This window comes from Pirellulales bacterium (genome assembly GCA_035656635.1).
In the GTDB taxonomy this organism is placed as follows: Bacteria; Planctomycetota; Planctomycetia; order Pirellulales; family JADZDJ01; genus DATJYL01.
Map to the genome: position 1 here is coordinate 1 of DASRSD010000137.1, position 57,671 is coordinate 57,671.

49 protein-coding genes and 1 tRNA gene (1 of these 50 running past the window's edge) are annotated in these 57,671 nt (G+C 55.3%); 20 read left to right on the top strand and 30 right to left on the bottom strand.

The window, feature by feature from the left end; genetic code table 11:
- The 4 genes from VFE46_12855 to VFE46_12870 form a co-directional block, all read left to right on the top strand.
- Nucleotides 1-116 (top strand): IS5/IS1182 family transposase (locus tag VFE46_12855; protein HZZ28884.1); only part of this gene is annotated, 116 nt, incomplete at its 5' end.
- A gap of 102 nt (nt 117-218) precedes the next feature.
- Entirely contained in the window at nt 219-788 is a 570-nt protein-coding gene (locus VFE46_12860) for a tetratricopeptide repeat protein (protein HZZ28885.1), read from the top strand.
- A 146-nt stretch (nt 789-934) separates the two neighbouring features.
- Nucleotides 935-1,120, top strand: a complete 186-nt coding sequence (locus VFE46_12865) for a hypothetical protein (GenBank protein ID HZZ28886.1) — start codon at nt 935-937, stop codon at nt 1,118-1,120.
- Nucleotides 1,101-1,430 (top strand): type II toxin-antitoxin system PemK/MazF family toxin, encoded by a 330-nt coding sequence (locus VFE46_12870; protein HZZ28887.1) that lies wholly within the window; start codon nt 1,101-1,103, stop codon nt 1,428-1,430. Before VFE46_12865 ends, VFE46_12870 begins: the two co-directional genes overlap by 20 nt.
- Before the next feature lie 230 nt (nt 1,431-1,660).
- Here VFE46_12870 and VFE46_12875 read toward each other — a convergent pair whose 3' ends face one another.
- From VFE46_12875 to glgP, 6 genes are all read right to left on the bottom strand, one after another.
- Complete coding sequence (locus VFE46_12875; protein HZZ28888.1) at nt 1,661-2,107, bottom strand: cupin domain-containing protein; 447 nt, start codon at nt 2,105-2,107, stop codon at nt 1,661-1,663.
- Nucleotides 2,108-2,160: 53 nt separating this feature from the next.
- Complete coding sequence (locus tag VFE46_12880) at nt 2,161-3,216, bottom strand: deoxyhypusine synthase (protein HZZ28889.1); 1,056 nt, start codon at nt 3,214-3,216, stop codon at nt 2,161-2,163.
- Between the two features lie 122 nt (nt 3,217-3,338).
- On the bottom strand, nt 3,339-3,932 hold the full coding sequence (locus tag VFE46_12885) for a Uma2 family endonuclease (protein ID HZZ28890.1): 594 nt from the start codon (nt 3,930-3,932) through the stop codon (nt 3,339-3,341).
- 112 nt (nt 3,933-4,044) lie between these two features.
- A complete protein-coding gene (locus tag VFE46_12890; GenBank protein ID HZZ28891.1) occupies nt 4,045-4,638 on the bottom strand; it encodes a nucleotidyl transferase AbiEii/AbiGii toxin family protein in 594 nt (197 codons plus the stop codon).
- Nucleotides 4,628-4,894 carry a hypothetical protein gene (locus tag VFE46_12895; GenBank protein HZZ28892.1) on the bottom strand — a complete coding sequence of 89 codons (267 nt, stop codon included), beginning with the start codon at nt 4,892-4,894 and terminating at the stop codon, nt 4,628-4,630. The genes VFE46_12890 and VFE46_12895 overlap by 11 nt, the downstream gene beginning before the upstream one ends.
- A 114-nt stretch (nt 4,895-5,008) precedes the next feature.
- Complete coding sequence (glgP, locus tag VFE46_12900; GenBank protein HZZ28893.1) at nt 5,009-7,210, bottom strand: alpha-glucan family phosphorylase; 2,202 nt, start codon at nt 7,208-7,210, stop codon at nt 5,009-5,011.
- Nucleotides 7,211-7,474: 264 nt separating this feature from the next.
- Between glgP and VFE46_12905 the strand changes: the two genes are divergently transcribed.
- Both VFE46_12905 and VFE46_12910 read left to right on the top strand, forming a co-directional pair.
- A complete protein-coding gene (locus tag VFE46_12905) occupies nt 7,475-8,557 on the top strand; it encodes an acyl-CoA dehydrogenase family protein (protein HZZ28894.1) in 1,083 nt (360 codons plus the stop codon).
- A 260-nt stretch (nt 8,558-8,817) separates the two neighbouring features.
- A complete protein-coding gene (locus tag VFE46_12910) occupies nt 8,818-10,944 on the top strand; it encodes a prolyl oligopeptidase family serine peptidase (GenBank protein ID HZZ28895.1) in 2,127 nt (708 codons plus the stop codon).
- A 34-nt stretch (nt 10,945-10,978) separates the two neighbouring features.
- On the opposite strand, the gene VFE46_12915 is transcribed toward VFE46_12910, so the two are convergent.
- Nucleotides 10,979-11,320, bottom strand: coding sequence for a type II toxin-antitoxin system PemK/MazF family toxin (locus VFE46_12915; protein HZZ28896.1), 342 nt, complete (start codon nt 11,318-11,320; stop codon nt 10,979-10,981).
- Nucleotides 11,310-11,543, bottom strand: a complete 234-nt coding sequence (locus VFE46_12920; GenBank protein ID HZZ28897.1) for a hypothetical protein — start codon at nt 11,541-11,543, stop codon at nt 11,310-11,312. The genes VFE46_12915 and VFE46_12920 overlap by 11 nt, the downstream gene beginning before the upstream one ends.
- On the opposite strand from VFE46_12920, the gene VFE46_12925 reads away from it, so the two are divergent.
- Entirely contained in the window at nt 11,533-11,904 is a 372-nt protein-coding gene (locus VFE46_12925) for a prolyl oligopeptidase family serine peptidase (protein HZZ28898.1), read from the top strand. The two genes, VFE46_12920 and VFE46_12925, sit on opposite strands and share 11 nt — an antisense overlap.
- A 168-nt stretch (nt 11,905-12,072) precedes the next feature.
- Nucleotides 12,073-12,273: a hypothetical protein gene (locus VFE46_12930; protein HZZ28899.1), complete on the top strand. Its 201-nt coding sequence runs from the start codon at nt 12,073-12,075 to the stop codon at nt 12,271-12,273.
- Here the strand turns inward: VFE46_12930 and VFE46_12935 are convergent.
- Entirely contained in the window at nt 12,248-12,868 is a 621-nt protein-coding gene (locus VFE46_12935; GenBank protein HZZ28900.1) for an HNH endonuclease, read from the bottom strand. The two genes, VFE46_12930 and VFE46_12935, sit on opposite strands and share 26 nt — an antisense overlap.
- Before the next feature lie 348 nt (nt 12,869-13,216).
- Here VFE46_12935 and VFE46_12940 point away from each other — a divergent pair, with 348 nt between their 5' ends.
- Both VFE46_12940 and VFE46_12945 read left to right on the top strand, forming a co-directional pair.
- Nucleotides 13,217-13,771 (top strand): hypothetical protein, encoded by a 555-nt coding sequence (locus VFE46_12940; protein ID HZZ28901.1) that lies wholly within the window; start codon nt 13,217-13,219, stop codon nt 13,769-13,771.
- A gap of 12 nt (nt 13,772-13,783) precedes the next feature.
- Nucleotides 13,784-14,158, top strand: a complete 375-nt coding sequence (locus VFE46_12945) for a very short patch repair endonuclease (GenBank protein ID HZZ28902.1) — start codon at nt 13,784-13,786, stop codon at nt 14,156-14,158.
- Nucleotides 14,159-15,228: 1,070 nt separating this feature from the next.
- Here VFE46_12945 and VFE46_12950 read toward each other — a convergent pair.
- The 4 genes from VFE46_12950 to uvrA all read right to left on the bottom strand — a co-directional run bounded on the left by VFE46_12950 (nt 15,229) and on the right by uvrA (nt 20,317).
- A tRNA-His gene (locus VFE46_12950) sits at nt 15,229-15,302 on the bottom strand.
- 130 nt (nt 15,303-15,432) lie between these two features.
- Nucleotides 15,433-16,512 carry a ThiF family adenylyltransferase gene (locus VFE46_12955; GenBank protein ID HZZ28903.1) on the bottom strand — a complete coding sequence of 360 codons (1,080 nt, stop codon included), beginning with the start codon at nt 16,510-16,512 and terminating at the stop codon, nt 15,433-15,435.
- An 18-nt stretch (nt 16,513-16,530) separates the two neighbouring features.
- Nucleotides 16,531-17,463 carry a hypothetical protein gene (locus VFE46_12960; GenBank protein HZZ28904.1) on the bottom strand — a complete coding sequence of 311 codons (933 nt, stop codon included), beginning with the start codon at nt 17,461-17,463 and terminating at the stop codon, nt 16,531-16,533.
- 28 nt (nt 17,464-17,491) lie between these two features.
- Nucleotides 17,492-20,317, bottom strand: a complete 2,826-nt coding sequence (gene uvrA, locus VFE46_12965; protein HZZ28905.1) for an excinuclease ABC subunit UvrA — start codon at nt 20,315-20,317, stop codon at nt 17,492-17,494.
- A 107-nt stretch (nt 20,318-20,424) separates the two neighbouring features.
- Between uvrA and murD the strand changes: the two genes are divergently transcribed.
- Nucleotides 20,425-21,702, top strand: coding sequence for a UDP-N-acetylmuramoyl-L-alanine--D-glutamate ligase (gene murD / locus VFE46_12970; GenBank protein ID HZZ28906.1), 1,278 nt, complete (start codon nt 20,425-20,427; stop codon nt 21,700-21,702).
- 34 nt (nt 21,703-21,736) lie between these two features.
- Here murD and VFE46_12975 read toward each other — a convergent pair whose 3' ends face one another.
- From VFE46_12975 to gyrA, 3 genes are all read right to left on the bottom strand, one after another.
- Nucleotides 21,737-23,077 carry a beta-ketoacyl-[acyl-carrier-protein] synthase family protein gene (locus tag VFE46_12975; protein ID HZZ28907.1) on the bottom strand — a complete coding sequence of 447 codons (1,341 nt, stop codon included), beginning with the start codon at nt 23,075-23,077 and terminating at the stop codon, nt 21,737-21,739.
- Nucleotides 23,078-23,308: 231 nt separating this feature from the next.
- The gene (locus VFE46_12980) at nt 23,309-24,625 is read right to left on the bottom strand and encodes a UDP-glucose/GDP-mannose dehydrogenase family protein (protein ID HZZ28908.1); all 1,317 of its coding nucleotides are present in this window, start codon (nt 24,623-24,625) and stop codon (nt 23,309-23,311) included.
- 110 nt (nt 24,626-24,735) lie between these two features.
- Nucleotides 24,736-27,510 carry a DNA gyrase subunit A gene (gene gyrA, locus VFE46_12985; GenBank protein ID HZZ28909.1) on the bottom strand — a complete coding sequence of 925 codons (2,775 nt, stop codon included), beginning with the start codon at nt 27,508-27,510 and terminating at the stop codon, nt 24,736-24,738.
- A gap of 640 nt (nt 27,511-28,150) precedes the next feature.
- Between gyrA and VFE46_12990 the strand changes: the two genes are divergently transcribed.
- Complete coding sequence (locus VFE46_12990) at nt 28,151-28,465, top strand: DUF2089 family protein (protein ID HZZ28910.1); 315 nt, start codon at nt 28,151-28,153, stop codon at nt 28,463-28,465.
- Between the two features lies 1 nt (nt 28,466).
- Nucleotides 28,467-28,826 carry a hypothetical protein gene (locus tag VFE46_12995; protein ID HZZ28911.1) on the top strand — a complete coding sequence of 120 codons (360 nt, stop codon included), beginning with the start codon at nt 28,467-28,469 and terminating at the stop codon, nt 28,824-28,826.
- A gap of 42 nt (nt 28,827-28,868) precedes the next feature.
- Here the strand turns inward: VFE46_12995 and VFE46_13000 are convergent, their stop codons facing one another.
- Both VFE46_13000 and VFE46_13005 read right to left on the bottom strand, forming a co-directional pair.
- A complete protein-coding gene (locus tag VFE46_13000; protein HZZ28912.1) occupies nt 28,869-29,765 on the bottom strand; it encodes a hypothetical protein in 897 nt (298 codons plus the stop codon).
- Nucleotides 29,743-30,135, bottom strand: a complete 393-nt coding sequence (locus VFE46_13005; protein HZZ28913.1) for a helix-turn-helix transcriptional regulator — start codon at nt 30,133-30,135, stop codon at nt 29,743-29,745. The genes VFE46_13000 and VFE46_13005 overlap by 23 nt, the downstream gene beginning before the upstream one ends.
- 193 nt (nt 30,136-30,328) lie before the next feature.
- Between VFE46_13005 and VFE46_13010 the strand changes: the two genes are divergently transcribed.
- A complete protein-coding gene (locus VFE46_13010; protein HZZ28914.1) occupies nt 30,329-31,309 on the top strand; it encodes an NAD-dependent epimerase/dehydratase family protein in 981 nt (326 codons plus the stop codon).
- Nucleotides 31,310-31,495: 186 nt separating this feature from the next.
- On the opposite strand, the gene VFE46_13015 is transcribed toward VFE46_13010, so the two are convergent.
- Both VFE46_13015 and VFE46_13020 read right to left on the bottom strand, forming a co-directional pair.
- Complete coding sequence (locus VFE46_13015; GenBank protein ID HZZ28915.1) at nt 31,496-32,839, bottom strand: beta-ketoacyl-[acyl-carrier-protein] synthase family protein; 1,344 nt, start codon at nt 32,837-32,839, stop codon at nt 31,496-31,498.
- 136 nt (nt 32,840-32,975) lie between these two features.
- On the bottom strand, nt 32,976-34,136 hold the full coding sequence (locus VFE46_13020; protein ID HZZ28916.1) for an N-acetyltransferase: 1,161 nt from the start codon (nt 34,134-34,136) through the stop codon (nt 32,976-32,978).
- 206 nt (nt 34,137-34,342) lie between these two features.
- Between VFE46_13020 and VFE46_13025 the strand changes: the two genes are divergently transcribed.
- The 3 genes from VFE46_13025 to VFE46_13035 all read left to right on the top strand — a co-directional run bounded on the left by VFE46_13025 (nt 34,343) and on the right by VFE46_13035 (nt 38,920).
- Nucleotides 34,343-35,113: an FkbM family methyltransferase gene (locus VFE46_13025; protein ID HZZ28917.1), complete on the top strand. Its 771-nt coding sequence runs from the start codon at nt 34,343-34,345 to the stop codon at nt 35,111-35,113.
- Between the two features lie 84 nt (nt 35,114-35,197).
- Complete coding sequence (ligA, locus tag VFE46_13030) at nt 35,198-37,195, top strand: NAD-dependent DNA ligase LigA (GenBank protein ID HZZ28918.1); 1,998 nt, start codon at nt 35,198-35,200, stop codon at nt 37,193-37,195.
- Between the two features lie 465 nt (nt 37,196-37,660).
- Nucleotides 37,661-38,920, top strand: coding sequence for a cytochrome P450 (locus VFE46_13035; GenBank protein ID HZZ28919.1), 1,260 nt, complete (start codon nt 37,661-37,663; stop codon nt 38,918-38,920).
- Nucleotides 38,921-38,937: 17 nt separating this feature from the next.
- Here the strand turns inward: VFE46_13035 and VFE46_13040 are convergent, their stop codons facing one another.
- From VFE46_13040 to VFE46_13055, 4 genes are all read right to left on the bottom strand, one after another.
- Nucleotides 38,938-39,681, bottom strand: coding sequence for an amino acid ABC transporter ATP-binding protein (locus VFE46_13040; protein ID HZZ28920.1), 744 nt, complete (start codon nt 39,679-39,681; stop codon nt 38,938-38,940).
- Between the two features lie 61 nt (nt 39,682-39,742).
- On the bottom strand, nt 39,743-40,114 hold the full coding sequence (locus tag VFE46_13045; protein ID HZZ28921.1) for a GxxExxY protein: 372 nt from the start codon (nt 40,112-40,114) through the stop codon (nt 39,743-39,745).
- A gap of 49 nt (nt 40,115-40,163) precedes the next feature.
- The gene (locus tag VFE46_13050) at nt 40,164-41,711 is read right to left on the bottom strand and encodes an ABC transporter permease subunit (GenBank protein HZZ28922.1); all 1,548 of its coding nucleotides are present in this window, start codon (nt 41,709-41,711) and stop codon (nt 40,164-40,166) included.
- A gap of 95 nt (nt 41,712-41,806) precedes the next feature.
- A complete protein-coding gene (locus VFE46_13055; GenBank protein HZZ28923.1) occupies nt 41,807-42,397 on the bottom strand; it encodes a hypothetical protein in 591 nt (196 codons plus the stop codon).
- Between the two features lie 1,948 nt (nt 42,398-44,345).
- Here VFE46_13055 and VFE46_13060 point away from each other — a divergent pair.
- On the top strand, nt 44,346-45,890 hold the full coding sequence (locus VFE46_13060; GenBank protein ID HZZ28924.1) for a sigma-70 family RNA polymerase sigma factor: 1,545 nt from the start codon (nt 44,346-44,348) through the stop codon (nt 45,888-45,890).
- Between the two features lie 14 nt (nt 45,891-45,904).
- On the opposite strand, the gene VFE46_13065 is transcribed toward VFE46_13060, so the two are convergent.
- The 5 genes from VFE46_13065 to VFE46_13085 all read right to left on the bottom strand — a co-directional run bounded on the left by VFE46_13065 (nt 45,905) and on the right by VFE46_13085 (nt 52,380).
- The gene (locus VFE46_13065) at nt 45,905-46,924 is read right to left on the bottom strand and encodes an NAD-dependent epimerase/dehydratase family protein (GenBank protein HZZ28925.1); all 1,020 of its coding nucleotides are present in this window, start codon (nt 46,922-46,924) and stop codon (nt 45,905-45,907) included.
- Nucleotides 46,925-46,987: 63 nt separating this feature from the next.
- Entirely contained in the window at nt 46,988-47,356 is a 369-nt protein-coding gene (locus VFE46_13070; GenBank protein HZZ28926.1) for a 4a-hydroxytetrahydrobiopterin dehydratase, read from the bottom strand.
- Between the two features lie 171 nt (nt 47,357-47,527).
- On the bottom strand, nt 47,528-50,395 hold the full coding sequence (locus VFE46_13075) for a hypothetical protein (protein HZZ28927.1): 2,868 nt from the start codon (nt 50,393-50,395) through the stop codon (nt 47,528-47,530).
- A gap of 155 nt (nt 50,396-50,550) precedes the next feature.
- A complete protein-coding gene (locus VFE46_13080) occupies nt 50,551-51,105 on the bottom strand; it encodes an HAD hydrolase family protein (GenBank protein ID HZZ28928.1) in 555 nt (184 codons plus the stop codon).
- A 69-nt stretch (nt 51,106-51,174) separates the two neighbouring features.
- Entirely contained in the window at nt 51,175-52,380 is a 1,206-nt protein-coding gene (locus VFE46_13085; protein ID HZZ28929.1) for a KpsF/GutQ family sugar-phosphate isomerase, read from the bottom strand.
- Nucleotides 52,381-52,702: 322 nt separating this feature from the next.
- Here VFE46_13085 and VFE46_13090 point away from each other — a divergent pair, with 322 nt between their 5' ends.
- Nucleotides 52,703-53,095 (top strand): BlaI/MecI/CopY family transcriptional regulator, encoded by a 393-nt coding sequence (locus VFE46_13090; protein ID HZZ28930.1) that lies wholly within the window; start codon nt 52,703-52,705, stop codon nt 53,093-53,095.
- A gap of 3 nt (nt 53,096-53,098) precedes the next feature.
- Nucleotides 53,099-57,268: a carboxypeptidase regulatory-like domain-containing protein gene (locus VFE46_13095; GenBank protein HZZ28931.1), complete on the top strand. Its 4,170-nt coding sequence runs from the start codon at nt 53,099-53,101 to the stop codon at nt 57,266-57,268.
- On the opposite strand, the gene VFE46_13100 is transcribed toward VFE46_13095, so the two are convergent.
- Nucleotides 57,255-57,671, bottom strand: partial view of a hypothetical protein gene (locus tag VFE46_13100; GenBank protein ID HZZ28932.1) — the 3' end only. 492 nt of this gene lie beyond the right edge of the window; only the last 417 of its 909 coding nucleotides appear in the window; its start codon lies off the right edge, out of view — the gene reads right to left on this strand; its stop codon occupies nt 57,255-57,257. The genes VFE46_13095 and VFE46_13100 overlap by 14 nt on opposite strands.

Genomic DNA, 57,671 nt, shown 5'->3' on the forward strand with positions numbered 1-57,671 from the left:
CGATCTCCTGGTTGCATCAATTCCGTCGCCTGCGCGTCCGTTACGAACGTGACGATTCCATTCACAAAGCTCTGCTCACGCTCGGTTGCATCGTGACCTGTAGTTACTTCCTGTAAAGATTCATTTTGTTAGACGCTCTAATGCGAATCTGTGTCCGTTGTGCGGGTCTGCGCCCATTGCCGTGTCGCTGCAAAGAACTTCTATATAACGAGTCGAAAATGAATTACAAATGGTTGAGAATGCTCTGCGGCTGCGTTTTTCTGGGCGGCCTTTTGCTGTCGGCGGTAGCGGCATTTGCGACCGACGATCCGCTGGTGACCATCGACCCCAAGTACAATCAGGCGGTTTTGGACCATCCCAACGATCCGCGCAGCTTTTTCAATCGGGCCAACGCCTGGCTGGAGCAGCAGCAATTCCAGCATGCCTTGGCCGATTACAATTCGGCCTTGGTGATCAATCCGGAATTCGCCAACGCCCTATTCAACCGCGGGTTTACCCGCCGCATGCTCAAACAATATGATTTGGCGATGCTCGATTACAATGCCGTGCTGCTGTTGCATCCCGAAGATGTCGATGCGCTCAACAACCGCGCCATTCTGCAGTGCCTGATGCAAAATTACTTTGCCGCCCAGCTCGATTTTGACCGGGCGCTGCAAATCGACCCTAAAAACGCCCACGTTCTGCTCAATCGCAAATTACTCGGCGAGGCAATCCAGCAGCGCCAAACGGTGATTCAGCGCACCGATCAACTGGACCTGGAAGATTCCTACATCCGCTTCGGCGAATGATTTACCGCTTCGCGAGAGACACCGTTATCTTGCGCTCCTCAAATCCACGGGGAACAACGAGGTCACCGTGGAAATATCTATTGGCATTGGCGATGTGCATTGTTTTCGTCCATGATATAATTATTTTGGAGTCGGAGTAAAACACTATGGACGTAATCGCTGCAAAACTCGACGAAAAGTTGCGCCAGTGGCGTCCCGATACTGCGGAACAAGTGCGGCAGCAGGTTGCCGAAATCATGCAATGGGCAGATTCTAATGCCGTCGATGTTGCTCGCTCTCGTCGGGTCGAACAAGAAGTTCTGGATTTAATCGATGCTCCCCAAGCCCAGTGAAGTGTGGTTGGCGGATTTGGGCTTGGCGGCGAAAACGCGGCCTGTAGTAATTGTTTCCCGCGCCGATGATAATCCGCCACGGGCACTAGTTTTATATGTGCCGCTGACTACACAAAATCGCGGCAGCACTTATGAAGTTGCGCTTCCAAAGCTGAAATTTCTGGATCGTGATTCGGTCGCGAATGTGCAAGGACTTGGATCGCTGCCAACCGTCCGACTTGAACGCAAGTTAGGCGCACTTCCGAACGACGTAATGAATGAAATTCGTCGGGCCATTAAGCTAGCAATGGACCTCAACGAAAACAGCTAAGCGTTAGCAAGGATGGCTCGCATTCGTTGTAACCGAATCCGAACACTGGTCAAATCGAGGCGATGCCGCGCCATACGGAAATCTCAAATCTGCTAATCCACAAGATTTGCTGATGCCTTTCAATTCCAGAAATTGGCGTTGAGGTTCTCACGCGACGATCGGTTCAACCTGGAAGATTCCTACATCCGCTTTGGCAACGATGAGTAATTCTTGGCCAACGGCGAGGGAGCTTATGGACTCTTCGTCCCGGCGGCCACGCACTTGATGACATAATAAGTGGCCGGGGTATCGCCCACATTTTGCACTCCGTGCAAATCGTTGGCTGCGGTAAACAGCACCGAGCCCGGTCCAACCCGTTGCGGTTGTCCATCAATTTGGGCCTCGAGCGTTCCTTCTTTGACGATAATTAATTCGTCGGCTGGCTGCGGAACCGGGGCGTGCGTGGCCTGCCCAGGATTGACCGTGGTCGCATGGCATTCCAATTGTTCAAGCGTGGCCGTAGGTCCGTCAAAAAACTGCCGCTTAAAACCGGTCTTGTTCGCTTGGGCCTGTGTTTTGCTCCAATCGTACGCGGCCGATTTCAGCAAAGGCTTTGCGGGCGATTGGGCCCAAGTTACTGCTGCAAAAGTTACCAGTGCGACAGCGACGATAAAAACAAATTCTCTTTTGGTGAGCATGGCTGGATTTCCTCGAGAGAATATTCTTGTACGCCGGTTGATTTCCTATCGCCTCAACTCGCTGAAACACCTGCCGGTTCGAGCATTCGGGCGAAGTGTTTGGCTTCGCGGTTTTTCCAGCCGCCTTTGTGCCAGGCGTAGCCGGCGATGAGCGGCAGGGCTAGCGTGGCTTCGCTGAACACCATTTGCTCGTAGGCGGTGTCGACTTTGCCCCAACTGCTGGCTTCCTTCAGCGTGCTGCTGGAAAGAGCGCCGTCGCGGACGTCGGCCACGGTAATTTGCACCGCATATTTGTGCATCGGCGGCTCTTCGCCCAAAATGTCGGCCGCCACCACAATATCTTGCGTGAAGTTCTTGGGCACGCCGCCGCCGAGCATGAAAATGCCGGTCGTCGGATTTTTGATTTTGAGCTGCGTCAGCTCGTAAAAATCTTTCACGCTGTCGATGGATACTTTCGGCTGATCGGCCCGGGCGTGCTGATGCGCCACCAATCCGAAGCCCGCCGAGCAATCGGAAAAGGCCGGACAGAAAATCGGCAGGTCGTTTTCGTAGGCCGTGCGAACAATCGAACCCTCTCCCTGCCCTTCCTCCACCAACCAGGCGCCCATGGCTTGGATGAATTCGCGCGAACTGTGCGGCCGCGGCGGCAACTGATCGGCAATAATGCGCGTGGTATCGTCGCACACCCGCAGTTCGTCTTCGTCGATGAGCGTATCATAAATGCGGTCGATGTGGGCGTCGCGGAGCTTGTCGTCATCGAGGCCGGCCTTGAGCCGATCTTCGGCCAGGTAGTGGCGATAGCCCAGGGCTTCGAAAAAATCTTGATCGACAATGTTGGCGCCGGTGCTGACAATGCAATCGATCATTCGGCTGCGAATCATCTCCACAAACACGCCCTTCAAGCCTGCACTAATCAGCGAGCCGGCCAGACACAAAATAATGCCGCATTCTTTGTCGCGCAGCATGCGGTCGTAAATGTCCGCCGCCCGAGCTAAATCGCGGGCGGTAAACGCCATGTGCTGCATGGCCTCGACCAGTCCAACGACGTTGTGCTGGGTGATATCGACGTGCTCGATGGTGCGGGAAAGCAACTCTTTCTTGCTGGGCATGGTTCAAAAACCTCGACGGAAAAAATGCAGGGGGGACTGCGTGGCTGAAAAACGACGCAATTGACAATTTTAACACGCTCGACCGGCGGAGAAAGGGCCGAAAGAGTTAGAAGCGGATGAAATTAGAACCGAAAGAAATCACGCAGGATAAGCGAAAAGTTTGGAATGATATCGCCCAAGTGCAGCGTGTTTTCTTCCGCGATAATTTCGACCGGTTTGCCAACCGTATGCCGGGCGACGGTTTTGGCCTCGCCGTCAACCACAAACACTTGCTTCACGCCGGCAGCCAAATAATCGGCCACCTTATGTTGCATGTCGGCTGCGCTGTCGTTTTTACTGCGAACCTCGAACACCAGGTCAGGCATGGTTTCCAAGTAGCCTTCGGCAGATTCGCGCAGCGGAAAGGAACCTTTCGAGAAAAATGCCACATCCGGGCCAACCAAGCGATCCGGATTGCGCCACAGGATGACGCCGACTTCGACCATGGTTTGTCCAAGACCCTGCTGATCTGCCAGTGAGATCAGTGCGGCAGTAATTCGCCCTTGCAATATCCCGTGAATCCTGCCCGTCGGGGACATTGTGATGATCCTTCCATTGTCGAGTTCATAATCTACCGGTCCCGACGGCAGTTCGCGCGGCATCGCCGAAACATCGGCAATCGTGAAGAGCCGATTGCTCGGAATCACACTATTCGAAGTGGTAGTGAATAACGCCATGCTGAATCAATTTAGGCAAAGGAAGCGCTCCCCCCGTTATTTTAACCTTTAAAGCCAACGCGGAGCAATTCTAGCGATATGATCCCAGCTTACCGCGCGGTCATGTCGGAGCTTAGGCCGCCGGCGGGGCTTCGCTGGGAAAGGCTTCCCGCCAAATCTCTGCAAATTCGCTGTGCAGCGCCAAGCGGCGAATCCAATCGGTCAAGTAGTCCATGTCAATTTCGTCGCGGTTTTCGCGCAGCAACATGGCAGCATCGGCCCGATCGATGACGCGCCCCGCGATCAGCTTGTGAAGGATCAGGTCTTCGCAGCTCAGAACGGCAATTGGAATATCTAAACCGGACAATTGCGTCGTGACACGACGGTTGAGGGCAGTTTTTTGATAGTTGGTGCTTACCAACAGCAAATCGACTTGGATGTCCCACTGAATGTCTGGAGGAGTATAAAGCAATTGTGCGATGTTCTGTTGCTCGATCCGGAATAACACCGGCCGACTTTTCGGGCGGAAACCGGCTGGTCGCACAGCTTGCAGGACGGAGTCGAATCGAGCTCGTTCAACGCCCACTAAAACGTCCACATCTTGAGTATTTCGCAAGTGCCCCCAAGCTGACACGGCGAGGCCCCCCATAACCGCAATGGGAATATCGAGCGGCTCCAAGGCTGTCCACACTTGGCGCAGCGCGGCCAACACCATTTCACCGGGCACAATTTTCCTCCCGCCGATGTAACTCGCTGAGAAAATGCTCCATCGTGCGGTCGTGTTCTTCCATTCGGCGCGAATACCATTGGCGATAAGCTTGATTCAAATCGCCGTTTGGTCCAATGCGCCGTCGCAGCCCACTAAGTAATAATTGCTCGCTTTCATCCGCCAATAGCGCCCAACATTCGATGCGCTTTTCCATCGGCAAGTGCCGAATGCTGGGCGGGGCAAGTTCCGGCGGTGGGATGAGCTGGTTTTTCATACTGAAATTCTACCATGCCGGCGGCGAAAGTCGCCAACGACAATTAAATCCGTAGATGGTAACAGTCGTACCGAATAAAACCGCGTAAGCCAATTGCTGCACTAAGTGCGGCACTTACCGCACGGTCATGTCGGAGCTTAAGCCACCGGCGGCGGGCAAGTAGCAGTGGGTGACGTAATCGGCCACCATGCGGTGCGAGCTGAATCGCCACGCCAGCGAGCTAATGCTGTTCATCATCCGCTGAATCCAATGGTGCGGCAAACCGTCGGCATCTCGGTCGTAAAACAGCGGAATGACTTCTTGCTCCAGCACGCGCATTAAATCGAGTGCATCGCGCTGGTCGCCAATTTCATCGGAAACGTGCGTGGTGCCGTGGCCAATGGCAAAGCCGTTTTTGCCGTCGTACGCTTCCGCCCACCAACCGTCCAGAATCGACAGGTTTAGGGCTCCATTCAAAACCGCCTTTTGACCGCTGGTGCCAGAAGCTTCCAAGGGCCGCCGCGGATTGTTCAGCCATACATCGACCCCCTGCACCAAATGCCGGGCGACGTTAATATCGTAATCTTCCAGGTACACAATGCGGCCGGCAAAGCGTGGATCGTGCCGCAGGTTAGCGGTATTGCGAATCAGCCGCTTGCCGGGTTCATCTGCCGGGTGGGCTTTGCCGGCGAAAATCAGTTGAATCGGCCGCTGTGGATCGTTAATCAGCGCCGCCAATCGGTCCGCATCCTGCATGATTAAATCGGCCCGTTTGTAGGTGGCGAAGCGGCGCGCAAAGCCAATCGTTAGCACGTTGGGGTCAAGCAAATTGCGGGCCTGCTCCACGGCTTCATCACTTTCGCCGCGGCGGCGGCACTGGCGGCTTACTCGACGGCGAACAAATTGGAGCAGCAAATTTTTCAAGGCGTAATGCGTTTCCCACAGTTCGCCGGGATCGCAGCGATGTATTTCCTGCCACACTTCCGGCTTGCCCATGTGCCGCATCCAATCGGCCACGAACATCCGGTCGTAAAGCTGCTGCATTTGCCAGGCCAACCAACTGGGCACGTGCACGCCGTTGGTGATATGGCCAATGGGGATTTCTTCCTCCACCCGCCACGGCCACAGGTGAGCCCACATGCGGCGCGAAACATGGCCGTGCAAAGCGCTTACAGCATTGGCTCGGCGCGAAAGCTTGAGGCCCAGCACCGTCATGCAAAAACTTTCCCCTTCATTGTGCGGCTCCACGCGGCCCAGGCCCATGAGCTGCTGCAAGGAAATGCCCAGCATGTCGCGGGTGGGGCCCAAGTGTTCTTCAATCAGCCCGGCGTCGAAGCGATCGTGCCCTGCCGGCACCGGCGTGTGCGTGGTGAACACGGTGTGTTGGGCCACCTCGCGCAACGAGTCGTCAAAGCTTTGTCCGTCGTCGTGCATGCGCTCCCGAATGGCTTCCAACGTGGCGAACACGCTGTGGCCTTCGTTCAAATGATACACGCCCGGATAAATGCCCAGGGCCCGCAGCGCTTTCACGCCGCCGACGCCCAAAATCAACTCCTGGCGAACGCGCGTGCGATGATCTCCGCCATACAGTCGGCTGGTTAATTCGCGATCTTCCGGCTTGTTGCCGTCGACGTCGCAATCCAGCAAATATAAATCGACACGCCCCACGCGCATCAACCACAGCTTGGCAAACAGCGGCCCGGTGCGCGTATCGACCCGTACGGTAATCGGCCGGCCATCGACCCCCAGCGCCGGCTCCATGGGCACGTTTTCCACCTTCGTGTCGAGATATTCCTCGTGCTGGTATCCTTCAATATCCAAATGCTGCTTGAAATAGCCTTGATCGTAGAACAACCCCAACGCAATCAAGGGAACGCCCAGGCCGCTGGCGCTTTTAATATGATCGCCCGACAGCACGCCCAGGCCGCCGGAGTAAATCGGCACCGATTCGTGAATGCCAAATTCGGCCGAAAAATACGCCACGGGCTTGGAACCCAACACGCCGGCATGCGTGGTGCCCCACATGGTCCGCGGGCCAATGTATTCCTTGAGCCGCCGATAGGATTGATTAATGCGGCTATACAGCACCAGTTCCGCGGCGCGCATTTCCAATCGCTCCGGCGTAAACTCCGCCAACAGCGCAATGGGGTTGTGATCCAGCTGCCGCCAGCGAATGGGATCTAAATCCCGAAATAAATTAATGACGTCCGGATGCCACGTCCACCACAAGTTGCGAGCAATCGCCAGACACTTGTCGTAAATTGATTGCGGCGAAAATTCCGCCAGGTTAGGCTTTTTCGCGGGGGCGGCAATTGTTTCTACCTCAAGTTGGCTCATGCGATTCCTTTGCTTCCGGCACGACTTCAATTGACCCGATGCAACATCCGCGCTCACCCCCTGAGCAGAATCGGGAGATTATATCGCGCTGCAATCCTTAAGGCGACCCCGTTCTGTGCTCCGGGGACCGACCCTAAGCTCCGCGCAACGAAATGTGCAGGGCTGCCATCGGACCGCCAAAAACCGTTACACTAGGACGTGGCGGCGTTATTGCTTTCGCAAATTGCCGATTTCACCTCCGTTTCTAAAAATGAAGGAGCATCAGTGGCCCTGCTCGCAGCCATCACTCAACTCAATGATGCCGGCATGGACCAACTGTGCCAGCGACTCGCCGCGGAAGCCGCCAGTTTAGATGCCACCGGCAACTGGCCCCAGCAGCAACTGGCCGCGCTGGGTCAGGCGGGCGTATACCGTTGGTTCCAGCCGCAACACTGGGGCGGATTGGAATGGAGCGAAGCCGACCTGGCCCGTGGATATCTCCGACTGGCAGCGGCCTGCCTGAGCACCACGTTCATCCTTACCCAGCGCAGCGCCGCCGTAAAACGGATCGTCGAAAGCGAAAACGAAGCGGCCCAGCAACAACTTCTGCCTCGCCTGGCCGATGGCTCGCTGTTCGCCACGGTCGGCATTTCACATCTCACCACCAGCCGCCGGCATTTGGCCAAGCCCGTTTTGCAAGCCCGGGAAACCAGCGCCGGCTACGTCTTGAACGGTTTCAGTCCCTGGGTGACCGGGGCTGATCACGCCGATACCGTGGTGTTGGGCGCCACGCTGGAAGATGGCCGGCAAATTTTGCTGGCGCTTCCCACGGCATTGTCGGGAGTGATCACCCCGCCGCACGCTCAATTGCTGGGCTTAACCGCCAGCCATACCGGCCCATTGGAATGCCACGATGTGCATGTGGACCGCCAGTGGCTGTTGGACGGGCCTGTCGAAAACGTGATGGCTGTGCATGGCGGCGCGAAAACCGGCGGGTTGCAAACTTCGGCCTTGGCCATTGGCCTGGCAGGGGCGGCCATCGAGTTTCTTTCTCGCGAATCACAACAGCGGAGCGATCTGGCAGGCCCCACCGAACATTTGCAGCGCGAACATGCAACCTGGCAGGCCAATTTATTGTCGTTGGCCTCGGGAACCGAAGCCTGCACGTCCGAAGCGCTGCGGGCCCAGGCCAACAGCCTGGCGCTCCGTGCCACGCAGGCCGCCTTGGCCGCCGCCAAGGGAACCGGTTACGTCGCCGGGCATCCCGCCGGGCGTTGGTGCCGTGAAGCATTATTTTTCCTGGTGTGGAGCTGTCCCCAACCGGTCATGAACGCAAATTTATGCGAACTGGCCGGCCTGGGCGATTAATCATTTGTCTGTCAATTCAGCTGTCAATCCAGATCAAAGCGGCGGCTCGCTGCAGTGTAGCGCATTCAAAATAGCCGGATGGCCACGCCGTCTGGCCCGGATGCTATGAGCATCCGGCTACTGGTCAATATTCATTTAGCGGCTGGGCTTGCCCCGCGGCGATTCGAAGTCACAACACATCAGTGCCACTTATGCAATTTGATTTTTTGTCGAGTCTACATCGCAGCGCCCATTTTTTCTTTTCGATTTTGATTCTCTGTATGTTTTTCCAGCACACAACCCGTGCCGCCGATTCATCGACGAATGCAACTTCATCCAATTCGCCGCTGGTGTATCCCGCGGCGCGCCGCGGCGACCAGGTGGACGATTACCATGGCGTCAAAGTTGCCGATCCGTATCGCTGGCTGGAAGATGTCGATAGCAGCGAAACCCGCGCCTGGGTCGAGGCCGAAAATCGGCTGACCTTTGGCTTCCTGGAAAAAATTCCCCAACGGGAAGCCATCCGTAAGCGGCTTACCGCGCTGCAAAACTACACCCGCTACGGCGTTCCCACGCAGCGCGCCGGACGATATTTCTTCACCAAAAACGACGGCCTGCAAAATCAAAGCGTGTTGTATTGGGCCGCCGCCTTGGATGCCGAACCGCAAATCCTGCTCGATCCCAATGCACTCTCCGCCGCAGGCACCATCGCCCTGTCTCGATACGACGTGAGCAACGACGGCCGGCTCCTGGCCTATGGCCTTTCCACCGCCGGCTCCGATTGGCAAGTGTGGCGCATTCGCGATGTCGCCTCGGGCAAAGATCTGCCCGACGAAATTCGCTGGGTCAAGTTCTCGGCCGTGTCTTGGACGCCCGACAACCGCGGCTTCTACTACAGCCGCTACGACGAGCCGAACGAAGCCACCAAACTGCTCGACACCAATTATTATCAAAAGCTGTATTATCACCGCGTCGGCACGCCGCAAACGGCAGACACGCTGGCCTACCAGCGGCAGGACGAAAAGGAATGGGAATTTTACGGCGAGCCCAGTGAAGATGGCCGCTATTTAGTGATCGATGTGGAACACGGCACCGGGCCAAAAAATGCCGTGTTTTACAAGCGGCTCGATCAGCCCGACGCGAAAGTCATCGAATTGCTCCCCAACTTCGATGCCGAATATCGCTTCCTGGGCAACGACGGCAGCGCGTTTTATTTTCGCACCGATCTGAATGCCCCGCTGGGGCGCGTCATTGCCATCGACGTGGAGCATCCGCAGCGCGCCAATTGGCGCGAGCTAATTCCGGAAGCGGCCGATGCCATGGAAAACGCCGGCGTGGTCGGCGATCAATTTTTCATCTCCTATCTCCACGATGCCCACGCCTTGGTAAAAAAATTCGATCTCGCCGGCCATCCACAGGGCACGGTCGAGCTGCCGAGCTTAGGCACCGTGTTCGGTTTTGAAGGCCTCCGCATTGATCGCGAAACTTTTTTCGGCTTCACCAGCTTCACGACGCCGCAAACCATTTATCGCTATATGCTGGATGACGGCAAAGTTTCGCTGTTCCGCCGTCCGCAGGCCGATTTCAATCCCGACGATTACCAAACCCGGCAAGTTTTTTACGCCAGCCGCGATGGCACCCGCGTACCGATGTTCATCAGCTCGAAAAAAGGCGTGCCGCTCAATAGTGAAAATCCCACGCTGTTGTACGGCTACGGCGGCTTCAACATTTCCCTCACGCCCACGTTTTCCGTCGCCAATTTAGCGTGGATGGAAATGGGGGGCGTGTTCGCCATGCCCAATTTGCGCGGCGGCGGCGAATATGGCCGCGCCTGGCACGAAGCCGGCATCAAGCTGAAAAAGCAAAACGTGTTTGACGATTTTATTGCCGCCGCCCAGTGGCTTATCGATCAGCACTACACTTCCACGCCCAAGCTCGCCATTTCCGGCCGCTCCAACGGCGGCCTGCTGGTAGGCGCGTGCCTGACGCAGCGGCCCGATTTATTCGGCGCGGCCCTGCCCGGCGTCGGGGTGATGGACATGCTGCGCTTTCACAAATTCACCATCGGCTGGGGTTGGACCAGCGATTTCGGCTCCGCCGACAACCCGGAAGAATTTACCGCCCTATGGGCATACTCCCCGCTGCACAACATCAAGCCCGGCGCCAAATATCCGCCCACGCTCATCACCACGGCCGATCACGACGACCGCGTGGTTCCCGGCCACAGCTTCAAATTCGCCGCCGTCCTGCAAGCCGCCCAGGCTGGCCCCGCGCCGATTTTAATTCGCATTGAAACTGAAGCCGGCCATGGCGCAGGCAAACCCACCACCAAAATCATCGACGAAACCGCCGATGAATTCGCGTTTCTGGTGGACGTGCTGAAGATGGACCCGCCGATGAAGCCGTAGCCACAAGCAGCTTCATTTCAGACAGTGCTTGGTGTCACAGGTCGAGAAGGGCGCGTAGCTTGATATCAACTTCGTCCCTCGTTCTCGCAGAAATAGCGCCCAACCGGCGGACCACGGCGCTGGCGTGAATGGTCGCCAACTTGTGCAACCGCAGGACCGATTTCGTTTTCAGATTCGTGGAAACCGCGTCTGCGTCGCCAGGATCAAGAACAATATCACTAGGCAACAGCGCTGCTGGAATGACCGACGAAATATAGGCCACCACAACCTCCGGCACACTTCCCAAGCGGTTGGTCAGCAGCAAAACAGGCCGCAGTTTCATGCCCGCAGCATCACCAAAGGGGAAACTGGCCAAATAGATGTCGTCAGGCTGCATTCACCGGCGCTCCGTCGTCCAGTGTGTAAATATCCTGACGAGGGTCGCTCAGTTCCGCAGACCATTGGTTCGCGATGCCGGCCATCCAGGCTTGTTCACTATCATCGGGTTGACCGGCCGACAAAACGAGAATCGTCACCGGTCCCGGCGGTATCGAATCCGGTGCCCGCGCGGAAAGAACGTGCTGCTCGTTCACCTGACCCGTGATAGTAATGGCATCCATAGTCGTGCCGCATGGAAGGTTCTGTCGAGTAATCTGCGCTAAACAATATCTTCTGAATCAATCCAATTATATCACAATCCTTTGCTGGCCTGTACCTATCCACACCCCGAACATTCCCTTCCCGCCGCCCACGCTGATCACCACGGCCGATCGCGATGACCGCGTGGTTCCCGGCCACAGCTTCAAATTCGCCGCCGCGCTGCAAGCGGCCCAGGCTGGCCCCGCGCCCATTCTCATCCGCATCAAAACCCAAGCCGGCCACGGCGCCGGCAAACCCACCACCAAAATCATCGAGGAAACCGCCGATGAATTCGCGTTTCTGGTGGACATTCTGAAAATGGACCTGCAACCCAAACCCTAACCGCATCGACCGAAAACACATTCTTCGAGCCTACAAAAACAACTGATTAAACATTTGCCGATCGAATCGCCAATTGCCAGTAGACTCAGATCGGTTAAACTGGACGTTTGTACCCAAACATGACTCGGGCCGCCACATCCGGCCATGTCAGGCACGGAGGGCCAACCGTTGAGCAGCACTGCCGTCGGTGGAACGCGACTTTTGAAAGTGACAGCGGGCAACATCCGCAACAGCCATATCTACGTGCATGGCCACTACGACTTTTTCCCTGCCGATTGCGTCGGGCCGCCCCGTAAAACCGCCAACGGCAATGGCCACCAAATCCAATTGCTGCTCGAATACATTAACGTCGACTACCAGCGGCGCTAGGATTGAGAGCCTCCAGAACCAAGATACGTAGCTGATCTGCTACTTCTTGCGATCGATGTAATTCGGCCACGACATCTTCGCATAACCTCCAGTATTGTTCCCACTTGTCGCAGCCAATGATTGCTTCAAAGTCAACCCGTGTCGGAGTGCGCCATTTTTCGAAAGACGCTAGTCTCTCCGAACGAGCAGTAACGTCTGCGAGTTTCCTACCAGTTGGTGAATGCTTTGCATTACTAAGCATCCAATCACGCCATTGCTTGTTTCCTTTGCTTTGGTTGCATTTGCCACAAGCGGGAACAAGATTAGCAATTTCGGATATATAACCGGTCGGTCGTCGCTTAATAACCAGCGGCCGCAGATGATCCCACTCGGTGCAAAGATTTCCACAATAGGCACAACGGACGTCTCGCGGATCCATTTTCAGAACCGCAAGTGCATATTCGATTTCGTCGAGCGACGGCGGAATAAGCGGAATAATCGCGCTGACGAAGGCATTTGTAATGCTCGACTTTCGACCAACCATCGATTGGACCGACGGCATTCGAAACGCTGCTGTGAGCACGTCGCGGCGTAAATCTTCGGCCGAGATCGTCATTCCAACCGACCTCCTTTACCGTCACGCGAAAAGGAAGTTCGGGGAAATTTTTTGAGCAACCGGCTAATTGTATTCAGCGGTTCCTCACCACACGCCAACAGGAACCAGCATAGCTCAACCAAATCCAGCCGACGATCGCCGCTTTCGACTTTAGCCACCCAGCTATGCGGAACCTTGAGGCGCGCGGCCAATTGCCGTTGAGAAAGGCCGCACTTTTCGCGGGCGCGACAAAGTTCAGCTCGCAGCGCCGCATATTCTTTGGTGTGAGTTGATTTTTCCATTGCTCCGATTATGGGAGCTTGTTAGAATGCTCCCAAAATCGGTACACTAACACTGGGGGCAGCTTACATGCTTGAAATCACGAAGCGTGAATCAGCAACAATTGTCGCAGCACTTGGGTGCTGGAAGGAAGAACTTGCCGAAGGAGGCGAGTGGATTCGAGAAAGCCTGATATTTGCGCAACACGCGCCATTGTCCATCCAGGAAGTCGACGAACTCGCTGAACGACTAAAAAAGACTCCGGATCAAGCCGCTGACGACTTTCACTTATTTGCACCAACATATAACTATCAACTTTATCCCAAGTATGTACAAAGCGGAGCGAAGCCGGAATTCGGCCTGCCTGAAATTCCGGTCGTGGCCAGGGCTGCGCAAGGAATTCGGATTGCGCTGGGAACTCACAACTATGACGACACTTCCAAGCCAGACGTTCAAATCGAACGCCATCCGAACGGTTGGATGATTTTCCTTCATCCACTCGGCGGTTCGGATGCTTGCGGGTATATCTATTTTTTTGATGACGGGCAAAGTTGCCTGCTTCCAGAATATGGTTATGGCCCTACCCCCGCGATTCGTATATTAGCGCCAGGTTCTCGTTTGCCGGAATTTGACGCCGCTGATTAACTTTCTCGCATCATGGCGGCGGTGAAGTCGAAGCACACTTCGCCGGAGATTCGGGTGCGAAAACTGGTGAGGAAACTGGGTTACCGCTATCGGCTGCATGTTAAAGCGCTGCCGGGCACGCCCGATTTGGTGTTTCCCAAGCTGCGGAAAATCATCAACGTGAGCGGTTGCTTTTGGCACATGCACAGTTGCGGCAGGTGCCGGATTCCCACCACGCGTCGACGGTATTGGATCGCTAAGCTAGAGCGAAATGCTGCCCGCGATAAACGCCTGCGGCGAGTGTGGCGGCTCGCCGGGTGGCAAGTGTTGACCGTTTGGGAATGCCAAACTACGCCGGTGAAAGCAACCACGCTGCAATCAAAAATTGCCGCCTTTTTAGCGCGATAATTTCCGCTTCCTGACGGTCGCGGCTTTGTGATTTCACCCGCTCCGCTAGCGCGTCGCGGCTAAACACTACCGCCCTGCGCTCGGTCGACGCCACCGACCGTGAAATCGATCAGCTCGTCTACCAACTCTACAACCTCACCCCCGACGAAATTCGCCTGGTTGAAGAATCGACCGCCGGTTGAGACCCCTCACCCCTGGCCCCTCTCCCACAAAGAGGCCTTCGCGGCAAATCTCGTCCGCATGGAGTTGGGCCAGCCGCCACCGCCCCTGACGTGCCAACGGATGATCCCAACCCACAACAACTCATCACCTCCGACTGCATCCAACCCCCACGACTCTAACTTCATCTCCGTAGCTCCTGCCTTCCTGGCTTCCTGATAAACTCTTCCTCCGCGTCTCTGTGGTGAAAAACCGCTTCCTGACGGTCGCGGCTCGGCATTTCCCACTCCCCATTCCGCACTCCCCATTTATCTGCGCCTTCTGCCTTCTCTGCGTCTTTGCGTCTCTGCGGTAAAAAAAGCCCGAAAATTGGGCCACTCGTTTGGTACAATGCACGCCGCAGCGATAAAGCTGTGCTCGCATTGCCGGCCGTGGTTTGCAGTCAGCTTACCGTCCACTGCTTACCGCTTGCCGCTCTTGCGTGCCGTTCTTTGGCAATTCGAAAAACTTTTGGATCTAAAAATCCTACGGCGGCGGCTTGCGCAATACCAGGCTGGAGTGCACGCTGCCGGGACGACCGTTGGAGCGCTGGCGGTGCGCTCGCGCTGCCAACAGCGAAGCGTTCAGTTTTGGCAAAATCGGCGCGCGAACCGCAAAGCTTTGTCAGAAAACAGGTACGTTCGGCTGAAGGGAGCCGAATCGGGCACGGGCGGACAAAGCTGCTTGAATTTTGTCGGCGGCTGGACTTCAATCGCTCAGAAATTCTCGGGCGATTGAGCGTCGCCGGCCGTCAGAACTTTGGAATTTTGCCCCAGAAAAAAATCCCGTGTTTTTTGGACAAAATCCGCCCGGCTTGCAGCCCGAAAAGTTCTGACTGGCACATCTTTTCGGAATGTAGAAGTTTCAAGCAGGGTGGCTAACGGGACTTGAACCCGTGACCCCCAGATCCACAATCTGGTGCTCTAACCAACTGAGCTATAGCCACCGTAGGGTGCCCGACGAACGCTGTTATTCGCCGGAACTACGGATTATATCGGCCGTGGGTGACAGCAGCAATTGGAAAAGACGGGGCGATTGGCCGATGTTTAAATCGACAGGCTGCGATGGTTGCCGGTTCAGTGGCCGACGAATTTAGCGTAAACGCTTCGGGCTTCGGCCAGATCGGCCGTGCCGCCGATGATGGCCCGACCATCGGGAAACAGTGTGATGAGATATGGGCCGACGGCACAGCGCAACAGATACGGATTACGGATAACTTCTCCGACGGCCGCCAGTTTTTTTTCCAACGACGCAAACGCCGCCGGAGAAAAAGCGGCCGCGGATCCGTGACTCAATTGCACCGAATTGCGGCCGCACAACACCGCGGTTCGGCTGCCACGCTCGCCGGACAGCCAAGGAAATTTGTCAGCCGTTTCGGGCCCGGCGCGACACGTGGCACATCCGCCGGCGGTGCGCAGCTGATCCAAATTCAATTGCCGCAGTTGGTTGCTCCACAAATCGATAATGGTCAGCGAGCGGTTGATTGCCGCAAGATTGCCGGACAGAATTTTGATGGCCTCGCAGGCTTGGATGGAAGCAATGACATTCACAATGGGCGAGAGAATTCCGGCGGTATCGCAAGTGGGGGACGTGCCCGGCGGGGGCGGCTCGTTCATCACACAGCGAAAGCACGGAGGGATACCTGGCAAGACCGTAAGTGTTTGGCCTTCGGCGCCAATGCAACCGCCGTAGACCCACGGGAGTTGCAATTTGACTGCGGCTTCGTTCAGCAGATAGCGCGTCTCGAAATTATCGGTGCCGTCGAGAATGATGTCGCAGCCTTCGGCCAAGGCCAGGATATTATTGGGCGACGCATCAGCCACGACGGGTTCAACACGGATAGCGCTATTGATTTGCCGCAGCTTATTTGCCGCCGCCACCGCCTTGGGAAGCGCGGAGGCAACATCGGCTTCGTCGAACAGCACCTGCCGTTGCAGATTATTCAATTCCAAGAAATCGCGATCGACAATCCGCAGAGTGCCCACCCCGGCGCGAGCCAAGGTGTTGGCAATTACACTTCCCAGCGCTCCGCAACCACAGATGAGCGCTCGGCTGGCCATTAGCCGCTGCTGCCCCGCCTCGCCGAGAGGCGCGTACCGCATTTGGCGTGCATAGCGATCTTCCGATATGGGTTGCGTGTTGTTCATCCGGCTCATGGATGGAAAGTGGCTGCGTCAGACAATGTATCCGGCAAAGTCGCCAAACGGAGCCAGGTCGCGCTGCAAGGCGTCGCAAGCAGACCGGGCAAGTTCAATTTTAACCGGATGCGGCAAGCGACGCACCGCAATCACCGGCCGGTTACACGCTTTCGCCCGCTGTGCAAAATCAACCGGCAAACTAACTTCCGCGAAAACGACGTGGGCTTTAGGATGCAGCTGAAACGGTTCATTAGTAACAAAATACTGGGCGAAGAGGAGATTGCGGATGGCACCCTGCCCTTTGATGTTTGCGATTGTCTCGGCGTCGACAATTGCCATGATGACCGCCGGCCATGATGCCAAAGAATGTAATGTTTCGACCACGGCGCTGCAATTGGCGTCGGTTTCAGCGGTGCGCAAGTCTGCCACTAGCAGCACTCCTAACCGGCTGGCAAGGTCGCATAAAGCAGAATCTGGCCAGGGAATAACGGCTGCCGTCCAGGATTGACGAGCAAAGGATATTTCGCTGTTGGAAAGTTTTGCCTCAATAACTTTTTCATGTACTCCACGTAACACAAACCGTTTTCCCTCGAAGAAAAGTTGACCGCTACGAATTCCCAGCCGGCGAATTCCCACTAACTTGGATGGGAGTGCCAGTAGTGATTCGCCCCGTGCGATTTGCAATTCCGCGCGATATAGAAAGGGCAATTCCGGTGTCCAAAAGCAAGGATCAGGGATGACGGATTCGGCCATCAAAACGTTGTGAGAATTGCCCATGACGAATGGAATGCGAGCCGTAAGTGTTTGTGAGAATTCGCAATCTGGCCCGACCAAATGTCCATGCAATCGAAAGTTTGCTAATTCATGTTCTTCAGTAGTGACCACGGCATACACACGCGCTTCCGCCGGATGCGCGGGACCGAAGAAGAGTTCAACACCAATCGTCGGGGTTTGTGTGGTGGGTAGCATTCGTATTTTTTGGGTTGCAGAACGAGCATTATGTGGTGACTTCTTCCGTTGATTGAAGCAGTGCGGCAGCCAAGAATTGCCTCGTGGCGGATTGCTTGCAACGCGACACCAACTCTGGTGTTCCTTGCGCGACGATGTTGCCTCCTTCGTCTGCGGCGCCGGGGCCCAAATCGATAATCCAATCGGCAGCTTTCATCATTTGCATGTTGTGTTCCACGACGATCAGCGAATGCCCTACCGCCAACAGAGCATCGAAACAATCGAGCAATTGCACGACATCGGCAAAGTGCAGGCCAGTGGTGGGCTCGTCCAAGATAAACAACGTGCGATTTCGTTTGGCCCCAGACATATATCCGGCCAACTTCAAACGCTGGGCCTCACCGCCTGAGAGTGTGTTGGCAGGCTGTCCAAGCCGCAAGTAGTCCAAACCTACGTCAATTAACAATTTGAGCTTGGCCTGCACTTTTGAGCAACCGCGGAAGAATGTGAATGCCTCACGGACGGTTAAATCCAATACCTCAGCAATGTTGCGGCCTCGATATTTTATTTTCAAGATTTCAGGGCGGTAGCGTGTGCCGTTACATTGACTGCATTTCATAAAAACGTCGGCAAGAAATTGCATATCGATCTCAACGAAACCATCGCCGTGGCAAGCCGAACAACGGCCACCATCGATATTGAAGCTAAAATGGCTGGCTGTGTAATTGCGTGTACGAGCTTCCACCGTATCGGCAAACACGTTGCGAATTTCGTCAAAAGCCTTGATATAAGTGACTGGATTGGACCGCACCGAACGACCAATCGGACTTTGATCGACCAAAATTACTTCGTTCACTTGCCCATCACCGTATACGTCGTCGTATGCGGCGGGGCGGACGGATTCCAAATGCATTCGGCGTCGCAACGCCGGATAGAGTGTATCTTCAACCAGAGTACTTTTTCCCGATCCGCTGACTCCTGAAACGAGACAAAGCACGCCGAGTGGAAATTCGACCGTGATATTTTTTAAATTGTTGCCGCGCGCACCGGTTAAGCGAATCCAACCATGGTCAGTACGACGACGCTGGCTGGGTATACTGCGACCACGCCGGCCTGCCAAATAATCGCCAGTGAGGCTTTGCGCACAATGTTCCATTTCTTGTGGCGTGCCTTGAAATACGACTTGGCCACCTCTTTCGCCGGCACCGGGTCCGATTTCAATGACTTGATCTGCGGCACGAATCAGCGATTCTTCGTGCTCCACCACGTAGACGCTGTTGCCTCGATCGCGCAGCGATAACACTGCTTCGACTAACCGATTGACATCAGCCGGATGCAAGCCGATGGAAGGTTCATCAAGAACATACTGCAAATTTACTAGGCTGGAGCCCAATGCCGTTGTCAATGAAACTCGCTGTGCTTCACCTCCACTGAGCGTGCGCAGAGCGCGGCCAAGTGTTAGATACCCAAGTCCCACACACTCTAAAAAACCGAGCCGAGCTTGCACTTGTTCCGCAATGCTGCGCGCGACAGTGGATTCCCATTGTTGCAACTCGAGATTACCGAGAAATCTCAAAACATCGCGGATTTTTAATGCGCAAAGTTCCGAGATATTGCGCCCGGCAATTCGCGTGGCTAGGGCTTCAAGTCGTAAACGAGTTCCATTGCAAACTGGACAGATTCGATAAGTGCGCCAGCGGTTCAAAAATACGCGGATATGCATTTTATATTTTCGCTTCTCCAGCCATCTAAAAAATCCGCGCAGACCACCAAATCGACGCTCGGGTACACCTTCCTGAATTAGCTGCAAATGTCGCTCGGTAAGATTTTTAAACGGAACATCCAATGGGATTTCATATTCACCAGCTAACGCAATGAGTTCTTCGAGTTCGTGGGTGTAAGCTGGCGCGTTCCATGGTGCGATTGCTCCTTCTCGCAGCGATTTACGTGAATCGGGGACAATGAGATCAAAATCGATATCGATTATGTTGCCAAAGCCTTCGCATTCCGGACACGCACCAAGCGGGCTATTGAAACTATACAATCGCGGTTCAGGTAACGGATATAAACGGCCACATTCGTCGCAGCGCATATGTTCACTAAATGTCAAATGCAGCCAACTGCGATCATCCAACGAATATGGCTCACCGCGGCGATACCCATTGATCTGAAGTGATTCCGGCGAATTGATGAACACCGTCACTTGGCCATTACCATGTCCAAAGGCGGATTCTAACGATTCGCGAATTCGCAGAATGGACGAATCTGTCGTGAGACGATCAACAATTACAAATAAAGGACGACGCGTGTCAACATTTGTCAATTGCTCAGCGAGATTTATTTGTCGATTGCCATTAATCACGCGTACAAAGCCAATTGCCTTTAAGGCTGATGAATCTGGCAAAAACGCTTCAAAGGCCACCATGAACTGAATCCCTGGAGCCAGTTTTGCCAGAATGTCGGCAACTGAATTCGGCGATTCGCGACGAACTTCATTTCCACACGTTTGGCAAATGACACGGCCGATTTTGGCAAAGAGTAATCGCAAATAATCGGTGGTCTCGGTTGAAGTGCCAACGGTACTGCGGTGGGAACGACTGGAGGATTTGTGCGTGACCGCTATTGCCGGCGGAATGCCCGTAATTTGCTCCGCGGCTGGTCGTTCTAATCGCTGCAAGAATTGTCGTGTATAGGTAGAAAATGTTTCAATGTATCGTCGTTGTCCTTCGGCATACAGTGTATCAATCGCTAGGCTAGTCTTCCCGCTGCCGCTTAGCCCACAAAACACCACTAATTGACGGTGCGGAATGTCGAGATCAATCCCTTTCAGATTATGAACTTCCACGCCGCGTAACGAAATAAAGCCTTTGGTCACCGTCGCGCTCCCCAGATTGCTCCAGACACAATGCGCCAAATTGTTATCATAACCGACACATCATGGCAGAACCAGCAATCGACCTTCGCGGTCGCCGAGTTACGATTATGGGTTTAGGATGTCACGGAGGAGGCGTGGCGTCAGCACGATACTGCGCACAGGCCGGGGCAATTGTCACAGTGACTGACTTAGCAGATGACGCGGAATTGACTAATTCTCTAAAATCGCTTTGCGATGTGCCGATTGCTAGGTTTACACTCGGCAAACATATTGAAGCTGATTTTTGTGATGCTGACATTGTCGTGGTAAATCCGGCTGTGAAACCCGGGGATTTGCTTGTGAACTTGGCTCGACATTCCCATGCTCAGATCACGTCGGAAGCTGAACTGTTTCTTAACGCTTGCCCTGCAAAAGTAATTGGCGTGACCGGCACTGTGGGAAAATCAACCACAGCTGCCATGTTAGCCACAATTCTAAACAAGGCCCAAATGCGAACCTGGTTGGGCGGTAATATCGGTAACAGCTTACTCATAGATCTTCCAAATATTCGACCTGATGACACTGTCGTGTTGGAAATGAGCAGCTTTCAATTGCACTGGTTAAGCGAAACAGCGCGCTGGCCGGAGGCCGCCATTGTCACAAACTGCTCGCGAAATCACCTAGACTGGCATGGGACGTGGCGTAACTATGTGTCGGCAAAGCAACGGTTACTCTCGAATCTTCCGAAAGAAGGATTTGCGGTACTCAACCATGACGACCAGGAATTAGCAAGCTGGCAATCAATGTGTCGAGCGCTAGTATTACAACCGCAATCGCTGGAAACATTGCCGCCGTTGAAAGTGACGGGGTTGCATAACCTGCATAATGCAGCATGCACAGCGGCCGCGGCCGTACACCTCGGAGCTAAAAATCGGCAACATGTTTTTTGCGGTCTGACATGCTTTTTGGGATTGCCATACCGCCTGAAATTTGTGGGCGAAGTAAAACAACGACGGTTTTACAATGATTCCAAATCAACGAATCCAGCCGCAACCATGGCAGCCCTCCATACCATGAACGGTCCTACATGGTTGTTGATTGGTGGTGCCGATAGGCCTAGCGATTTTACGGAACTCATTGGCCAAATGATTCAACAAACAAGGGGCGTGGCCGTATTTGGCGGCATATCACACAAACTGCAAGAAACAATTAGAAAGTGCGTAAGCAATTTTTCCTGCTTTCGCGCCGATACGTTATCGAAAGCGTTCTATTGGTGTTGGAAAAATTCGCAAGCAGGTCACTCGATATTACTATCGCCTGGCTGTCCTAGCACCGATCAATACCATGATTTTGCTGAGCGAGGAGAGGATTTCGATCGTTTGGTGCACTCGCTGGATAACCAGTAAATAATATCGTTCCCAACGATGGAATATCTGAGCGTCATGCGGCGCGTTTCGCCACCAAATTGCGGCGATGTTCGTCGAACTGCGAAACTATTAAGGCTGCATTTTGTCCCCCAAAACCAAAACTATTGCTGAGAACATGGCGACAAGTTGCTTCGCGTGCCACGTTCGGGACATAATCCAAATCGCAATCCGGATCAGATGTTTCATAATTGATGGTCGGCGGTAAAACACCATTACGCGTCGCCAAAACGCTAATTATCAATTCAATCGCGCCCCCGGCGGTGGTGAAATGTCCCATCATGCTTTTCGTGCTCGAAATGGGCACTCGATACGCATCGTCACCGAAAATATGTTTGATGGCTAGCGTTTCCATTTTATCGTTGAGAACCGTACCGGTACCATGAGCATTAACGTAGTTGATTTGCTCCGGCCTTAAACCAGCATCCTTCAGGGCCAAACTCATGCAAGCAGCTGCGCCGCGACCGTGGGGATGCACATCGGTAATACGATAAGCATCTTGTGCGGAGCCATAGCCGGTAAGCTCTGCCCAAATCTCGGCTCCGCGGCGCTGTGCATGTTCCAGCGACTCCAGCACAACCAAGGCCGCACCTTCACCAACAACAAAACCATCTCGATCACGGTCGAAAGGCCGCACAGCGTGAGATGGGTCATCATTTCGTTGCGACAGTGCACTAAGTCGGTAAAAACCGCTGATTCCAAAAGGATGGATCATGCTATGCGCACCGCCCGCTAACATAACGTCGACTTCGCCACTGCGAATCATGTCTGCCGCTTCACCAATTGCCTGACTGCTGGACGCACAGGCAGCAATGCAATTGGCATTGGGACCTTGGGCATTGAATAGGGCCGCCAAGTGTGCGGCCGGCATGTTCAATTCCAGCTCCAGTTCATTATCAGAACACCATAATCGTAAAGCCTGTTCCGTGAATTTTTCTGGACGAAATTCTTCTCCGTCCATCGAACTGGCCATCATTTGGGCAAATTGATTCCAATCCTGATAAGTTTCTCCGCAACCTAAATAAATTCCAAAACGAAGAGGATTAATTCTAACGTTGTGATACCCGTTTTCATTCGTGTCCAATCCAGCGGAGCGCATGGCTTTGATTCCGGAAGCAACGGCAAAGAGCGTTTGCCGCGGATGGTGTCGCCAGCGCTGCGGGTCTTCGCCCACCTCGGCAATAGTCCAATCTTTTACCTCGGCGGCAATTTGCACTGGAAAATGGCTAGCATCAAACAGCGTAAGACGCCCGACAGCTGAACGTCCCGCGGTTAATCGATCCCAAACCTCGTGCACCTCGGAACCCAGCGGAGTCACGCAACCGAGACCGGTTATAACCACCCGATTGCGCATCATGACACCTGCTGAGGACCGTCCGTCGTGAGCGATTCCGGCACGGAAATTGAGAGATTATTCGAAGCCCAAGAACTTCAAGTGCAATAGAGTGACACTTGAAGCGAAAGGATACTGAACGTCGCCAGTCTCGGAAAGATCGATTGAAAGAAACGACTGCCATTGTGCAGTCTCTAAAGATGCTAGCACTATTTTTACTGCTTAGCAAAAATTCGGACTACTCATTTGAGAACATTATTTCGCTTCTATCGGCGGCTTACCAATGCAGTGGTATGTAAACCCAAGCGATTTCATTTGTCGAGAGTTATAAAGATTCCGCCCATCGAAAATCACCGGTTGCTTTAACCGTCGGCGCATCTCATCAAAATCGGGATTTCGGAATTCACCCCACTCAGTCACGATCGCCACACAGTCTGCCCCATCAAGCGCCTGCAAAGGCAGTTCGCTGTACACCAAACGATCTTCATAAATTGCCCGTACGTTGGGCATAGCTTCCGGATCATGAACTTGCAGTCTTGTGCCTAATTCCAGCAGTCGGTTAATCAGCACCAGCGCCGGAGCATCACGAATATCGTCGGTGCGAGGCTTAAAAGCCAAACCCCAAATCGCAATCGTTTTGCCTTTCAACTGACCGCCAAAGTATCGCTCAATTTTTTCGCCCAATACTGTTTTCTGCCGATTATTTACTTCGTGAACAGCATCCAAAATTTGCGGAAGCAAATAATTTTGGCGAGCCATTGATGATAGAGCCAATACATCTTTGGGAAAACAACTGCCGCCGTATCCAACTCCAGGAAATAAAAATGCAAAGCCAATGCGCTGATCATGCCCAATGCCGCGGCGCACATCGTCAATATCTGCCTGCATTCGCTCACAGAGATTAGCCATTTCATTGATAAAACTAATTTTCGTCGCCAACAGTGCATTGGCAACGTACTTAGTCATTTCAGAGCTTTCCGGCGACATCACTAAAAATGGCTTTTCGGTACGCAGATATGGTGCATACAAGGTCCGCAACACGTCGGCTACTTCCGGTCGGCGCACGCCAACCACCACTCGATCTGGCTTTTGGAAATCATCCAGAGCCGCACCTTCTTTCAAGAATTCGGGGTTGCTGGCTACATCGCAGTCTCGACCGATAAGTTCCTTTAGGCGGGCGGCAATTTTAGCTGCGGTGCCCACCGGCACCGTACTTTTGGTCACTACGATGGCATCGGACCGCAGGTGTGGCGCGATGGCGTTAACCACTTTCCACAAAGCCGACAAATCAGCGGAGCCGTCTTCGGACGGGGGTGTGCCGACGGCCAAAAAAATCAACTTCGCAGGCTTGACGGTAGCCGCCAAATCGGTGGTAAACTGCAATCGCTGTGCCTCCAAATTCCGAGCAACTAATTCGGCCAGCCCTGGTTCGTAAATCGGCACATCACCGCGGGAAAGTCGTTCGACTTTCTCCTGATCGATGTCGACGCACGTAACTTCATTTCCGCTTTCGGAAAAACAGGTGCCCGTAACTAGGCCGACGTAACCGGTGCCGATGACAGCAATACGCATAGAAACTAAATGGGAAAAGTGTTTTGCAGATGATGGTTTCGCAGCCTGAAAAAGAGCAAATAAGCCCCCCAGCTAAGGTAATTAGAAACCGGAAAGATGCAAACCATTACTTATTCGGCAGTTTCTTCTCGCTCGTCGGGGGGGACTCGGGCGATGGCCACCAAGGTGTCCCCTTCTTCCAAGCTCATAATTCGCACGCCGTGTGTATTACGACCGGTAATGCGAATTTCCCGCACTGCTACTCGTTGAATTTTTCCACGGGCCGTCATCATCAACACTTCATCGTCTTCATAAACACAGGAAATGCCGACGACCGGCCCATTGCGATCCGTCCGAATATCGCGAACGCCCAAGCCACCACGATTTTTAGTAGGATAACGTGCCGCCGACGATTCCGTTTCTTCCCCCTCGGCAACTTCCGATTCCCCCTCTTCGGCATCGGGAACACTTTCGACGGGGCCACCAAGCAATTCGGTTTCCTCCTCGCCAGCCGGAGGTGTGGTGGCAGCGGCATCGTCTTGCGGACTGTTGGGCCCGAATGAGGTACGCTTACCGAAACCCAATTCGCAAGCGGTAAGAAGCGCCGCTTCAGGAACCGCCGCCACCATGCCGACCACTCGATCGTCGCCTCGCAAGCGAATGCCGCGCACCCCAGTGGAATTGCGTCCCATCGGCCGGACATTCGATTGTCGAAAACGAATGGCCTGGCCGCGCGCAGAAGATACAACCAATTCGTCGCCGGGCTTCGTGAGCACCACGTCGACCAATTCGTCGTTTTCGCGCAGGTTGATGGCGATGATTCCCACACGTTTTGGCCGGCTGTACGCATCCAGCGCCGTTTTCTTTACCAATCCGTTTCGCGTGGCCATCGCCAGGTAATGGTCCGGCAGTGAAAAATCGCGAATGTTCAAGCAACTGGCAATTTTCTCTCCCTCGGCCAAGTTCAACAAATTCACCACGGCCCTGCCACGGCTTTCGCGGCTGAGTTGCGGCAAGTCGTACACTTTTTGCCAATACACTTTGCCGTAGTTCGTGAAGAACAGCAAATAATCGTGCGTGCTGGCGACAAACAAATGCTGAATTGGATCTTCTTCCTCGGTTCGTGAGCCAATAATTCCCTTGCCGCCGCGTCGCTGGGCCCGATAGGTGCTCGACGGCGTGCGCTTGATGTACCCGTTATGGCTGATGGAAACGACCATCGTTTCTTCGGTGATCAGTTCATCCAGATTCATCTGGCCGATTTCTTCGCCACTGATTTCCGTGCGGCGGTTGTCGCCGTATTTGCGCTTTAGCTCCAGGCAATCGCTGCGAACAATCGCTAAAATATGCTTCTCGTCCGACAGCGTGTGCTGGTGTTCAGAAATTTCTTCCAGCAATTTTTGATGTTCGCCACTGAGTTTTTCTTGTTCCAAGTTCACCAACTGGCCCAACGTCATCTTCAAAATGGCATCAGCCTGAACGGCGGTCAGCGTGTAGGTTTCACGCACGCCGCGCTCCTGCTGAAACGCGGCAAAGCCGGCATCGCCTAATGCCCGGTGCATTAAGGCAGCCGGCGATTCTATCCCCATCAACCGAGCTTTGGCCTCGGGCTGAGTTTTCGAGGAGCGGATGATTCGGATTACTTCGTCAATGTTGGCATATGCCAGCAGCAGGCCTTCCACGGTGTGCTTGCGCTGCCGGGCCTTGGAGAGCAAAAACTGTGTGCGGCGGCGAATGACCGAAACGCGGTGCCGAACAAATTCCTCAAGCAAGGCCTTGAACGATAACACGCGCGGCTTGCCATCCACCAGCGCCAGCAAAATGATCGAAAACGTATCCTGCAGCGGCGAGAATTGGTACAACTGGTTCAGTACAATTTCTGGGTCGGCATCGCGCTTGAGTTCATAAACCAAGCGCACCGGCTCTTTCAAATCGCTTTCGTTGCGGGCCGCCGAAATACCGACAATTTTATCTTCGGAAACGAGCTCGGCGATTTTTTCTTCCACCGCGTCGCGATTCTGCTGGAACGGCACTTCGTTCACAACAATGCGAAAACGTCCCTTGCCGTGTTCTTCAATCCGACTGCGGGCACGTAGCGTAATGGTGCCGCGGCCGGAGTGATAGGCGCGGCGAATGCCGCTGCGCCCCATGACCGTGCCGCCGGTGGGGAAATCAGGCCCGGGGCAAATTTCCAGCAGTTGATCGATCGAAACGCCCGGCTCGTCGATCACGCGGATAAGGCAATCGCATACTTCGTTGAGATTGTGCGGCGGAATGCTGGTCGCCATGCCCACCGCGATGCCGCCGGAGCCATTCACCAACAAATTCGGCAATTTCGAGGGCAACACGGTCGGCTCGGTGCGCCGTTCGTCATAGGTGGGCACATAATCGACCGTGTCGAGTTCTAAATCGTCCAACAAAATTGCCGCGTGCTGCGACATGCGGGCTTCGGTATATCGCATGGCTGCTGGAGGCAGGCCGGCAATGGAGCCAAAGTTGCCTTGCTTGTCGACCAGCACGTAGCGCATGTTCCATTCCTGGGCCATGCGCACCAGCGTAGGATAAATCACGCTTTCGCCGTGGGGATGATAATTGCCGCTGGTGTCGCCGGAAATTTTTGCGCACTTCACGCGGCTGGCGCCGGGCGTAAGATTCAAATCGTTCATGGCCACCAAAATGCGGCGCTGCGAGGGCTTTAATCCATCGCGCGCGTCGGGCAAAGCACGACTGACGATCACGCTCATCGCATAGGTCAGGTAGCTTTCTTTCAACTCCTGTTCGATGGGCAGCTCGATCACCTTTCCCTGGGGTGGCAAGTCCCCTGCGCCAGCGGTCCCCGCTCCACCATTGTTCTGGGGAGGTGTCAAGTCGTCCGGTCCGTCGGTTTCGTTTCCGTCTGTCGACACAGGTCAATCCTTTCGTAGCGAATTATGCGATCGAATTCTGAAATATTCGCGCCCGGGGATATTTTGGCGCGAATTTTTCTTGGGCGACAAAATCTGACAATTCCCGACAGCACCCTCCCGGCAACGCGCGAAAAATTCCCAGCGCTGCGGAGTAAAACTGGTCACCGATTTGTCTGGGTTTGCGTTCACGGGAATGAATTGTTGATCGATTGTTGGGGTATTTGTTGGACTGCGTTTGGCACGTGCGATGTGGGGGAGGTGGCCCAAGCCAGCATCGCAAAGCATCGTCTTTACAGTGTCTTTGCTGCGTCTTCTCAGTGACCGCTTTCGGCCGCGGGCACAAAGAGTAAATATACCCGATTTTACCCCCTTTCACAATGAGCAAAATGGGCCACGCATCGAATCGCAAAGTCATATGAAACAATGACTTACAACTGCACAATCGGATTCATTTCCGCCGTCCAAACTGCGCTCCCCAAGACCAGCGATCACACCGCCGAAGCGGACTTCAAATTATCCGCGCTCATCGCACGCAACCACCCAAAAGTGTTGTTTAATTTTATTAAACTATAGTTACATTTTATTTAGATCAGAATTTTAATGCGTTTGCGGTGTGCAGAGGTCATCTAAGAGCCCCTTCATGAAAACCGAGACCGAAGCACAGCCTCCGCTGGAGCAACTGGACGATGCCGATCGCGAGTTTGTGATTCGCTTCGTGCTGGCTTCCGGTTCACTGAAAGACGTGGCCGAAGGGTACGGCGTGAGTTACCCCACGATTCGCACTCGGCTCGATCGGCTGATCAAGCGGCTGGAAGAATTGCGCCGCGGGCAACCGCTCGATCCGCTCAAAGAGTTGCTGGCCGGCATGGTGGCGAAAGGGGAAATCAGTGCCCTGGCGGCGCGGCGCGTGCTGGCGGTACATCAAAAAGAAATTCAACAAGCACAGGAGACGTAAAATGGTCGAACCATGGTTTGAACCGATTACTATCGGCGCTTGGTATGGCGCAATTGTCGGAAGTTTGGGAGGTCTTTTGGGCGGCACGCTGGGTTCGTTCGGAGGCTTGTTGGTCAGGCGCGGCCGTGGGCGAACATGGATCATGGGCATGTTTTATTGCTGCATCATCTTGGGCATTTGCCAGTTGTTATTCGGGGCCTATGCCATCTTCGCTGGGCAACCGTGGGACATTTGGTTTGGACCGATCTTGGGTGGTTTTATTTTCACAACGGTATTTGGATGTTTGACGCCGGTAATGCACATGCAATACCGCCAAGCGGAAGAGCGCCGGCTGGACGCCGAGGCGCTGCGGAACGGTTGATCGTCGGCTTGGAAATGCGTGAGCGATGCTGTTGCAGTCTGCCTATGCCGCTCGGCGCAAAATCCCATCTTCTTCACGCTGCTGTTCGATTGTCTGCAATCGCTGGGCGCGCTTGATGAGTAGCAGGCCGATGGCCAGGGCTAATAGAAATTTTGGCAGGAAACTGAGCAGAACATACTGATTAATTGGCCAATAAAGCGCTAATCCCATCATCACCGTTCCATTGCCAGGCCGAGTAGGCCCAGCATATTGAACGAAGAACATCCCGGCCCAAATAGCGATCAACAGACAGGCTGCCAATGACCAGCGATAACTTCGGGCATTGCGGCGCGCGATGCGGCACATGAACAGCGCCAACACAAGCGGCGGCAGAATTGTCCAAATCCAAGCGACTACGGCCATGAGCAGATTAATTAGCAATGGATGCTGGTTATAAAAGGCAAAAGTGGCAGCAGAATCGTCCGCACCGCCCTGGAAGATCCAGATTAATCCTTGGCCAATAAAATACGTCGCAAAGAAAATTGCGGTCACTAAAAGCATTGCGAGCGGCAATGGCAGTGCGACGAACGTAAAAATGGGATGCCGGCCCAAGAAGCTGCGGTTGCGGTATTGCTGGGCGGCGAAAGCGGCGAGTTGAGCGGGATCGCCCAGGCGCTGCTGGAAATTCAGGATGTTGCTCGGAGCGGCGATACCATCGCCGGCTTTATGGTCGGCGGCGCGACCACCGGTCGCGGCTTTATAACTGGCGTCATCAGCGGTCGCGGCTTTATAAGTTGAGGTGCCTGTATTTTCGGACGAGTCCATGTCCGTGCTCCTTTCATCCTGAAGGTCTACGAGGTGATCGTCCCATTCGGCCAGCAGGCGCTGGATGTAGGCGCGCGGCAATTTGTGCCGCTTGAGCTCCGCAATCAACTGTTCACGCGCCGGCTGGTTTTCCATGTTTTCCACCGAGTATTTCGCTGACGGGTTCGCCGCTTAAAACCTGGTTCACGGCGCCTACGATGCTGCGCCAGGCAGCCGTGCTGCCAGCCAACCGTTTACGTCCGGCGGCGGTCGGGCGATAAACCACGCGACTGCGGCCATTCACCGTTTCGCGGCGGCTGGCTAAAAATTCGTCTTTTTCCAATCGGTGCAGCACCGGATAAATGCACCCTTCGCCGAATTCCAGCACTTGGCCCGTCGATTGCTCAATGGCCTGCACAAGCTCGTAACCGTGCATCGGTCGGCGTGCCAGCAGTTGCAATAGCAGCAACTCCGGCACGCCATTGAGAAAATCAGGGTTGGTGTTTTTCGCGGTGTGTTTTGGCATGGCGGGCTTATACCTCAAGGTTCGATGTATGGCAAGGTCTATCGGCAGACGGCCCGCGGAGATTAAGTTTTTTCCAGGGGGGCAACCAAGTTGGTGTGGGATTGCCGCTTTTGCCGCGGCGCGATAAACAAACGCAAGCTGGGCGTGGATCAAAGAAATACCGCTCGCGGCAATTTACCACACGATAACCAAGATGACGACGTTTGTTACCGGCGGCAGCGGTTTTTTAGGAAACAACGTGGTGCGGTTATTGCTGGCACGGGGCCAAGCGGTGCGCGTACTGGTGCGCGCAGGGAGCAGTTCGCAGCCGTTTGACGGCTTGGCGGTGGAAAAAGTGCCGGGCGACGTGTGCGATGCCGCTTCGATCCAGCGGGCCATGGCAGGCGCGGAGAAAGTCATTCACTGTGCCGGCATGGTGCACATTGGCTGGACGGGCCTGGCCGAGCAACGGGCCATTAACGTCGAGGGAACACGTCACGTGGCCGAGGCGGCTTTGCAGCAGGGGGCGCGCCTCGTTCACGTTTCCAGCATTGATGCCCTGGCCGTGCGCTCGCTGGACAACCCGGTCGATGAAAACACGCCTGTCGATGGCGAAGTCCCTTGCCCGTACGTCATTACCAAGCGCGAGGCGGAGCAAGTAGTGCTGGAGTGTGTGGCCCGGGGCTTGAACGGAGTGATTGTGAATCCCGGCTTCATGCTGGGCCCTTGGGATTGGAAGCCCTCTTCGGGACGCATGCTGCTCAAAATTTCCAGCGGCTGGGCGATGCTTGCGCCGCCGGGCACTAATTCGTACTGCGACGTGCGCGACGTGGCGGCCGGAATTTTGGCGGCGCTGGAGCGGGGACGGACCGGGCAGCGCTACATTTTAGCCGGCCAAACGCTGACCTATCGCAAAGCGCTGAAAATCTTGGCTCCCACTACCGGCTCGCGGCCGCCGATTCGCACCGCCATTCAACCAACCATCAAGCTGATTGGGCGTGCGGGCGATTTACTGACTTGGATTACCGGGCACGAAAGCGACGTGAATTCCGCCGCCACGGCCATGTCGCTGCTCCCCAAGAATTATTCCAGCGCGAAAGCCGCCGCCGAATTGGGCTACCACACCCGCAGCCTGGATCAATCGGCCTCCGACGCCTGGCAGTGGCTGAAGCAGCACGGGTATGTGAAGAAATGAAAAGCTTGGCGGTTGCGTGGCCGGCGGCGGCGCTAACCAAGTAGAAGTGCTATTCCCGTAGCGGTGCTAGCAGGATGTTCACAGCATCCGGGTCCGGAAGGCGTGGCCTTCCGGCTATGTTGGAAACGCTATCTCTATGTAAGACCTGCACTAAACAGGGCCCTTGGATTTTCAGTCTTTGGATTCTCAGCCTGCCGCAATGATCATCGCGGCGGCGTGGCCCAGGCGTGAAGTGCTGAGTTTGAGCACCGTATTGGAAGCGGCACCGAGGGAAGATTCTCCGGAGAACACATGCAGGGAAGCGGTTCCGCGATTGGTGCGTAGCGCTGAGCCGTGAATTACATTTACCGGGCAAGCGGGATCAGGATGTTGGTAATTGAGCGTGATGGGAATTTCGCCCGCCTGCAGCCCGACAACGGAAGCGGCCAGTTCCAGCGCGCCGCCGCCGGAGCCCAGATGGCCGAAGAAACTTTTGGGAGCCGTCACGGGCACATCGCCCAACAGCGCGTGAATGGCTTGGGCTTCGCAGCGGTCATCTTCCATAGTGCTGAGGCCATGGGCGTTCACGTGGCCGATTTCGCCCGGCTGCAAATGGGCGCGGCGGAGCGCTTCGGCAATGACCTGCCGAATCGCTGACCCGGTTAGCGGCTCGGCGTAGACTGCCTGGTTGCCGCGCAGTGGCTCATGAGCGCTGGCATAACTTAACACTTGCGCCAAAATGGGCGCGCCGCGGCGCTGGGCGTGCTGCCTGCTTTCCAAGACAAACGCGGCCGCTCCCTCGCCGTTGACCAGGCCATCGCGCTGGGCATCGAATGGGCGGCTCGCGGAAGCGGGATCATCGCTGCGATGCGATAGATCTCCGTCGCCTCGATAAGCCATCGCGGTAGGATGGATGCGGCACCCCACGCCGCCGGCAAGCATCACATCGGCGGAATCGCGCTCGATGGCCCGCACCGCTTCGGCCAGGGCCGCCAGGCTGCCGACATCGCTGTGGCCAATGGTGTTGCACGGCCCGCGGGCATCGTGGACGATGGCCACGTGGCAGGCAATCATGTTGGGCAAATTGCGGAGCAAGAAGAGCGGATAAACATCGGTCATGGCCGCCGGGGCCCAGTCGGCAAAATCGAATTCGCCTTGCGCCAGGCAGCGACGGTAAGCGTTTTCCAGTTCGGCCAGTTCGCAATAAATCATGTCGGCGGCAAACACCACGCCGCAGCGGTCCGGCTCGGCGAATGGCGAAGTGAGGCCGGCACTGGTAACGGCCATATCGGCGGCGGCAAAGCCGAATTGAATTTCGCGCGACATCAATTTCAAGCTTTTTCGCGGGCGAACGTAGGCTTTGGGATCGAAATCGACGACCTCGGCGCCAAACTGGACGGGCAGCGCGCTGGTGTCGAACTGCGTAATGGGCCGCACTCCGCTACGGCCGGCTTGCAGCGACGACCAAAACGCCTTCGGGCCAATGCCGATAGGGCTGACCACGCCCAGGCCGGTGATGACGACATCGCGGTGTTGGTCGGCTTGGCTCATGGCAGAGGAGAAGATGACTAATTTCGAATGTCGAAAGAATGACGAATGCCAAATGACGAAATTCTATCCGAGAACTTAAAGAGTGCGCTAGGTTTGAAACTTCGTCATTCAAGCTGCATTCGACAGTAGTCATTCGTCATTGGTCATTGATTTTGGCCAGGTGTTCGGTGGCGGCCAAATCGTAGAGCCGATATTTTTTATACAGCCGGGCACCCCCTTTTTCCAAGCTAGCTACGGCCAGGGTGTTGGCTTCGGAAACCCAGGAAAATTCGGCTTCTTCCATGCCAATTGCCAGCCCCTTGGGGACCAAACTAATTAGCAGCACCACGCCAATGCCCCATTTTTGATATTCGGGAATTACGTTGGTGCTGATGAGGCGCACCCGCTTTAAATTCCGTTTTTTACTGAGTAACTTGAGAAAGCCGAACGGAAACAGCCGGCCATCGATGGCTTTAATGCGAGGATTGTAATCGGGCAGGCCGAACACGGCGCCAATGGCTTTGCCCTCCACTTCGGCCACGCACGTCAGCTCCGGAATGATGAGATGTTTCAGATCGCGGGCCGTCCATTGGATTTCGGCCCGGGTGATGGGCACAAAGCCCCAAATGTGCAGGAACGAGGCGTTGTAGACGTGCAGAAACGTTTCCAGATCTTCCTGGAAGCGGCCGCGATCCATGGGGCGCGTTTTCACGTTGAACGTTTCGGTAACACGATTCACCAGCGTGGCGACGCGGGGCACCTGATGGTCGAGATCTTTCTTGTAGCCGATGTAGGCAAATAAATCGTGCGCTTTGGCGAAACCGTATGACTCGATCAAGGCCGCATAGTACGGCGGGTTGTACGTCATCATGAACGTGGGCGGATCGTCAAAGCCTTCGATGAGCAAACCAATTTCGTAATTGAACGAAGGATTGACCGGGCCGCGCAGGGCGTGCAAATTTCGCTCCGCCAGCCAGGAACGGACTGCATCGAATAGTGCGTGGGCCACCGCCTTGTCGTCAATGCAATCGAAGAAGCCCCAGAAGCCGCGCCGCTCGTGGTGGTGCCGGTTATGCTCGTGATTAACAATGCCGGCAATCCGCCCGACCACTTGCCCGTTGCGGCGAGCGATAAACGTTTGCACTTCGCCGATTTCTTGAAACGGATGATATTTCCAACCCACCAGCCGCTTGAACTCGCCCCGCAGCGGCGGAATCCACATGGGATCGTTGCGGTAGTGATCCCAGGCGAATTTCATGAACGCGCGGCGGTCGCGCCAACTTCGCGTGGGCTGCACTTCAATCGTGGCATCCGCCATAGGATACTGCTTAAAGCCAAAGAGTAAGCAATCTGCAATCGCCGGGAAACGTTGCACTATGGCAGTAGTCGAAAGGTCGGTCAAGTCCGGACAAAACCGCCACAGCCGAGAAATTCCCCCTACACCCATGGACCGGGAGCGAGATAATATCGAATAGCAATTCTTAGCGCTGGCAATTCTCGCATCTACAGAATTGAACTCTTGTCATGCCCACCGCCACGATGGATCCGCAAAGCAAAATCGACCTGGCCGACGGTCTGTCGCTTTGGCTGGCCACGCCGCAGCAACGGGCCGCGGCCGGCTACGTGGTCAACGAAATTTTCAAAAAACGGCGCTACGATTATCCCGGTTTCCAAATTCAGCCGACCGATACCATTGTCGATATTGGCGCGAACATGGGCGTGTTTGTGCTGTGGGCTGCCAGGCAAGCACCGCAGGGAAAGGTCATTGCCATTGAGCCCACTAGCGCCATCGACGTGCTGCGCCTGAACCTGGCACGCAACGGCATTACCAACGTGGCGCCGGTGCAGGCGGCGGCCGGCAACGATGGCGGCACGTTTGAAATTGTCACTTACCCGGGCTTCAACATTGTGAACCATCACGCCGGCTGGCAGCCCAAAATGTGGACCAAGTTTTTCATTTGGCTCTTGTACCGCAAATATCAATCGGCACCGGTGACGGAGCGGGCGCCGGTTAAATCGCTGCGGAAGATTTTGGACGAAAATGGCGTGAGCCGCGTCAATTATTTGAAGTGCGATTGCGAAGGGGGCGAGTATGAAATTTTCCGCGAGCTGGACGACGACACCTTTGCCCGCATCGATAAAATTGCCATGGAGTTCCACGAATACGCGCCAGACCAGCACCGCAGTGAATTGATCGAGCTGCTCAACCGGAACGGCTTCCGCGTGGAAGTGCATAAATCGTGGTTCGAATACACGTTTATGAAATACGGAATGCTCTGGGCCGTGCGGAAATAAGGACGATGCCTCCACGCAAAGTAAAATAGAAGTATCGACGTTGTTAAATTTCTGCCGTCCGGACGCGTTTTTTCATTGACCGCCATGTCGAACGTCTCTCGGGAAATTGAGCATCTCCGCGAGGAAATTCGCGCTCACGACCGCAAGTATTACATCGACGCCGCTCCGGAAATCAGCGATCAGGAGTACGACAAGCTTCTAGAACGGCTGAAAAAACTGGAAGCGGAGCATCCGACACTCATCACGCCCGACAGCCCCACTCAGCGTGTGGGAGAGCAGCCTGTATCTGGCCTGAAGCACGTACAGCATCGGCTGCCCATGCTGTCGATCGACAATTCGTACAGCGTGGAAGAGCTGCGGCAGTATGAAACACGCATCGCCAAGCTGCTGGCCGGCGAAAAAGTCGAATGGGTCGTGGAGTTGAAGATCGACGGCGTGGCAGTCGCCTTGCTGTACGAGCACGGGCAGTTGGTGTTGGGCGCCACGCGCGGCAACGGTCAAGTGGGCGACGATGTCACGCACAACATCAAAACCGTGCGCGGCGTGCCCCAACGGCTGCACGGCAAACACATTCCGCCGGTGCTGGAGGTGCGCGGCGAAGTGTACATGACCAACGAAGATTTGGTCCGCCTGAACGAGCAGCAAGCCAATCGCGGCGAACCGCCTTACGCCAATACCCGCAATTGTGCCGCAGGCAGCATTCGCTTGCTGGATCCACGCATTTGTGCCCAGCGTCGGCTGCGATTTTTCTGCCACAGCGTGGGATACGTCGAGGGTCTAAAAGCCCAAACGCACATGCAGTTTCTCGACGAAATGCGCAGCTACGGATTGCCGGCCACGCCCCTGGTGGAAAGCTTTGCGACGTTCGAGGCGGCGCTGGAGCATTGCGAACAGCTCATTGAAAAATTGCACGAGCTCGATTTTGAAGTCGACGGCCTGGTGCTCAAGGTCAACCGCTTCGATCAACGCCAGGGATTGGGCACCACTTCCAAAAGTCCACGCTGGATGATCGCCTACAAGTTTGAAAAATTTGAAGGCCCGACGCGGCTGTTGGACATCAAAGTAAGCGTCGGTAAATCGGGGGCGGTAACGCCGTTTGCCGAACTGGAGCCCATCGAACTGGCCGGCAGCGTCATTCGCCGCGCCAGCCTGCACAACGCGGATGAAATCGAACGTAAAGATTGCCGCGTTGGCGATATTGTGATCGTGGAAAAAGCCGGCAAAGTCATCCCGCACATCGTCCGCACTGAAAAACACAAACGTGAAACAGAACTGGAGCCGTTTCATTTTCCGACCAAATGTCCCGAATGTCATACCAAATTGGTGAAAGACGAAAAGGGCGTTTACATCCGCTGCCCGAATTTACAGTGTCCGGCACAAATGCGCGAACGGCTGCGCTATTACGCCAGCCGCAACGCCATGGATATCGAAGGCCTGGGCGACAAACTCGTGGAGCAATTGGTGCACGATAAGCTGGTGGCTAGCTACGCCGATCTGTACCGGCTCACGCTCGCGCAACTGTGCAGCCTGGAACGGATGGGAGAAAAATCGGCCAACAATTTTTTGGAACAAATCGAGGCCAGCAAATCGCGCGGATTGGCCCGCCTGCTGAATGCGCTATCGATTCGTCACGTCGGCAATCGGGTGGCAACGCTATTGGCCGAGCATTTCGGTTCAATGAAAGAATTGTCTGCCGCCAGCGAGGAAGAACTATCGGAAGTCAACGAAATTGGCCCGACGATTGCCCACAGCGTGTACGAGTTTCTGCATAACCCATTCGGCCGCGCCGCCATTGACGACCTGGCCGAACAGGGCGTGAACATGACAGCCCCGAAAAAATCGGCCGCCACCGGACCGTTGGCGGGAAAAACGCTGGTGGTTACCGGCACGTTGGAAAAATATAGCCGCGAGGAAATCGAGGGGTTGATTGAACAACTCGGCGGCCGCGCCGCTTCCAGCGTTTCGAAAAAGACCGATTATTTAGTGGCCGGCGAGGAAGCCGGTAGCAAACTCGATAAAGCGAAAAAACTCGGCGTGCCGATTCTCAGCGAAGCCGAGTTCAATAAACTGATTAAACAGTGATGCCAGAATTTATTAACCGCAGAGGACACGGAGGAACGCAGAAAAAAAAGAAATGGAAATAAAGAGCCACAGATAAACACGGATGTATCGGATAAGGAGTTTTTGAGCCAACTCGTTGAACAGCAAGAGACTAATTCGTTGCCTGTTCTTTTTTTATCCGTTGTTTATCTGTGTTCATCTGTGGCTAATCGCTGCGGGTTTTAGTTTTTCTCCCGCGTCCACGGTGACCTCTACAGTGCATCATCCAAAATTGGTTTCGCCATGACAGCACCTCCTTGTGCTGCTACTACTGTAATTCACCCAAACAATATGCCCTAGGTCATTTTGTTAGACGCTCTTAGAAAACTACGTTGCCCGGCGGATTTGTCAAAGCCACGGCATTTTCAACGCGCACACGATTGCACTTGAAGCAGTCCGGCAACGTGGCATACGATCTGTTCAGACCAAGCCAATGGGAAGCACAATATGGAATCAGTGGCGCCTGCCGAAGTTAAAATGCCTGTCACCGCGCAGCAGCCGGTGGACATCACCAGCCGCGAATTCAAAGCGCAGGCGGTCGAGTTCTACGCCCGGCTGCGGCGAGAAGCACCGGTGTATCGCACGGTGTTGCCCGACAAAATGCCGGTGTGGATTATCGCCCGGTATGACGACGTGGCCATGGTGCTGAAAGACGATCGCTTTTCGAAAGAATTTCGCACCCTGTTTGAAAATAATCCCAATCTCAAACCACCGTGGGTTCCAAAATTCTTGCTGCCGCTGATGCATCACATGCTGCATTCGGATCCGCCCAACCATACGCGGTTGCGGGCCTTAGTGCAGCAGGCCTTTAAGCCCAGCTTGGTGGAACGGCTGCGTCCGCGCATTGCCGAATTGGCGACCGAATTACTCGCGGCCGCCAAGCAGCGGAAAACGATCGATTTGGTCAGCCAGTTTGCGCTTCCCATTCCCGCGACCATCATTGCGGAGATGCTCGGGGTTCCCGCCAACGACCGGCATAAATTTCATCGCTGGACAACTAAGATGATCGCCAGCGGTGGGCAAAAATTCCGCATCTTGCGGAGCGTGCCGGTGATTTGGCGATTCAACCGCTACCTGCACCAGCTGGTCAAAGCAAAACGGGCCGCGCCACAGAACGACTTGTTGAACGCCTTGCTCGAGGCCGAAGAAGCCGGCGACAAGCTCAGCGAAGATGAACTGGTGGCCATGATGTTTTTGCTGCTGGTTGCCGGGCATGAAACCACGGTGAACTTGATCGCCAGCGGCATGCTTGCCCTGCTCGACCATCCCGACCAAATGCAGCGATTGCGGCAGGAGCCAAGCTTGATCAAAACGGCCGTCGAGGAACTCTTGCGATTTACCAGCCCTGTTGAAACGGGAACGGAACGTTACACGAAGGAAGACGTGACTATTGCTGGCGTAACCATTCCGCGCGGATCGTTAGTGTTGGCGGCCATTGCCTCGGCCAATCGGGACGAGCAGCACTTTTCGAACCCCGATCAATTGGACATTGCCCGGGAGCCGAACAAGCACCTTTCGTTTGGCCTGGGGCCGCATTTCTGCCTTGGCGCGCCCTTGGCGCGTTTAGAAGCACAAATTGCTTTCACGATTCTGCTGGAGCAAACCACCGATATCCGGCTGGCCACTGCTCGAGAGAAGTTGACTTGGAACCGCGGGATTGTTTTGCGCGGAGTTGAATCGTTGCCGCTGGAAGTGAAATGGCGGTGAGGCTTAAATCGACAGCCTTATGCGTTGCATTCGCGCAGAAACTCCCGGGTGACGGGATTTTGGGGCGCATCAAAAATTTGTGCGGGCGGGCCGCTTTCGGCGACCACCCCCTCGTGAAACACATGCACGGTTTTGGCGGCCCGGCGGGCAAAATTCATGGCATGCGTGACGACAATCATGGTTTGGCCGCTGGAGGCTAAATCGGCCATCACGGCCAGCACCTCGGCGGTCATCCGCGGGTCGAGCGCGCTGGTCGGCTCGTCGAACAGCATCGCCTTGGGCTGCATGGCCAGCGCTCGGGCAATGGCCACGCGCTGCTGCTGGCCGCCGGAAAGCTTGTCGGGACGCACGTCGATTTTTTCCGCCAGGCCGACGCGATCCAAGAGCAATTTTGCGCGATCGACGGCTTCCTGGCGGGGCATTTTTAACACGCGAATCGGCGCTTCAATCACGTTTTCCAGCACGGTTAAATGCGGGAACAAATTGAATTGCTGGAACACCATTCCCAATTGCAATCGCACGGCCCGCAACGTTTGCTGAGCTTGGCGGCTGGGCAATCCGGACATGAGGGCGATGCCGCCAATGCGCACTTCTCCAGCCTGAAAATTCTCCAGCCCGTTCAAACAGCGTAAAAACGTGCTTTTACCGCCGCCGGAGGGGCCGATGATGGCCGCCACTTCTCCCTCGGCCACGGTTAACGACACGCCCCGTAGCACTTGCAGCGGGCCGTGCGATTTATGCAAATCAACCGTTTCAATCATGGGCAGCAGTAGGTTTATAAGGAAACCAGGAAACCAGGAACGACAGACGATTGTTTTGAGCTTATTTTGAAATAACTCGCTTAATTTCCAGTGTGGGCTTGGCAAAATTCAAAAGCAATCCATGCTCCCGATTGACAGCACGCAAATAAGATTTCACGATCGCAAAGTGAATGTCTTCAAAATCTTTGATTGTTTTGAGTTCGACCACGATGGTTCGCTCGATGAATAAATCAAGTCGATGTCTACCAACTTCGTGACCGTCGTATTCAATGACCACATCGACTTGCTTTTCCACAAATAAATTTCGTTTTTGTAGCTCAATAACCAACGCCGCTTCATAAATCGATTCCAAATAGCCAGGTCCAAGCCGCCGATGGACTTCGATTGCACCACCGATAATTTGTTCGGTCAATTTCTTGTGCTCAAGCGACATTGTTTTCATTCCTGGTTTCTTGGATTCCTTATAAATTTTTCAGGTATCATCAAGAGGACGGTATGTCGCCGGACAGGCGGCGTTCGCTCCAGCGGGAGAAGACGGAAAGCGGGAAGCTCATCAGCATGTACAGCACGGCGGTGATGGCGGCCAGTTGCACAATGGCGCCGGTGCTTTGTGCCAGAATCGAATAACGCTTGGTCAACTCAACAATGGTGATGACCGAGCAGACCGAAGTATCTTTGAACAGGGCGATAAAATCGTTCGTCACCGGCGGAATGACAATGCGAAAAGCCTGCGGCAAAATAATGCGGTGAATTGCTTGCCCCGGCGTTAACCCCAGGGCCAGCGCGGCTTCCATTTGGCCGCGTGGAATGGCTTGCAGCCCGGCGCGGTAAATTTCCGATTCGTACGCGGAATAATTGATCGCCAATCCGGCAATGCCCGCCACCAGCGCCGGCAGCGCCAAGCCGATTTTGGGAAACAAAAAGAAAATCACGAACAGTTGCAGCATCAGCGGCGTGCCGCGCAACACTTCTACGTACAAACCCAAAAGTGTGGCGATAATCTTCGGGCCGTACAATCGGCCAATGGCCACACCAATGCCAATGGCAATCGCCAGCGGAAACGACACGACCGAAAGAAGAACCGTCATGCCCGCCGCTTCCAGTAGCATAGGCAAGTTGAGCACAAGAACCTGCCAGAAGGAAACCGCTTCGGCCGGCTGTCCTTCGCCTGCACCGCGCAGCATGAGCATTTGATAGCGGCCGTCCAAATCCCAGCGGTCGTACAATGCTTTCAGGCGACCATCAGCGATAATTTTTCTCAGCGCTTCGTTCAGCGCGGCCAGCAGTTTCGGATCGTTCCGGCCAACCAGGCCCACGTAGTATCCGCCTTGGGCCGGCCACTCAATCAAATTCAGTTGCGGAAAGCGGTCGATATAAAAATTGGCGACGCAATCGTCGGCCACGGTGGCGTCGAGGACCCCGGTTTGCACGTGCTCCATGGGTTCAGTATTGCCGGAGTAAGAAATGACCTCGATCTGGTAACTGTCATGGTCGTGCAGCTTGGTCAAATATTCGTCGGCTTCCGATCCCCCCAGCACGCCAATTTTCCAGGCGCCGCCGTCGGGCTTGGCGGTTTTCAGTTGGTTCCAAGATTTCAGCGGCCCATCCCCCTTGGCCATCAATTGCAGGCCGAAAGCATAGTACGGCCGCGTGCAGAGATAATTGGCCAACCGAGCGGGCGTCCGCTCAAAGCCGTTGAGGGCCAAGTCGATTTGGTTGTCGAGCATTTGCGGCAACTCTTCCCATTGACCCTGGTAGAACTTGGCTTTCACGCCCAACTCTTGGGCCAGCATGTCGGCCAGTTCGACTTCAAAGCCGATCAAATGTTCGGGATTTTTGGGATCGGGGAAAATGTACGGCCCGCCTCCTTCTTGATCGGCGCCCCAAATTAGCGTGCCGCGGCGATGAATTTCGTCCAGCGCATCGCCGGCTTGGACGGAATGCACGTTGCAGTGCAGCAAGTAAACACTGCTCAGCAAGGCAGGAAGTAAACCGCCGCGGAGAAATAGCAGTAAACGCGAATGCTTCATCAAGAACTCCTGCCTTGGGCAATACCCGAAACGGGCTCTGACAAAACGTGAGCCAGGCTGGTTCGCGCCTTTTGTGCGATTATTTGCCGCGAATGTCAAGCGGAATCGCTAGGTTGTAGGGCATGCTGTTTATCGCAGCGGTCCGATTCGGCACAGGCCTGCCGCCAGGCGCCCAGCCAGGTATTAAGAAAGCTGCCGAACAACAGGCCGCCGAACGCGCCCAGCACGCCCGACGAAACGGCGCCCAATAGAATGCCCCGCAACGGCACCGTGGTGGAATTGACCAAAATCCACTGTCCAAGCCAGCTGCCAATTACGGTGCCCGTAAAGGTGGAGGCCAAAATCACCCAGCCCAAGGGAGTTCGCTGCGAAAGGCGAGAGACCGAGTGCGAACCGTCCAAACGCACCGGTACCGGCACGGAAAACGGTTCTCCTTGCATTGTCGTTTCATTGGCGGCTGACAACTGCGAAGCCTCATCACGCAACGAAGTGCCCAGCGCATTTCCCGCCACGTGCAGTCCAACCAGCACGAGCACGACCGACAGTCCGCAGGAAGCCAACGGGCCAATCGCCCCGCAAATGGCAAATAAAATCGCCAAGATGCTTACCGCCCAAAACATCGTCCGCAAAGAAAACTGCGGCGATATTGACCGAGCCGGCGGTTCAATCGCGGTGGGAAGGCTCATGCCCGATATTATAGAACCCGGTTCCCAAAAGAACCAACAGCGCCGCATTCAGGTCGTCGCCTAATTTGGCCGCTCAGCGATGTAGCGACGACTATCCTCAGCCGTTTTTGTTCGAGAAAACCGCCGGCGTCTAGGGACAGACGCCGCTCCATTTCTTCAAATTAGGCGACGACCTGCATTCAAAGCGATCGATGCCATGTGCTTGCGGAGGATGAGCCGCTAATAACGTGGAGGCCCGGCGGCGCATAAAAAAACCCGCCGAGGCAAATCTGCCGGCGGGCTGCCGTATCTATACGGCGAAGAAAAAAGTTCATTGGAAAATTCGCTGAAAACTGCTGAGAAATTGCCCACGCAACAATTCCTCATGCCAGTCGGCCCGGTGGATTCAACATGACAGGCCCTCCTATGTGCAAGTGACGAAAAAACGATTGAAAACGGGCGAATTCGGACCAGCGCTCAAGCACTGAAATCTTGTTATCAAAAATCGCCCCCAATTGTCAACGGTTTTTTCGCGCGGATCTAAATCCATTCTATATTTTTTCTAATTGGCATTCGCTTTGAATCGCTTGTACCGAATGCGCGGATCGGCAAAAGCGAAAATGGAATCGGCGACGAAATGTCTCAAAAACATAGCCGTATTCTCTCATTTCGAGACGTTGGCTTTAAGCTGGGCAGACTTTCCATTCCGGCTTCTTTTGGCTGTCGGAGGCAATAAATTCCCGATCTCCATAAACAAGCATGAGTTATAGCGAACACGAAATTTCGTCGTGCCACTTTGGTATAGACGTTGCTAAAGAGCTACATGCCCAGTGAGTTAATTCAATTGCTTCCGAACGTTTTACAGCACGAGGGAAAAGAGCCTACAGCAAAAAACACCGCAAAAAACCGAGCCAAGGCCGTAGATCAATTGCCAGGCTTGTGAATGGTTGACCAGCCGCAGATAGCACTGATTTTACGGAGGATTTGACTGCGAAAAAAAATATAGGAAACCGGGAACAGTACGCGGGGGAACATGAGGAAGAGGCTTGACCCGGGCGTGGAAGGTTTCGCAGCTCAGTGACTGCAGCTCTTGATTACAACCTTCGCGTCCTGGCTTTCCAGGGGGCGGCCGCGGTGCCAGCCGGGCCGCCCCCGATATTTTTTCAGCATTTCCTTTTCGGCATGTTTGTTCTTCTCTGACGCACGCGGCAGGTTAAAAACCACAGCTATTTCGAGAGGGGGCAATCCCATGAACCATCCATTATCGGGCGCCTCGCCTAAGTCCGCAGAAAATTCTGAGAGAGCAATCAGCGACAACTCCTCGAATCCGCGGCAAATTCTTACGGGTCCATCGTTTCATCCGACCTCGCCCAACGGCAGCCAAGTGCGCCGAGAACCCAATCCGGAACATTCGGGCCCTACGGGCGAAGTCCGCTTCTCGCCCAATTTCGAATTACGCGCATCGCCTGCCAAAGCGAGCGCGGAAAATAAATCCCCCCCTAAATTCCATCGAAAAAGCACTCCGCGACACCGAACCAAGCCGGTAGTGACTAACGTAACGAATCTAGGGGGAGTGGGGAATGTTTCCTCCCTGTTGCCGCAGGACAACGCGGGGGCCGAATCTTGCGGCGAGAAAGCAACAACGGCAATGGCATTGGCACGGTTGGGGGGGAGTGGTTTTTCGTCGCAAGCCTTTTCTTTGACGGGAGTTGAGCCATCTGTGGCGGGACCCAAAGCGGTTGCGGCATTCGGCGTGCTTTCAGTGGAAGACACCGCCGAAACGAACCACTCTGCGAGTCCAAGTTCGGCGGAATCGCCGCCACTGAATCAGGAGCAGCTCTTGGCTAAATCACGAAAAACCGCCGCCGGCAAACCTTCTTTGAGAGCACCCACCCCTACGCGTGGGCGAGGCCGATTTTCCAGCAGCCGCGCACCCGCCGGCGGTAAAAATGGCTCGCCTCGCGGCACGCTGAATGGTGAATCGGTCGACCGCGTGGGCTCTGCCTACGAAGACGGCCCAGCTTTCGACGAAGATTTCGTGGAAGCGGAAGAGCAAGAGCAAGCTGTCGATGAATCATCCAGTCACGATAGCGGCTCCGAAAGCCAAATCGATGATCCGGTGCGGATGTATCTCATGCAGATGGGAGAAATTCCGCTGTTATCGCGCGAACAGGAAATCGATTCCGCCAAGCGCATTGAAAGCACGCGCCGCAAATTTCGCCACAGCATGCTGGCCAGCGATTATTTGCTGCAAGGGTCCGTAGCCTTGCTGGAAAAAGTGCGCGACGGCCAATTGCGGTTGGATCGCACCATTGAAGTCTCGGTGACGAACACTGCCGGCAAAAAGAAAATTATGGCCCGGCTGACCCCCAATTTGAAAACCTTGATGGATTTGCTGCGCCGCAACCGCGCCGATTTCCGCGTGGCCATCAGCCGCAGCACCGCAAAAACCAAACGCCAGGCGGCGTGGCATCGGCTGGTCGTCCGCCGCCACAAGGCGGTGCGCTTGATCGAGGAGCTTAACTTGCGAACGGGCCGCTTGCAGCCGCTTTTAGACAAGCTGGGCGAAATTTCTCGGCGTATGGTGATTATCCGCGATCAATTGGCAGCCGATCCGGACGGCCAATTCGGTTCGCCCGATGAGCTGCGCAGAGAGCTGCGTTATTTAATGCGAATCACCTTAGAAAGTCCTTCTTCGCTACGCCGCCGCCGAACTCGCACGCTGAAATTGCAAGGTCGGTATGACCAGGCCAAGCGCGTGCTTTCGGCCGGCAACTTGCGGCTGGTCGTGTCAATCGCCAAAAAATATCGCAATCGTGGCTTGAGCTTTCTCGATTTAATTCAAGAAGGCAATACCGGGCTAATGCGAGCAGTCGATAAATTCGAGCATGCCCGCGGATATAAGTTCTCCACGTACGCCACGTGGTGGATTCGCCAGGCCATTACCCGGGCGATTGCCGATCAAAGCCGGACGATTCGCTTGCCGGTGCACATGATCGACACGATGGGGAAAATTCGGACGGTGACCCGCGAAATTGTGCAGCGCACCGGCCGGGAACCCAGTGTGGAGGAAGCGGCCGATGCCGCCGGGCTGTCGCTGGAAGATACACGCTGCATCATGAAAATTACGCGGCAACCCCTGTCGCTCGATCAGCCCATGGGCGACCACGACGACAGCTTTTTCGGCGAGTTTATTGAGGACCATCGGGAAGATGACCCGCTGTACGATGTCAATCAGCAGTCGCTTAAAGATCGCATCAAGCAAGTGCTCAATGAATTGAGCCACCGGGAACGCGAAATCTTGCGACTGCGGTACGGCCTGGTCGATGGCTACGCTTACACGCTGGAAGAAGTGGGGCAAATTTTCTCCGTCACCCGCGAACGCGTGAGGCAAATCGAAGCCAAAGCAGTGCGCAAGCTTCAGCAGCCCTCCAAGAGCCAGGCGTTGGCTAGCTTTGTCGATCACTTGCCCGACGGCCTGCCCTCCCGTTCGTCGGAAGCGGAATCGACTTGAAATTGTGGCGGTCGTTACAGCCAGCCGTGCTTCCGGTACCACCGGGTTGTTTGCTGAATTCTTTCCGTGAGTGAAGCGGCGGGCGCAAAGCCCAATTCGCGGCGAGCTTTTTCCGGCGAGCATGTCCAGTGGTCGCCCGTTATTTCGCGGGCCCGATCCCAGTTCAAATAGCGTGGCCGCCGAGTGATGTGGCCGATCAATTCGCCGACGGCGCCCAGCGGCCACGTCGTGGCCAGCGGCAATGGAATTGCCCAAGCTCGGGGGCAGTTAATGCTCCGGGCAATGATGCGGGCTAATTCTGCAATCGTCGGATGTTGGTCGTCGGCGATGAAATAATATCCGCGGCCGCTGCTTCCATCTAAGTGGGTTTGCGCCGGCAGTCGTTCTCCGCGCGCGGCGGCAGCCATCAAGCCGGTGGCTAGATCAGCCACGTGCACGACTGAAAAGCGCCGTCCCAAGCCCAACATCACAAACGATCGCATGCGGCGAATTCCGCGAAACATGGCCACGCCGATGTGGTCGCCAGGCCCCAACACAATAGGCGGCCGCACGATCGTAATGGGCAAATTTGCCGCGTGGCTTTCGGCGACCAGTTCGCCGGCGCGCTTACTCAGGCCATAGTGCGAAATCGGCTGCGGCAAATCGCGCTCGGTGCGCAATTGGTTTCCGGTGCTCATCGGCCCCGCGGCGGCCAGTGAAGATACCAGCACCAGCACAGGAGGCGTGGTCCGGCGGAGGCATCCTTCGATGAGGTTGCGGACTCCCGCTTGATTCACACGGCAAAACGCCTCCAAGCCAAAAGCCTTCGTGAGGCCGGCCAAATGGTAAACTATCTCTACGCCGTCAATGGCCGCTGGCAGCGTTTCGGCAACAGTGACATCTCCCACGGTCACCTTGGCGCCCAGCTTCTGCAGCGATTCGGCAGTGGACGAATTATGAATCAGGCAGCGCACGTCATCGCCCCGAGAGAGCAGGGCAGAGACCAATTGCCCGCCGATAAATCCATTGGCGCCAGTGACCAAGACGCGAGTCATCGTTTTTCAGCGCTACAGACAAAGAGGAAAAATGCCGACAGGCGCGAACGCATTTGTCGGTCGTTAGGTGCTTTTTTTGAGTTTGATCGGCAAGCGGTCGATTTTGGCGGCCAGAATGAAATCGTTTTCCGACAGACCGCCGACAGCGTGCGTCCACAGTTCGATCGACAGGTTACGGTAACCTTCCAGATGCAAATCGGGATGATGATCTTCCGCCTCAGCCAATTGAGCCACCGCCTGAAAGAATTCGATGCCCGCCAGAAAATCTTTCACCGTCCAGTTTTTGCGAATTCGCTCCGCGTCGTGAGTTAATTGCCAACCGGAAAGATTTTTCAATTGCGCTTCGGCCTCGGTGCGGCTGTATTTGTGCCCGCCTTCGTCACAAGAAGTGCATTTTTTGGTCGAGAGCTTTTCCGCGGTTTCGGTCGGCATGAGACACCTCAATGGTTAAAGCTGTAGCTAAAAGACAGTGTCGGCTCCGATAAGCTAGATCGCAAGGCCAGGAAAATCTGCAAAAGTTATGCCGAACGGCTAGACTGGGCTGGATGGCAGCGAAGATTGAATGCACAGCCGCGTGGAACAGAATTGCCGATAAAAAACACGCTATCTTCGCGGGGGCGAAACAGGCTGTTGTGCCGCCGATGGTGTCGTGGCAGGCGCTTTGCGCGGCGGCGGATCAGCACTTAACTGCGTGGAATCCACAAATCGCAGGTCCAGTTTCATTTCGCGGGTCGACGGCCAGTAATAAATGGAACGGGCGACCGTGTGAGATTGGGGGGCGCCTGGTTGCGGCTGCCGGAACAATTGGGCGTCGCTGCGCCCATCGCCAAGCAGCACCAGCATGTCTTTCGCCTCGGAGTAGTTTAGCTGTTGGGCCATTGCGGTGAACGTATCGCCTTCCTGCTGCTGGCCTTCGACGCGGGCGTTGCCCGTGGCTTGCATTTCCATCAGGCTGCGGCCTTGCACCGGCGCACTTTGATTGGTTGCCAACTGATCGCAAGTGAGCAGAAAGCTGCCCGGTGGCAATCCGGCCGGGCTATCTGGATCCAACTGCGAATTCCAATCGGGCACAGGCCCGTAGACGGTGCGCACTTGCTCCTGAAAAACCAACTCACGCCGCAGGACATTGCCGGAAATTCCGCGATGGAATTGCACGTTGAGATAATTGATTTGCAACCGATTGGGGTCGTTGCTATTGGCGCCGGAAGCGGCACCACCTGGGTTGTGCTGCGGTGCGCTCAGGTTACCTGCAGCGTTGGCGCCGGCGCGTGCCGCCGAAGGCCCGCGCCCCAAACCGCCCATCAATGCCCGGGCCGCACCCAACCGCCAACTGAGCAATTGGCCGGGTTCTTCCTCGGTCGCTTCGCCAATTAAATCTCCCGTGATTTGATTGACTTGCAAACTTGCCAGATGTTCCATTTGATCCAACACGGTGACGGCGCCGTGCTGCGTTTGGCGATTTTCCAACCACGCGCCGCCGCGGCAAGTGAGCCATTCGATGGAAGATCGTTGTTGCTGACCGGGATTCGCGGCATTAAAATCGACCCGTTCGTGCAAGGTGGCTTCCAATTCTGGAGCGCGAATCGTTTGTGTAATTTCGTTGTCGCTGCGCTGCCCAACGACTTCTCCGGCGAATTTTGCCGTGCGACCGTCAAACAACATGCCCTCTTTCCAGTCGATCGTGGTGACGCCGTGACTGGAAGCCAGCAGGCCGGCGCGATTGTTTTCCGCCGCCGTCGCGCCATTTTGTGGCGGTTGTGTGCTGGTAATGATCATGCGGCCGGGCCCGTCAATCCACAGGCGATTTTGTCCACGGTTCAAGTGGACGCTTTGGCCGCGCAGGGTTAGGCCTTGGGCGATAATTTCCGCCGGCTGGCCGGAAATGTTGACCTCCGCATCGGGCGTGTTGGCCCTTAATACTTCCAAATAATCGCCTTTCGTTTCGAGCGGCTTTTCGCCGCTTTGTGCCGGGCTTTGTGCGAATTGAACATTGCCCTCCACCGTGACGCGCTCCACTTCATTTTGCGAAGCGTGATTGACCGACCAAATTTTCAACAGACCGCCGTAAATTTCGTAGTGTTGCCGCCGTGAATTGGTGTTTTGATTGCCGGGAGAAGTGAACGTACCCGCCGGCTCCGCCGGATTGCGGCTTTGATTGCCGGTGGAGCCTCCCGGCGGAGCAGCGCCGTCGGCTGATGCGGCGTCGCGCACCCAGGCTTCTAGTTGTGAAACCTCGCCGCTGAGCTGCGGAGATTCGATGTGCACATTTTTTCCAGCGGCATCCATCAACAGGTGGCGTTGGAGGATGTCATATTCCAAGTGCTCGCCGCGGAGTTCGCCTTGCATCAATTCAGCCCGCACGACAACCGGGTTGCCTCGCGCCACCAGGCGTTTGGGCTCCAACTGCGGCATTCGATGAGTCGCTGAATCTGCGGGCGAATTATTTGCCAGGGCCTGTGAGGCGTGTGCCGCAGCACCGGGCGGTGGTTGGCGCGGGCCGAAATACAAATTCAGCAATTCGCAATTGAGCTGGTCGCTAGGACCATTGGGATGCGGCCGCACTACATCCACTCGATCATGAAAAGTGGCGACGTTTTCCACCAAATCAAATTCAAAGGGGCCCTGGCATTGAATATCGACCGGCGGATTGTTGTCCGCCCCCGCCAATTGCCCGTTGGTAGATCCGGCGGTGGGCGCGGAAAGATTTGTCGTGCGGCTGGCCGCTGTGCTTTGATCGCCGGGCAAAAATCCGCTGGAGCCGGGTTGGAGGTGCATGTGCACATCGGTCAGCAATTGAAACGACTGCACGCCGCTAAAGTTAGTGCCGTGACTGTCCCCCGCTTTTTGATCGCGAAGCAGCTCGATTCGCATGTTGCGGCCGTAACCGTGGCTGGCGCCGAAACGAAAATTGACTTCATTGGGAGTGAAAATCAAATTGTCTTTCAACTGCGCATCATGTGCGGTGACTAAAAAATCGTCACCGCCATCAGGACACGTGGGCCCGCTTTGGATGGTGATGGGCCCTTCCATGATTCCGCCCAACAGATGGCCGATACTGCCGGCATCCAGATTTTCCTGATCGTCGAACTGCAGTTCCGCCCGATGCGCTTGCAGAATGATGACCCGGTGGTGGTTGTCAGCCTGCTCGGCATCTCCATCGGGCAGATAAATTACCGTGCAGGGGGTGAGGATAATTCGATGATTGGGCTCCGACTTATATTCTTTCACCAGGTACTTGGCGGTGGAGCTATCCATGATGATGGGGTTGTCGAGTTCCCACGATCCGGGAGGAAAAAATCGCGCATAGCTTCCCAAGTGATTTTGCGATTGTCGGCTGGCCGCGCGTTGCTCGGGCGAAACGGCAACCACGCGCTTTGGTTGCTGCTGCGGTTCGACCAGCGGCACCACCGTTACCCGATAAACGCAGAACACTCCCAACACAACCAGCAAACTGGCGACGGTGCGTTTCATTCGGGCGAGCATGGAGGCGGGCAAATTACCGGCGTTTAAAAACCGGGGTAGTTAGAATCAGAAAGTGCGAATCACCACTGGAATTCCAGCGAGCAAGGACCAATGACCGAAAATCTCCGCGGTGCTTTTGTGGTTGAGGCCTTAAGCTTGGTCTTTTAGTTGTCATTCGAATGATGCGATTCATCGTGGAGCGCGCCGTACTTTTGCAACAGGTTAGCCCAGCGATCTTGGGCTTTCAAAATCAGTTCAACCACTTCGCGCAATGCACCGTGGCCGCCATACGCCTGCGTTACATAGTTCGCCGCTTTTCGTACTTCCTCGCAGCCATCGCCCACTGCCACGGCCAACCCCACCTGACGGAGCACGGGCAGATCGGGCAAATCGTCTCCCACGTAGCAAACCTGGTCGGGACGCAATTGCCGTTGCGCCAAAATTTGCTTAACGATTGGCAGTTTGTCGTCGATGCCCTGCCGCACAATGTCGACGCCCAATTCCACGGCTCGAAGTTGCACAATGTGCGAGGCCCGGCCGGTGACCAAGCCAAAATGGTGGCCGGCCCGTTGCCATAATTTAATTCCCAGGCCATCGCGAATGTGAAAGCGTTTGATTTCGATTCCTTGGTTGTCGAAAATGACGCCGCCATCGGTCAGGACGCCGTCGACATCGGAAAGAATCAGTTCGATGGGCCGGCAGCGGGTGGCAAGATCCATGGCGGGCTTTTTAGCGGAAATTCATTGTCAGAAGTGCAATTTTCCGAGCTTCACAATAGCTTGTGCAAATTAGAGACCGGTTCGTCCCATGTTTGCAGACAGCTTCAACAGTGCCGGATTTTTGGGTCGCGGCACGCTGCTGGCGGAGTTTTCCGTTTGGGAAGCTAGCACCACGGCCAGCCCTTCGGGATACATCGCCACAATGTCGGTAATATCGAGCAAACCGACCGGTTTTTCCTCGGCATCGACGACGGGTAATTCGCTGATGCGCCGCTCCGCCATAATGGCTACGGCGTCGTTCATCATGGAGCCTTGTGGCACGCTGGTGAGGTGAGATGTCATCACGTTGCGGATCGGCCCATCCAGCAACCCTTCGCGGCGGCTTTCGAACAGGCGGGCCAAATCGCTATCGGTGAAAATGCCGCGCAACCGGCCGGCGTGATCGACAATCATAATCGCCCCGGTTCGCCTCGTGGGCAAACGAGCTTCAATGAGCACTTCGCGCAGCACCCGGGTGCAGGCGGATAAACGGCAATCGGTTAAACGCCGCATGTAATCGTCGACGCGGGCTAATTGCTTTCCCAAACTGCCGCCGGGGTGGAAGCGAGCAAAATCGTCGCGGCTGAAACCGCGCATCCGGCTGGCTACCAATGCCAAGGCATCGCCGACCGCCAACATGGCTGTGGTGCTGGTGCTGGGCGCTAAACCCAAAGAACATGCTTCTTGCAGCGGCCCAATGTCGATGACAATGTTGGCGGCCTTTCCTAATTTGCTTTCCACACGGCCGGTAATGGCCACCAGCGGCGCACCTATGTGCCGAATCGACGGCAACAACCGAACGATTTCCTCGGTATCGCCGCTTTGCGAAAGCATGAGCAGCACGTCGTCACGGTGAATGCGCCCCAAATCTCCGTGCATGGCTTCCGCCGGGTGCAAAAAATGACTACGCGATCCGGTCGAAGCCAGCGTGGCAGCAATTTTCTGGCCGATCAATCCGGCTTTCCCAATGCCGCTGACAATCACGCTGCCAGTGCAACCATAAATTAAATCCACCGCCTGGTTGAAGGCCCCATCCAATCGCTGCGAAACAGATTCCAGCGCGCGGGCTTCCATTTCGATAATTTGCCGGGCATAACGTAATTGATCGTCCGCCACGGTGGTGGTGGAGCTGGGCGGGGAAGAGGTTAGCCCAGGCTTTCCGCGGGGCCCCGTGGTCAGGGGCGAAGTGGCAAAACCGGAATGGGGAACATTGCCCGGGGGTGAATTGATGCTCATGGCCGTTGTCTTCCGTGACAAATAGCTGTTGGCAAACACGCCGGCGCGGTGCGAAAGGCCGCCGGCGAAGTCCGTTCATTGCCTGATGTTATGGGGACAGGAATTGTATCGCCGCAGGCCGTTTGCCACAACGCAAAAGCCACTGCTAGCAAAGCAAAAATGCCCGGCCAATTGCGCGCAATTTTGCAGTGCCGCAACCAATTTGCAAGAAACAGCCCGCTAGGCAAAAAATCAAAAATGTGGCGCCCGTTGATTGACACCGGCATAATCTGCCAATATATTGGCACATGCCAATTGATTAACACATAAAGGATTGCCAGATATGCCTGCCAAAACGCCGCTGGAACTGGGCAAACGCGAACGGCAAATTATCGAAACGGTGCAACGCCTGGGCGAAGCATCGGTGGCCGAGGTGCGCCAGAATTTGGCCGATGCCCCCAGCTATTCCGCCGTCCGCACGATGTTGGGGCTGTTGGTCGAAAAGGGGTGGCTCAAGTATCGCCAGAATGGAAAGCGGTACTTGTACCGTTCTGCGGCCTCGCGCGAGCATTCGCAGCGCACAGCCTTGCGGCGACTGCTGGGGACGTTCTTCGGCAATTCGCCCAGCGACGCCATGGCTGCGCTGTTAGATATTTCCGCCGATAACATGACCGACGATCAGCTTCAGCAAATCATGCGTTTGATCGACGATGCGCGCCAAGAAAAAAGGGCCTGAACGATGACCGTCATTTACTTGCCACTCGCTTCTTTTGAGCGTAACAGTGTGTTGGCGCTCGTTTCCATGGCGCTGTGGGCTACCCTGGTGTTGGGCATCGCGTGGGGCGCCGTGGTTGCCTTACGACGTGCTTCGCCGGCCATGCGATATTGCGTTTGGCAATTTTCGCTTTTGAGTTTGCTGGTCGTGCCGCTGGTTTGCCTGCTGGCGCCAGGCATTCCGCTGGGTTTTTGGTCGCCGGCAACATCGCCCGCCACAGAAAACAGTGCCCAACCAGGCTTGTTAGCAAGCGCACCGATGACTCACGCTCCGCTGCCTTCGGAAGATAACGTGCTACGCCAATTTTCGCTTGCCAGGCCGCAAACCGTCATGCCGCCGAGATTCCCGTCACCTTCGGAATCCGAAGCCGAGGCGAAAAAATCACCCTCTGTCGCGGCAGTTGTTGCCACCCAGTCAGCCCCAAACACCTCCGGGCTGCGCATTTCCTGGCAAGTCGGAGCGGTTTTGCTATGGATTAGCGGCGCTGTGGTTCACCTGTTATTTTTGCTGTATTCCATTGCTTGTGCGCGAAACGTTGCTCGCCGGGCTGTACCGATCGCCAATGCGCAATTTCATGCGGCGTTGAACGATTCGCAACTTCGGCTGGTCGGAAGCCGAAACGTCCATTTGCTAAAATCGACCGAAACCAAAATTCCTGTCGTCATCGGAGTATTTTGGCCACGAATTCTGTTGCCTGCGGATGTTTGCCGTTGGTCTACAAGCCGTCTACGGATGGTGTTGTCGCACGAATTGGCTCACGTCCAGCGGCGCGATGTCTTGTGGCAGCTTATTGCCCGCACCGTTGCCGCCGGCTATTGGTTCCATCCGCTGGTGTGGATTGCCGTGCGCTCCATGCGGCGGGAGCGAGAACAAGCTTGCGATAACCAGGTATTGTTGATGGGGATTACGTCGGTGGATTATGCGGCGGGATTAGTCGAAGTGGCGGCTTTGTTGCTGGGCAGTAAAAAAACGCTGACCGGCGGCATCGGCATGATTCAACCCTCGCAATTGGAAGGACGAGTACGGGCCATCCTCGACAAAACTTCCGCGCGCAATCCGGTTTCCGTTTGGGCGCGCCGCATGATTCTACTGGCCACCGCATGCGTTGTGCTAACGTTGGGACTGCTGCGGCCGTTTAGCCCGGTTCCCAGCCGCGCGGCGGATCAGCCGATTGCAGAAAGCAAACCGGCCGCGCCCGCTAAACCGCCGGTCGACACAGAGAAAACCAGCCCCGAAGTAAAGTCAGAAACCAAGTCCGACACAGTCGCCGATTCGACCAAGAAACTGCTGTTCGACGAGGAGGGCAACCAGCCGACCAAAGGCAGCATCCGGATTCATGTGGTCGATTTCCAAGGCCAGCCGCTTTCCGATGCCAAAATTACCGTCTCCGTGGCAACTCACGACGATAAGTTCAAAAACAAGCGAGATTACATCACCGATGCCGATGGTCAAGTAAATGCCGACTTGCCCAGCACGCTATACATTCTGCGTTTGTGGGCCAACAAGTCTGGTTATGTTTCCGGCTTCCACGGTTGGGAAAAAGATCCGCCTGCCAAGCGGAAGCCCGTTCCGGAAGAATTTACGTTCCATTTGAAAACAGGTACCGTGATGGGTGGAACGGTGGTGGATGAAGAAGGCAAACCCATTGCCGGGGCGACCGTAACCATTAACAGCGACCCCGGCGGATTGCTGGCGTACGACGACTTGAAAACTGATGCCGAAGGCCGCTGGAAATTAGGCACGGCGCCGCCAGGAGATAAGCTGGTCATCCACGTCATAGCCAGCCATCCAGATTTCATCAGCGTGCGTTCCTATTATGACATGAACTTGGATGACCGTGTTCCAATCGAACAATTGCGCAATCAAACCGCCAGCATTGTGCTAAAACGTGGCGTGCATGTGACCGGCATCGTGACCGATCCGGATGGCAAACCGGTGGCCAAAGCGCTGGCTATTTGGGGAGATCGACCCTATTGGGAACACAAGCCGCAGCAGGAAGTGCATACCGACGACCAGGGAGTGTATCACTTACCCCCTTTGCCGCCCGGACCCATGCGAGTAACCATTGTCGCCCAAGGCTGGATGCCTGACATGCGGCAGATTGAAATTAAGCCAAATTTAGCGCCGGTGGATTTTCAATTGAAGCCGGGAAAAACGTTGCGAATTCGATTGGTGGACCACGATGGCACGCCGGTGACCGATGCCCTGTTTCACATTGAAAACTGGCATGGCGCGCAATCGCTGTACAACGATAAGCATTCCAACGTCATCGATTCCAAAATTCCGCGCTACCCGGACAAAAACGGCATTTACGAGTGGACCTGGGCACCGGACGACGCGGTTAAATTTCACGTTTCGGCCGAGGGAGATTTCGCCGCGCCGGAAGTCGACTTCACGGCCGACGATCAAGAGCACGTGTTCACGCTCCCGCCGTTGTTGCGCATTTCGGGCCATGTGACCGATGCCAATACAGGCCAACCGATCGATAAATTCACGATCGTGCCGGTGGAAGAGTTGGGCGAGAATTTGCTGGTGACGCTTCGCCCGAAGGCGAAAGAACAAACTGGCGGGCAATTCGTGCTGGATAAATTGGATCGGACCGATGTGGCTCATCGGGTGCGCGTCGAAGCCCACGGTTATCGGTCTGCGATCAGTGGATTGTTTCATGTGGGGGACAAAAACACGACGGCCGATTTCCAACTGCAACCGGCGCCGGCAGCCAGCGGTCGAGTGCTGGATGCGGAAGGCCAGCCGGTAAAGGGCGCCAAAGTTTTTTTGGCGACCAAAACGCAGCAGCTCGATAATCCTGAAAGCGACCAGCATGAAATGTTCAGCGATAATTTTTGTTTGGAGACTAACGCGCAAGGAGAATTTGCTTTTCCCGCACAATGTGAACGATATATCGTGATGGTAATTCATGATGCGGGCTATGCCGAGCTTGATTTGCAGCCCGATCAGATTCCCGGCGACATGAAATTGGAAAAGTGGGCCCGCATTGAAGGAAACTTGTGGCAAGCGGGCCAGCCGGCGGCGAAGGCGCAAATCGACTTCGATCCGCTGCACTGTAACTTTTTTCGGATGGGTGACATGCCGTACATTGCCGACCACGATGGCACGCAAACCGACGAGCATGGCCACTTTGTGCTGGAGCGCGTGCCGCCGATCAAATGTTCTGTTTCCGCTGAGCTGTCACCGTGGCAAAACTATCCGATTACATCCAGCCAGCACGTTCCCTTGAATTTGCAGCCGGGCCAAACGGTGATGCTCAATCTCGGTGGCGACGGCGCGCAAATGAAAGGGCAAGTAAAGTTGGCCGGTGAAAAAGCCGACAATTTCGATTTGAATTGGTCATTGAATTATCTGCTCCGTAAAGCACCTGGAATTGAACCGCCTGCGGAACTATCGAACACGGAATTCAATTGGCGGTACGGCTGGAGCGAGGTGTGGTGTGACAGTCAAGAAGGGAACGTCTATCGTTCCACGTTGAACCATTATTTTGTGCGGCTGAATTCCGATGGCAAGCTGCTCATCAGCGGCGTGCCAGCCGGCGAATATGAACTAGCACTGCGCATTTACGAACATAAAGAGCCCACGGCCTGCATGGTTAATCCGGTAGGATCGAAGATTGTTTCGTTTCAGGTGACCGAGGCCGATGTGGCCAAAGGCACGCTCGATTTGGGCACGATTACAGTCGATGCTACGCGGGGATCGCAACTTGGTGACAGGATGCCTGATTTTGAATTTCAAACGCTAGACGGGGCGAAAAAGAAGCTCAGCGATTTTCGTGGCCAATACGTGCTGATCGATTTTTGGGCCACCTGGTGCAATTCGTGTGTTGCCGAGTTGCCGCAGCTACAATCGTTGCAAGATCAACCTAGCGCTAGCGGAAAACTCGCCGTGCTTGGCGTTAACCTGGACTCCGATCAATCCGCGGCCCGTGCATTCATCCAGCGACATCCTTTACCGGTGATGCAGGGATTTTTGGAAGAGGGGCCACCAGCGAAGGATTTGACTTGTTGGGCTGCCAGTTCCATCCCGTCGTACATTCTGATTTCGCCGGACGGAAAATTGGTGCAAAAAAGCTTTTCACTCAGCGAGATCAAAGACAAACTGGCCGCGCTCATGGCTCACTAGCGGAGCGCTGCGAAGATTGCTTTGGCCGCTGTGCAGGATCGTTCTTATCGGAGGGTGCATCAACCGATTTCGATTCATTTTCCGCAGCGGGCGGAAATAGGTTGTCGTACCGCGTTTGGCCCAGCCGGACGACGACAAGTTTTTGCTGCACTTCGTCGGAATCTGGCTGCGGTTCGGTGAAGAAGTAATGGCCCAAGGTGCCGGGACGTTCGGGTGACGCGGTAAGCACCAGCATTTGGCTGGGCTCCAAAGTGGCATCGAACGCCAAGCGTTCGAACACGCGCTTGGGTTTTCCTGATTGCGGAAGAATGCGGCCATCTTCGGAAATCCATTCCTGTCGCGGCTCGCCATACTGCAATTCCGGGGTGAGATGCAGCGTGACTCGCCGATCGCCCAATGCCTC

Excerpts from the sequence above, each read along its gene's own strand:
- VFE46_13015 (HZZ28915.1), bottom strand. The coding sequence starts at position 32,839 with ATGAGCCAAGCCGACCAACACCGCGATGTCGTCATCACCGGCCTGGGC.
- VFE46_12945 (HZZ28902.1), top strand. The coding sequence starts at position 13,784 with ATGGCGGCGGTGAAGTCGAAGCACACTTCGCCGGAGATTCGGGTGCGA.
- VFE46_12870 (HZZ28887.1), top strand. The coding sequence starts at position 1,101 with ATGCTCCCCAAGCCCAGTGAAGTGTGGTTGGCGGATTTGGGCTTGGCG.
- VFE46_12940 (HZZ28901.1), top strand. The coding sequence starts at position 13,217 with ATGCTTGAAATCACGAAGCGTGAATCAGCAACAATTGTCGCAGCACTT.
- VFE46_12915 (HZZ28896.1), bottom strand. The coding sequence starts at position 11,320 with ATGCAGCCTGACGACATCTATTTGGCCAGTTTCCCCTTTGGTGATGCT.
- VFE46_13090 (HZZ28930.1), top strand. The coding sequence starts at position 52,703 with ATGCCTGCCAAAACGCCGCTGGAACTGGGCAAACGCGAACGGCAAATT.
- VFE46_13055 (HZZ28923.1), bottom strand. The coding sequence starts at position 42,397 with ATGAGCCTTCCCACCGCGATTGAACCGCCGGCTCGGTCAATATCGCCG.
- ligA (HZZ28918.1), top strand. The coding sequence starts at position 35,198 with ATGTCGAACGTCTCTCGGGAAATTGAGCATCTCCGCGAGGAAATTCGC.
- VFE46_12990 (HZZ28910.1), top strand. The coding sequence starts at position 28,151 with ATGAAAACCGAGACCGAAGCACAGCCTCCGCTGGAGCAACTGGACGAT.
- VFE46_12895 (HZZ28892.1), bottom strand. The coding sequence starts at position 4,894 with ATGAAAAACCAGCTCATCCCACCGCCGGAACTTGCCCCGCCCAGCATT.
- VFE46_12865 (HZZ28886.1), top strand. The coding sequence starts at position 935 with ATGGACGTAATCGCTGCAAAACTCGACGAAAAGTTGCGCCAGTGGCGT.
- murD (HZZ28906.1), top strand. The coding sequence starts at position 20,425 with ATGGGTTTAGGATGTCACGGAGGAGGCGTGGCGTCAGCACGATACTGC.
- VFE46_13085 (HZZ28929.1), bottom strand. The coding sequence starts at position 52,380 with ATGAGCATCAATTCACCCCCGGGCAATGTTCCCCATTCCGGTTTTGCC.
- VFE46_13040 (HZZ28920.1), bottom strand. The coding sequence starts at position 39,681 with ATGATTGAAACGGTTGATTTGCATAAATCGCACGGCCCGCTGCAAGTG.
- VFE46_13035 (HZZ28919.1), top strand. The coding sequence starts at position 37,661 with ATGGAATCAGTGGCGCCTGCCGAAGTTAAAATGCCTGTCACCGCGCAG.
- VFE46_12935 (HZZ28900.1), bottom strand. The coding sequence starts at position 12,868 with ATGACGATCTCGGCCGAAGATTTACGCCGCGACGTGCTCACAGCAGCG.
- VFE46_12925 (HZZ28898.1), top strand. The coding sequence starts at position 11,533 with ATGGCATCCATAGTCGTGCCGCATGGAAGGTTCTGTCGAGTAATCTGC.
- VFE46_13025 (HZZ28917.1), top strand. The coding sequence starts at position 34,343 with ATGCCCACCGCCACGATGGATCCGCAAAGCAAAATCGACCTGGCCGAC.
- VFE46_12955 (HZZ28903.1), bottom strand. The coding sequence starts at position 16,512 with ATGAGCCGGATGAACAACACGCAACCCATATCGGAAGATCGCTATGCA.
- VFE46_12960 (HZZ28904.1), bottom strand. The coding sequence starts at position 17,463 with ATGCTACCCACCACACAAACCCCGACGATTGGTGTTGAACTCTTCTTC.
- VFE46_12860 (HZZ28885.1), top strand. The coding sequence starts at position 219 with ATGAATTACAAATGGTTGAGAATGCTCTGCGGCTGCGTTTTTCTGGGC.
- glgP (HZZ28893.1), bottom strand. The coding sequence starts at position 7,210 with ATGAGCCAACTTGAGGTAGAAACAATTGCCGCCCCCGCGAAAAAGCCT.
- VFE46_12995 (HZZ28911.1), top strand. The coding sequence starts at position 28,467 with ATGGTCGAACCATGGTTTGAACCGATTACTATCGGCGCTTGGTATGGC.
- VFE46_12875 (HZZ28888.1), bottom strand. The coding sequence starts at position 2,107 with ATGCTCACCAAAAGAGAATTTGTTTTTATCGTCGCTGTCGCACTGGTA.
- VFE46_13045 (HZZ28921.1), bottom strand. The coding sequence starts at position 40,114 with ATGTCGCTTGAGCACAAGAAATTGACCGAACAAATTATCGGTGGTGCA.
- VFE46_13020 (HZZ28916.1), bottom strand. The coding sequence starts at position 34,136 with ATGGCGGATGCCACGATTGAAGTGCAGCCCACGCGAAGTTGGCGCGAC.
- VFE46_12910 (HZZ28895.1), top strand. The coding sequence starts at position 8,818 with ATGTTTTTCCAGCACACAACCCGTGCCGCCGATTCATCGACGAATGCA.
- VFE46_13000 (HZZ28912.1), bottom strand. The coding sequence starts at position 29,765 with ATGGAAAACCAGCCGGCGCGTGAACAGTTGATTGCGGAGCTCAAGCGG.
- VFE46_12980 (HZZ28908.1), bottom strand. The coding sequence starts at position 24,625 with ATGCGTATTGCTGTCATCGGCACCGGTTACGTCGGCCTAGTTACGGGC.
- VFE46_12885 (HZZ28890.1), bottom strand. The coding sequence starts at position 3,932 with ATGGCGTTATTCACTACCACTTCGAATAGTGTGATTCCGAGCAATCGG.
- VFE46_13070 (HZZ28926.1), bottom strand. The coding sequence starts at position 47,356 with ATGCCGACCGAAACCGCGGAAAAGCTCTCGACCAAAAAATGCACTTCT.
- VFE46_13065 (HZZ28925.1), bottom strand. The coding sequence starts at position 46,924 with ATGACTCGCGTCTTGGTCACTGGCGCCAATGGATTTATCGGCGGGCAA.
- VFE46_13095 (HZZ28931.1), top strand. The coding sequence starts at position 53,099 with ATGACCGTCATTTACTTGCCACTCGCTTCTTTTGAGCGTAACAGTGTG.
- VFE46_13050 (HZZ28922.1), bottom strand. The coding sequence starts at position 41,711 with ATGAAGCATTCGCGTTTACTGCTATTTCTCCGCGGCGGTTTACTTCCT.
- VFE46_13005 (HZZ28913.1), bottom strand. The coding sequence starts at position 30,135 with ATGCCAAAACACACCGCGAAAAACACCAACCCTGATTTTCTCAATGGC.
- VFE46_13080 (HZZ28928.1), bottom strand. The coding sequence starts at position 51,105 with ATGGATCTTGCCACCCGCTGCCGGCCCATCGAACTGATTCTTTCCGAT.
- VFE46_13075 (HZZ28927.1), bottom strand. The coding sequence starts at position 50,395 with ATGAAACGCACCGTCGCCAGTTTGCTGGTTGTGTTGGGAGTGTTCTGC.
- VFE46_12880 (HZZ28889.1), bottom strand. The coding sequence starts at position 3,216 with ATGCCCAGCAAGAAAGAGTTGCTTTCCCGCACCATCGAGCACGTCGAT.
- VFE46_12975 (HZZ28907.1), bottom strand. The coding sequence starts at position 23,077 with ATGATGCGCAATCGGGTGGTTATAACCGGTCTCGGTTGCGTGACTCCG.
- VFE46_12920 (HZZ28897.1), bottom strand. The coding sequence starts at position 11,543 with ATGGATGCCATTACTATCACGGGTCAGGTGAACGAGCAGCACGTTCTT.
- VFE46_13010 (HZZ28914.1), top strand. The coding sequence starts at position 30,329 with ATGACGACGTTTGTTACCGGCGGCAGCGGTTTTTTAGGAAACAACGTG.